This is a genomic window from Nesterenkonia cremea (assembly GCF_014642675.1).
GTDB classification, from domain to species: domain Bacteria; phylum Actinomycetota; class Actinomycetes; order Actinomycetales; family Micrococcaceae; genus Nesterenkonia; species Nesterenkonia cremea.
This window is the reverse complement of sequence record NZ_BMIS01000011.1, coordinates 1-55,203: the sequence shown is the minus strand read 5'-3', so window position 1 is coordinate 55,203 and position 55,203 is coordinate 1. Positions and strand designations below refer to the sequence as shown.

At 66.0% G+C, this 55,203-nt stretch carries 55 protein-coding genes and 2 pseudogenes (1 of these 57 only partly in view); 38 read left to right on the top strand and 19 right to left on the bottom strand.

The genetic code is table 11. The features are described from left to right. From IEW85_RS11390 to IEW85_RS11360, 7 genes are all read left to right on the top strand, one after another. A protein-coding gene (locus tag IEW85_RS11390) for a hypothetical protein (protein WP_188685788.1) crosses the window boundary here: on the top strand, window positions 1–402 show its 3' portion. The gene continues 153 nt to the left of window position 1, outside the view; only the last 402 of its 555 coding nucleotides appear in the window; its start codon lies off the left edge, out of view; the stop codon is at window positions 400–402. 70 nt (window positions 403–472) lie between these two features. Next, complete coding sequence (locus IEW85_RS11385; RefSeq protein ID WP_188685786.1) at window positions 473–856, top strand: hypothetical protein; 384 nt, start codon at window positions 473–475, stop codon at window positions 854–856. A gap of 108 nt (window positions 857–964) precedes the next feature. Continuing rightward, entirely contained in the window at window positions 965–2,095 is a 1,131-nt protein-coding gene (locus IEW85_RS11380) for a D-2-hydroxyacid dehydrogenase (RefSeq protein ID WP_188685783.1), read from the top strand. A 23-nt stretch (window positions 2,096–2,118) separates the two neighbouring features. Then, window positions 2,119–2,892, top strand: a complete 774-nt coding sequence (locus IEW85_RS11375) for an IclR family transcriptional regulator (protein ID WP_188685774.1) — start codon at window positions 2,119–2,121, stop codon at window positions 2,890–2,892. A 171-nt stretch (window positions 2,893–3,063) separates the two neighbouring features. After that, window positions 3,064–4,125: a TRAP transporter substrate-binding protein gene (locus IEW85_RS11370; protein WP_188685772.1), complete on the top strand. Its 1,062-nt coding sequence runs from the start codon at window positions 3,064–3,066 to the stop codon at window positions 4,123–4,125. 6 nt (window positions 4,126–4,131) lie between these two features. Continuing rightward, complete coding sequence (locus tag IEW85_RS11365) at window positions 4,132–4,641, top strand: TRAP transporter small permease (protein ID WP_188685770.1); 510 nt, start codon at window positions 4,132–4,134, stop codon at window positions 4,639–4,641. After that, on the top strand, window positions 4,638–5,927 hold the full coding sequence (locus tag IEW85_RS11360; RefSeq protein WP_188685768.1) for a TRAP transporter large permease: 1,290 nt from the start codon (window positions 4,638–4,640) through the stop codon (window positions 5,925–5,927). Before IEW85_RS11365 ends, IEW85_RS11360 begins: the two co-directional genes overlap by 4 nt. 38 nt (window positions 5,928–5,965) lie before the next feature. Here IEW85_RS11360 and IEW85_RS11355 read toward each other — a convergent pair whose 3' ends face one another. Beyond that, window positions 5,966–6,604, bottom strand: coding sequence for a TetR/AcrR family transcriptional regulator (locus IEW85_RS11355; protein WP_188685766.1), 639 nt, complete (start codon window positions 6,602–6,604; stop codon window positions 5,966–5,968). A gap of 149 nt (window positions 6,605–6,753) precedes the next feature. Between IEW85_RS11355 and IEW85_RS11350 the strand changes: the two genes are divergently transcribed. From IEW85_RS11350 to IEW85_RS11330, 5 genes are read left to right on the top strand one after another with little or no spacing between them, the layout of a single operon-like run. Next, window positions 6,754–8,382: a class I adenylate-forming enzyme family protein gene (locus IEW85_RS11350; protein ID WP_229658984.1), complete on the top strand. Its 1,629-nt coding sequence runs from the start codon at window positions 6,754–6,756 to the stop codon at window positions 8,380–8,382. 29 nt (window positions 8,383–8,411) lie between these two features. Beyond that, a complete protein-coding gene (locus IEW85_RS11345; RefSeq protein WP_308420885.1) occupies window positions 8,412–9,161 on the top strand; it encodes an SDR family oxidoreductase in 750 nt (249 codons plus the stop codon). Further along, complete coding sequence (locus IEW85_RS11340; protein WP_188685760.1) at window positions 9,161–10,381, top strand: acyl-CoA dehydrogenase family protein; 1,221 nt, start codon at window positions 9,161–9,163, stop codon at window positions 10,379–10,381. The genes IEW85_RS11345 and IEW85_RS11340 overlap by 1 nt, the downstream gene beginning before the upstream one ends. Then, a complete protein-coding gene (locus IEW85_RS11335; RefSeq protein WP_188685758.1) occupies window positions 10,378–11,499 on the top strand; it encodes a phosphotransferase family protein in 1,122 nt (373 codons plus the stop codon). The genes IEW85_RS11340 and IEW85_RS11335 overlap by 4 nt, the downstream gene beginning before the upstream one ends. Further along, on the top strand, window positions 11,496–12,836 hold the full coding sequence (locus IEW85_RS11330; RefSeq protein ID WP_188685756.1) for an MFS transporter: 1,341 nt from the start codon (window positions 11,496–11,498) through the stop codon (window positions 12,834–12,836). Before IEW85_RS11335 ends, IEW85_RS11330 begins: the two co-directional genes overlap by 4 nt. Here IEW85_RS11330 and IEW85_RS11325 read toward each other — a convergent pair. Genes IEW85_RS11325 through IEW85_RS11315 form a run of 3 tightly spaced genes read right to left on the bottom strand, consistent with a single transcriptional unit; the run spans window position 12,820 to window position 15,094 of the window. Next, window positions 12,820–13,440 carry a bifunctional 4-hydroxy-2-oxoglutarate aldolase/2-dehydro-3-deoxy-phosphogluconate aldolase gene (locus tag IEW85_RS11325; RefSeq protein WP_188685754.1) on the bottom strand — a complete coding sequence of 207 codons (621 nt, stop codon included), beginning with the start codon at window positions 13,438–13,440 and terminating at the stop codon, window positions 12,820–12,822. The two genes, IEW85_RS11330 and IEW85_RS11325, sit on opposite strands and share 17 nt — an antisense overlap. Continuing rightward, the gene (locus IEW85_RS11320) at window positions 13,437–14,444 is read right to left on the bottom strand and encodes a sugar kinase (RefSeq protein WP_188685752.1); all 1,008 of its coding nucleotides are present in this window, start codon (window positions 14,442–14,444) and stop codon (window positions 13,437–13,439) included. The genes IEW85_RS11325 and IEW85_RS11320 overlap by 4 nt, the downstream gene beginning before the upstream one ends. Next, complete coding sequence (locus IEW85_RS11315) at window positions 14,441–15,094, bottom strand: helix-turn-helix transcriptional regulator (RefSeq protein ID WP_188685751.1); 654 nt, start codon at window positions 15,092–15,094, stop codon at window positions 14,441–14,443. Before IEW85_RS11315 ends, IEW85_RS11320 begins: the two co-directional genes overlap by 4 nt. Before the next feature lie 194 nt (window positions 15,095–15,288). On the opposite strand from IEW85_RS11315, the gene IEW85_RS11310 reads away from it, so the two are divergent. From IEW85_RS11310 to IEW85_RS11295, 4 genes are all read left to right on the top strand, one after another. Next, complete coding sequence (locus IEW85_RS11310) at window positions 15,289–16,944, top strand: N-acyl-D-amino-acid deacylase family protein (protein ID WP_188685749.1); 1,656 nt, start codon at window positions 15,289–15,291, stop codon at window positions 16,942–16,944. Window positions 16,945–16,986: 42 nt separating this feature from the next. Continuing rightward, a complete protein-coding gene (locus IEW85_RS11305; protein WP_229658983.1) occupies window positions 16,987–18,228 on the top strand; it encodes an alanine racemase in 1,242 nt (413 codons plus the stop codon). A 76-nt stretch (window positions 18,229–18,304) separates the two neighbouring features. Next, window positions 18,305–18,694, top strand: coding sequence for a RidA family protein (locus IEW85_RS11300; protein ID WP_188685745.1), 390 nt, complete (start codon window positions 18,305–18,307; stop codon window positions 18,692–18,694). 6 nt (window positions 18,695–18,700) lie between these two features. Next, window positions 18,701–20,212, top strand: a complete 1,512-nt coding sequence (locus tag IEW85_RS11295) for a sodium:solute symporter family protein (protein WP_188685743.1) — start codon at window positions 18,701–18,703, stop codon at window positions 20,210–20,212. Here IEW85_RS11295 and IEW85_RS11290 read toward each other — a convergent pair. Both IEW85_RS11290 and IEW85_RS11285 read right to left on the bottom strand, forming a co-directional pair. After that, the gene (locus IEW85_RS11290) at window positions 20,202–21,029 is read right to left on the bottom strand and encodes a CGNR zinc finger domain-containing protein (RefSeq protein ID WP_188685741.1); all 828 of its coding nucleotides are present in this window, start codon (window positions 21,027–21,029) and stop codon (window positions 20,202–20,204) included. The genes IEW85_RS11295 and IEW85_RS11290 overlap by 11 nt on opposite strands. A gap of 289 nt (window positions 21,030–21,318) precedes the next feature. Continuing rightward, window positions 21,319–21,828 (bottom strand): SRPBCC family protein, encoded by a 510-nt coding sequence (locus IEW85_RS11285; protein WP_188685739.1) that lies wholly within the window; start codon window positions 21,826–21,828, stop codon window positions 21,319–21,321. Window positions 21,829–21,914: 86 nt separating this feature from the next. On the opposite strand from IEW85_RS11285, the gene IEW85_RS11280 reads away from it, so the two are divergent. Together IEW85_RS11280 and IEW85_RS11275 are read left to right on the top strand one after the other, a co-directional pair. Further along, the gene (locus IEW85_RS11280; RefSeq protein ID WP_229658982.1) at window positions 21,915–23,102 is read left to right on the top strand and encodes a hypothetical protein; all 1,188 of its coding nucleotides are present in this window, start codon (window positions 21,915–21,917) and stop codon (window positions 23,100–23,102) included. Further along, the gene (locus IEW85_RS11275) at window positions 23,099–24,682 is read left to right on the top strand and encodes a phytoene desaturase family protein (RefSeq protein ID WP_188685735.1); all 1,584 of its coding nucleotides are present in this window, start codon (window positions 23,099–23,101) and stop codon (window positions 24,680–24,682) included. The genes IEW85_RS11280 and IEW85_RS11275 overlap by 4 nt, the downstream gene beginning before the upstream one ends. On the opposite strand, the gene IEW85_RS11270 is transcribed toward IEW85_RS11275, so the two are convergent. After that, window positions 24,683–25,447, bottom strand: a complete 765-nt coding sequence (locus IEW85_RS11270) for a LysE/ArgO family amino acid transporter (RefSeq protein ID WP_188685733.1) — start codon at window positions 25,445–25,447, stop codon at window positions 24,683–24,685. 116 nt (window positions 25,448–25,563) lie between these two features. Between IEW85_RS11270 and IEW85_RS11265 the strand changes: the two genes are divergently transcribed. After that, window positions 25,564–26,457, top strand: a complete 894-nt coding sequence (locus IEW85_RS11265; protein ID WP_188685732.1) for an ArgP/LysG family DNA-binding transcriptional regulator — start codon at window positions 25,564–25,566, stop codon at window positions 26,455–26,457. A gap of 123 nt (window positions 26,458–26,580) precedes the next feature. On the opposite strand, the gene IEW85_RS11260 is transcribed toward IEW85_RS11265, so the two are convergent. After that, window positions 26,581–27,672 carry an LLM class flavin-dependent oxidoreductase gene (locus IEW85_RS11260; protein WP_188685731.1) on the bottom strand — a complete coding sequence of 364 codons (1,092 nt, stop codon included), beginning with the start codon at window positions 27,670–27,672 and terminating at the stop codon, window positions 26,581–26,583. Between the two features lie 133 nt (window positions 27,673–27,805). Between IEW85_RS11260 and IEW85_RS11255 the strand changes: the two genes are divergently transcribed. Beyond that, window positions 27,806–28,999, top strand: coding sequence for a GtrA domain-containing protein (locus tag IEW85_RS11255; RefSeq protein ID WP_188685730.1), 1,194 nt, complete (start codon window positions 27,806–27,808; stop codon window positions 28,997–28,999). Window positions 29,000–29,070: 71 nt separating this feature from the next. On the opposite strand, the gene IEW85_RS11250 is transcribed toward IEW85_RS11255, so the two are convergent. After that, window positions 29,071–29,643: a small multi-drug export protein gene (locus IEW85_RS11250; protein WP_229658981.1), complete on the bottom strand. Its 573-nt coding sequence runs from the start codon at window positions 29,641–29,643 to the stop codon at window positions 29,071–29,073. 211 nt (window positions 29,644–29,854) lie between these two features. Here IEW85_RS11250 and IEW85_RS11245 point away from each other — a divergent pair, with 211 nt between their 5' ends. Next, entirely contained in the window at window positions 29,855–30,514 is a 660-nt protein-coding gene (locus IEW85_RS11245; protein ID WP_188685729.1) for a TetR/AcrR family transcriptional regulator, read from the top strand. Next, window positions 30,511–32,067, top strand: a complete 1,557-nt coding sequence (locus IEW85_RS11240) for an MDR family MFS transporter (RefSeq protein WP_188685727.1) — start codon at window positions 30,511–30,513, stop codon at window positions 32,065–32,067. The genes IEW85_RS11245 and IEW85_RS11240 overlap by 4 nt, the downstream gene beginning before the upstream one ends. Before the next feature lie 38 nt (window positions 32,068–32,105). Here IEW85_RS11240 and IEW85_RS11235 read toward each other — a convergent pair whose 3' ends face one another. The 3 genes from IEW85_RS11235 to IEW85_RS11225 all read right to left on the bottom strand — a co-directional run bounded on the left by IEW85_RS11235 (window position 32,106) and on the right by IEW85_RS11225 (window position 35,738). Next, window positions 32,106–33,473: an aldehyde dehydrogenase family protein gene (locus tag IEW85_RS11235; RefSeq protein ID WP_188685724.1), complete on the bottom strand. Its 1,368-nt coding sequence runs from the start codon at window positions 33,471–33,473 to the stop codon at window positions 32,106–32,108. After that, window positions 33,470–34,861 carry an NAD-dependent succinate-semialdehyde dehydrogenase gene (locus IEW85_RS11230; RefSeq protein ID WP_188685722.1) on the bottom strand — a complete coding sequence of 464 codons (1,392 nt, stop codon included), beginning with the start codon at window positions 34,859–34,861 and terminating at the stop codon, window positions 33,470–33,472. Before IEW85_RS11230 ends, IEW85_RS11235 begins: the two co-directional genes overlap by 4 nt. A gap of 64 nt (window positions 34,862–34,925) precedes the next feature. Next, on the bottom strand, window positions 34,926–35,738 hold the full coding sequence (locus IEW85_RS11225; protein ID WP_188685720.1) for an SDR family oxidoreductase: 813 nt from the start codon (window positions 35,736–35,738) through the stop codon (window positions 34,926–34,928). Between the two features lie 187 nt (window positions 35,739–35,925). Here IEW85_RS11225 and IEW85_RS11220 point away from each other — a divergent pair, with 187 nt between their 5' ends. The 3 genes from IEW85_RS11220 to IEW85_RS11210 are packed head-to-tail and all read left to right on the top strand — an operon-like array spanning window position 35,926 to window position 38,846. Continuing rightward, entirely contained in the window at window positions 35,926–37,008 is a 1,083-nt protein-coding gene (locus IEW85_RS11220; RefSeq protein WP_188685718.1) for a type III polyketide synthase, read from the top strand. A 13-nt stretch (window positions 37,009–37,021) separates the two neighbouring features. After that, on the top strand, window positions 37,022–37,714 hold the full coding sequence (locus IEW85_RS11215) for a methyltransferase domain-containing protein (protein WP_188685711.1): 693 nt from the start codon (window positions 37,022–37,024) through the stop codon (window positions 37,712–37,714). After that, window positions 37,707–38,846, top strand: coding sequence for an FAD-dependent oxidoreductase (locus tag IEW85_RS11210; protein ID WP_188685709.1), 1,140 nt, complete (start codon window positions 37,707–37,709; stop codon window positions 38,844–38,846). The genes IEW85_RS11215 and IEW85_RS11210 overlap by 8 nt, the downstream gene beginning before the upstream one ends. On the opposite strand, the gene IEW85_RS11205 is transcribed toward IEW85_RS11210, so the two are convergent. Continuing rightward, a complete protein-coding gene (locus IEW85_RS11205; protein WP_188685708.1) occupies window positions 38,832–39,689 on the bottom strand; it encodes a UbiA family prenyltransferase in 858 nt (285 codons plus the stop codon). The two genes, IEW85_RS11210 and IEW85_RS11205, sit on opposite strands and share 15 nt — an antisense overlap. Before the next feature lie 327 nt (window positions 39,690–40,016). On the opposite strand from IEW85_RS11205, the gene IEW85_RS11200 reads away from it, so the two are divergent. The 3 genes from IEW85_RS11200 to IEW85_RS11190 all read left to right on the top strand — a co-directional run bounded on the left by IEW85_RS11200 (window position 40,017) and on the right by IEW85_RS11190 (window position 43,503). Next, on the top strand, window positions 40,017–41,093 hold the full coding sequence (locus IEW85_RS11200; RefSeq protein WP_268234675.1) for a helix-turn-helix domain-containing protein: 1,077 nt from the start codon (window positions 40,017–40,019) through the stop codon (window positions 41,091–41,093). 163 nt (window positions 41,094–41,256) lie between these two features. Next, window positions 41,257–41,856 carry a flavin reductase family protein gene (locus IEW85_RS11195; protein WP_229658979.1) on the top strand — a complete coding sequence of 200 codons (600 nt, stop codon included), beginning with the start codon at window positions 41,257–41,259 and terminating at the stop codon, window positions 41,854–41,856. 57 nt (window positions 41,857–41,913) lie between these two features. Then, window positions 41,914–43,503: a 4-hydroxyphenylacetate 3-hydroxylase family protein gene (locus tag IEW85_RS11190; RefSeq protein ID WP_188685706.1), complete on the top strand. Its 1,590-nt coding sequence runs from the start codon at window positions 41,914–41,916 to the stop codon at window positions 43,501–43,503. 252 nt (window positions 43,504–43,755) lie between these two features. Here the strand turns inward: IEW85_RS11190 and IEW85_RS11185 are convergent, their stop codons facing one another. The 3 genes from IEW85_RS11185 to catA all read right to left on the bottom strand — a co-directional run bounded on the left by IEW85_RS11185 (window position 43,756) and on the right by catA (window position 45,563). Then, on the bottom strand, window positions 43,756–44,094 hold the full coding sequence (locus IEW85_RS11185; protein ID WP_188685705.1) for an alpha/beta fold hydrolase: 339 nt from the start codon (window positions 44,092–44,094) through the stop codon (window positions 43,756–43,758). Then, a complete protein-coding gene (locus IEW85_RS11180; protein WP_188685704.1) occupies window positions 44,051–44,590 on the bottom strand; it encodes an alpha/beta hydrolase in 540 nt (179 codons plus the stop codon). The genes IEW85_RS11185 and IEW85_RS11180 overlap by 44 nt, the downstream gene beginning before the upstream one ends. A gap of 121 nt (window positions 44,591–44,711) precedes the next feature. Next, window positions 44,712–45,563 (bottom strand): catechol 1,2-dioxygenase, encoded by an 852-nt coding sequence (gene catA, locus IEW85_RS11175; RefSeq protein ID WP_188685703.1) that lies wholly within the window; start codon window positions 45,561–45,563, stop codon window positions 44,712–44,714. Between the two features lie 341 nt (window positions 45,564–45,904). Here catA and IEW85_RS11170 point away from each other — a divergent pair, with 341 nt between their 5' ends. From IEW85_RS11170 to IEW85_RS11140, 9 genes and pseudogenes are all read left to right on the top strand, one after another. Further along, window positions 45,905–46,804 carry a LysR substrate-binding domain-containing protein gene (locus IEW85_RS11170; protein WP_188685701.1) on the top strand — a complete coding sequence of 300 codons (900 nt, stop codon included), beginning with the start codon at window positions 45,905–45,907 and terminating at the stop codon, window positions 46,802–46,804. Further along, window positions 46,804–47,904, top strand: coding sequence for a mandelate racemase/muconate lactonizing enzyme family protein (locus IEW85_RS11165; RefSeq protein ID WP_188685699.1), 1,101 nt, complete (start codon window positions 46,804–46,806; stop codon window positions 47,902–47,904). Before IEW85_RS11170 ends, IEW85_RS11165 begins: the two co-directional genes overlap by 1 nt. A 52-nt stretch (window positions 47,905–47,956) precedes the next feature. Beyond that, the gene (gene catC, locus IEW85_RS11160; protein WP_188685697.1) at window positions 47,957–48,238 is read left to right on the top strand and encodes a muconolactone Delta-isomerase; all 282 of its coding nucleotides are present in this window, start codon (window positions 47,957–47,959) and stop codon (window positions 48,236–48,238) included. Window positions 48,239–48,439: 201 nt separating this feature from the next. Further along, window positions 48,440–48,751 carry a hypothetical protein gene (locus IEW85_RS11155; protein ID WP_188685695.1) on the top strand — a complete coding sequence of 104 codons (312 nt, stop codon included), beginning with the start codon at window positions 48,440–48,442 and terminating at the stop codon, window positions 48,749–48,751. 99 nt (window positions 48,752–48,850) lie between these two features. Continuing rightward, window positions 48,851–49,336 (top strand): helix-turn-helix transcriptional regulator, encoded by a 486-nt coding sequence (locus tag IEW85_RS11150; protein WP_188685693.1) that lies wholly within the window; start codon window positions 48,851–48,853, stop codon window positions 49,334–49,336. 110 nt (window positions 49,337–49,446) lie between these two features. Next, window positions 49,447–50,414 (top strand): annotated as a pseudogene (locus IEW85_RS14740) (NADH:flavin oxidoreductase); the annotation flags it as partial. 114 nt (window positions 50,415–50,528) lie between these two features. Then, window positions 50,529–50,948: an FAD-dependent oxidoreductase gene (locus IEW85_RS14735; protein ID WP_373286563.1), complete on the top strand. Its 420-nt coding sequence runs from the start codon at window positions 50,529–50,531 to the stop codon at window positions 50,946–50,948. Beyond that, complete coding sequence (locus tag IEW85_RS14425) at window positions 50,936–51,325, top strand: hypothetical protein (RefSeq protein WP_229658977.1); 390 nt, start codon at window positions 50,936–50,938, stop codon at window positions 51,323–51,325. Before IEW85_RS14735 ends, IEW85_RS14425 begins: the two co-directional genes overlap by 13 nt. Before the next feature lie 14 nt (window positions 51,326–51,339). Further along, a complete protein-coding gene (locus IEW85_RS11140; RefSeq protein ID WP_188685690.1) occupies window positions 51,340–51,876 on the top strand; it encodes a VOC family protein in 537 nt (178 codons plus the stop codon). A 59-nt stretch (window positions 51,877–51,935) separates the two neighbouring features. Here the strand turns inward: IEW85_RS11140 and IEW85_RS11135 are convergent, their stop codons facing one another. Together IEW85_RS11135 and IEW85_RS11130 are read right to left on the bottom strand one after the other, a co-directional pair. Further along, window positions 51,936–52,481, bottom strand: a complete 546-nt coding sequence (locus IEW85_RS11135; RefSeq protein ID WP_188685688.1) for a methylated-DNA--[protein]-cysteine S-methyltransferase — start codon at window positions 52,479–52,481, stop codon at window positions 51,936–51,938. Continuing rightward, the gene (locus IEW85_RS11130; protein WP_188685841.1) at window positions 52,478–54,004 is read right to left on the bottom strand and encodes an AlkA N-terminal domain-containing protein; all 1,527 of its coding nucleotides are present in this window, start codon (window positions 54,002–54,004) and stop codon (window positions 52,478–52,480) included. Before IEW85_RS11130 ends, IEW85_RS11135 begins: the two co-directional genes overlap by 4 nt. A gap of 9 nt (window positions 54,005–54,013) precedes the next feature. On the opposite strand from IEW85_RS11130, the gene IEW85_RS14820 reads away from it, so the two are divergent. After that, the gene (locus IEW85_RS14820) at window positions 54,014–54,478 is read left to right on the top strand and encodes a DoxX family protein (protein WP_505759588.1); all 465 of its coding nucleotides are present in this window, start codon (window positions 54,014–54,016) and stop codon (window positions 54,476–54,478) included. A 12-nt stretch (window positions 54,479–54,490) separates the two neighbouring features. On the opposite strand, the pseudogene IEW85_RS14815 reads toward IEW85_RS14820, so the two are convergent. Then, window positions 54,491–54,799, bottom strand: a pseudogene (locus tag IEW85_RS14815) (SDR family NAD(P)-dependent oxidoreductase); the annotation flags it as partial. Window positions 54,800–55,203 lie beyond the last annotated feature (404 nt).

Below are 55,203 nucleotides of genomic sequence, written 5' to 3'. Positions count from 1 at the left end.
GTCCTGGGTGCCACCGCGGTCTGGGACTATGCCAAGCTCGAGGTGGTCCCGGATTCGCTGCGCGGGATGCTCGCAGTGGGCGCCTCGGTGTGGGTGCTCTCCGGTGTGGCGGCAGTCTTCGTGGGCACCGACACCGCCGCAGCTGTGGTGGCCGCAGTCGGCTTCCTGGGCATGGGCCTGGCCGAGCTGGTGGGCGGTGTGCGTGCTCGCAAGGAGTTCGTCCCGGCGCGGGACCACATCCTGCTCGGCGGCGTGGGTGTGCTCACCGGCGTCTCCCTGATGGTGGGCAGCCAGCTGGACCCGCACGGCATCCTGGGGATCTCCGGGATGGGCGTGATCGTGATGGCCGTCCTGCTGCTGATCAGCGGCGGCGGTCTGATCCATGACTCCAAGAAGGCCTGACTTTTTCGACACGTTGTAGAAGAAGTAGAATCGGGTAGCAATTCATTCGCGCGTGAACAGAGGATTCTCAGTGGCTGACGGAAAGAAAGGCCGCCGCTCCTTCGTGGAGACGGTGAAGGCTCCGCTGATCTTCTCCGCTGTGCTCGGTCTGGTGGCGGGATTCGTCGCCACCATCGCGGCCTCCGGAGGGACGGAGAACTCGCCGCGCGTGGACCTGGGCCTGATCGCCTTCGGCATCGCGTTCATCGCGTCTCTGCTGATCGTCTCCATGCTGCAGCTGGCCTCCCGTGAGAACCCCGAGGAGCTCTCCCAGGGCTCTGGGGTGAACCGGAACTCCGAGGAGCTCTATCGCCAGCAGGTGGCCAAGCGCCGCGAGGAGGCTCGCCGCAAAGAGGCCGAGCGCGCTCGCGAGGCCGGCGAGGAGCCCAAATACGGCCGTCGCCAGGACGACTGAACGGCCTTCCGCCGATTCATGCCCTCCGCCTCCGCTGTCACTCACAGTTCAATATGTTGAACTGTGAGTACACTATTGGGTGACAGCGACCACAGTGCGGAGGTTCCCGTGACCGATCACCCAGCGACGACGCAGGCCCACACCACTCCCAGCGCCCCTCAGGCTCGTCCTGACCAGCAGTTCCACTCGGGGGAGAAGCAGCTGCGTGTGGCTGTGGCAGTGGATCTGCGCGAATCCCTGTGCCGCCGCATCGAGGAGCTCGAGCCGCGGATCGAGCTCATCCGTGACCATTCCCTCTATCGCCCGATGCGCGGTCCCGCCGACTGGTCCGGGGATCCTGAGCACACCCGCTCCGCCCAGGAGCAGGAGGCCTTCGACACCATGGTCGACTCGGCCGAGGCGCTCTTCGGGATCCCCGATGTCGACCCCGACGCCCTGGCGCGCACCGTGGCTCAGAACCCGCAGCTGTGCTGGGTGCACGCCACGGCCGCCGGTGGGGGGTCCCAGGTGAAGGCCGCAGGGCTTGCGCGGGAGGCGCTGGATCGCATCGACTTCACCACCAGTGCCGGTGTCCACGGGAGGACGCTCACCGAGTTCGCTCTGTTCGGGCTGCTGGCGGGCGCCAAGGGCCTGCCCCGCCTGCAGGAGCAGCAGGGCCGGCGTCACTGGTCGGATCGCTGGGAGATGAAGCAGCTGAGCCAGATGGTCGTCCTAGTGGTCGGCCTGGGCGGCATCGGCTCTGAAGTGGCCGCCACCGTCAGTGCGCTGGGCGCCACGGTGATCGGCACCAGCCGCTCCGGGACGCCGGTCCCAGGCGTGGACAGGCTCATCGCCGTGGAGGATCTGCCGCGCACGGCTCCCACAGTGGACGCCGTGGTGAACACCCTTCCCGGAACGGCGGCCACTGAGAAGCTCCTCGGGGAGGAGTTCTTCGCCGCGATGAGCGAGGAGGCGATCGTCGTCAACGTCGGGCGTGGCACGGTGATCGACGAAGAGGCGCTGGTGGAGGCGCTCGACGCTGGACGCGTCGGCTTCGCGGCCCTCGACGTCTTCGCTGTGGAGCCCCTTCCGGAGTCCAGCCCGCTGTGGGGTCATCCGCGCGTGCTCGTCAGTCCACACACTGCTGCGCTGAACAGCGGCGAGGAGGAGCGCATCGCTCAGCTCTTCGCCGAGAACGCCCGCCGACTCCTCGACGGCGAAGAGCTGGTCAACCTCGTCGATACGATCGAGTTCTACTGATCACCAGGTGAGGAGAGCCCCCGATGGCAGAGCGAGACCCGTCCCCAGCGGTCACCCGATCCCTGAGCATCCTCGAGCTGCTCGCAGCCTCTGAGGGTCGTCCGCTGCCGCCTGCTGAGATCGCCAGGAGGCTCGGCATCGCCAAGTCCTCCACCATCAACCTGATCTCTGCCCTGGAGGAGGGCGGCATGATCAGCCGCACTCTCAACGGCTGCACGCTGGGACGGGCCACAGCGGAGATCGGCGGCGCCTATGCCGAGCAGTTCAACCAGGCGAGGGAGTTCTATTCAGCCTGCGAAGCCTCTGAGCTGCTGCGCAGCCATGTGGTCCAGATGACTGTTCTGGCCGGCCTCGACGCCCTCTATCTGGCCCGTCATGAAGGACGACGGCGGTTCCGCCTGGGCACTCCGCTGGGCTCACGGCTGCCGGCTGCGCTCACCGCCACCGGCAATGCACACCTGATGCGGATGAGCGATGAGGAGGTCATCGCTCTGGTGGGTCCCACCGAGCCCTTCCCGCAGCTCACTCAGGACAGCGTGCGGGATCTGGGCGGTCTGCTGGAGAAGATCAGGGAGAGCAGGAGCCGCGGCTATGCCGTGGACGTCAATGAGTCCGTCCATGGTGTGACCGGTGTGGCGGTTCCCCTGGAGCCTTGGACTCCCAGTGATCCGCCCTTCGCCCTCGGTGTTCCTCTGCCTTCTGAGGAGGCGAGCCCCGAGACCATCGGTGCTGTGGCTGAGGCTCTGCAGCAGGCGGCGGACACCCTCTCGAATCCTTTCGCGCGCTCCGTCTCCTGATCGGCCGTGCCTCGGAGCCCTCCGCTGCGCCACGCAGAGTTCAGCATATTGATCTGCGTGCAATATATGCGTACTCTGAGTCCATCGTCAGATGTGCCCCACGCCACATTGAACTGATTCACGCCTGTGGTGGGGTCATGGGTCAACGGAGACGTCAGACGGAGGTCCATCATGCCCACAGCCGCCCAGGGGAGAACCGGGGAGCACCGCCATCCTGCTGGTGGCAGACCCCGGCGCGCCGTCACCGGACTGGCCGCCCTGACGCTGCTGGCACTCAGCGCCTGCGGCGCTGCCCCTGACGCCGGAGACGCTGAGCCTGAGCACGTGCTCATCGCGGGGCATCAGCTGGCCTCCGGGACCTCCTTCGACCAGGGGCTTGAGGAGTTCGCCGAGCTCGTCTCGGAGAAGACCGACGGCCGCGTGGAGGTGGAGGTCTATCCCAGTGCTCAGCTGGGAGGGGAGACCGAGCTCTTCGAGAACATGCGCAACGGGCTGGTGGACATCGCCGTCGTCGCCCCCGGCTTCATCGGAGAATTCGTCCCAGAGATGAGCATCCTCTCGATGCCCTTTCTGGTGACCTCCCGCGATCAGCGTGACGCGATCATCGAGGGTCCGGTCGGTCAGGAGCTGGAGCTGGAGCTCAGCGAGGAGACCGACAATCAGGTGCTGACCTACTTCGGCGGCGGTGCCCGGCAGATGTTCTTCAACGCCCCGGTGGAAGAGCCGGCGGATCTCTCCGGCCGACTCTTCCGTACCCAGCCCAGCCAGATGCTCAGCGATGCCTTCGGTGCGTTGGGCATGCAGGCTTCGAATGTGGCCTATGGAGAGCTCTACTCCGCCCTGCAGCAGGATGTGGTGTCGGGAGCCGACAACGAGGCCATGTTCATCGTGGCGGAGAACTTTCAGGAGGCCGCTCCGCACATCTACGCGACCAACCATGAGATCACCATCAGGCCCGCCGTCATCTCTGAGCAGACGCTCGAGTCGCTGCCGGAGGACCTCAGGGACAGTGTCCTGGAAGCCGGTGAGGAGGCGGGCGCCTTCGCCCGTGACCTGGAGGCTCAGGAGGACGACGCCGCCCTCGAGGAGCTCCGCGAAGATCCCTCGGTGACCGTGGTCGACGCCGACACCGAAGAGCTGGCCGCCCTGGTGGAGCCGGTCTGGGAGGAGTACGCCCAGGAATGGGAGATGGAAGAGATGCTTGCCACGATCCGCAGTCTGGGAGAGGGGTGAGCTGAGATGTTCGACCGACTCTCCCGCGTGCTGGCCGGCGCCGTCGGTGCCCTCTTGGTGACGCTGACCATCCTGGTCACCTTCCAAGTGCTCGGGCGGTATGTTCCCTTTCTGCCGCGTCCCATGTGGACCGAGGAGGTATCCCGCTGGCTGCTGGCCTGGATGGTCTTCCTGGGTGCCGCCGCCGCGCTGCGGCGCAGCGACCACTTCGTCATCGATGTCATCCCTCGGAAGCTCGAGGCGCGGATCGGCCGGCTGCTGCAGATGCTGGTGGTCGTGGCCGTGATCGCGATCTCCGCATTCCTGCTCATCGGTGGGGCCGGTATGACCTATGGCGGCATGACACGCATCTCCACCGCCTCCGGTCTGCACCTGGCCTGGGCCTTCGCCGCCGTGCCCGTGGGTGGGCTGCTGATGATGCTCTTCAGCGCAGAGCTCGGCTGGAAGGTGCTGCGCAGGGGCGCGGACGAGGCCCCCGATTCCCACTCGGCCGATGGACGGAGTGAGCTCTCATGATGGATCCCGGACTCGTCGCACTGGTCGTGCTGGCGCTCTTCCTGGTGCTGCTCCTGCTGCGGGTGCCGATCGCCTTCGCTCTTCTGCTGGCCTGCCTGCCGTTCTTCCTGATCGACCCTCGGATGGACGAAGGTCTGCTCGCCCAGCAGGTCTACGCCGGCATCGACTCCTTCGTCCTGCTGGCCGTGCCGTTCTTCATCCTCGCCGCGGCGATCATGAACGCCTCCCAGGTGACGGAACGGCTGATCGTCCTGGCCCAAGCCCTGATCGGCTGGATCAGGGGCGGCCTGGGCATCACGAACGTGGCCACCTCCATGGGGTTCGGCGGTGTCTCCGGATCTTCGAACGCCGACGTCGCCGGACTGGGCTCGGTCCTGATTCCGCAGATGGCCCGCCGCGGCTATCCGGTGACCTATGCAGTGGGTGTCACCGCTGCGTCTTCGGTGATCGGCTCCACGATCCCGCCGAGCATCCAGATGGTCGTGTGGGGCTCGCTGACCGGGACCTCCATCGGTGCGCTGTTCCTGGCGGGTGCGGTCCCGGGGCTGCTCATCGGTGCAGGCATGATGGTCGTGGCCTATGTGATCGCCCGTCGCAACGACTTCCCTCGCGAGCAGCGCCCACCGCTGCGCGATGTCATGGTCGCCCTGCGCGACTCTCTGCTGGCCCTGGCCATCATCGTCATCGTGTTGGGCGGGATCCTGGGTGGTTTCGTCACCGCCACTGAGGCCGCCGTCATCGCCGTGCTCTATGCGCTCTTCCTGGGGCTTGTGGTCTACCGGACCCTGTCGCTGCGGGATCTGCCGAAGATCTTCCGGGACAGTGCGCTCTTCTCGGTGCTGCCGCTCTTCGCCCTCGCTGCGGCTGGTGCGCTGGCCTATCTGATCGCCTATTACCGCATCCCGGAAGTGATCCAGGGAGCCGTCGAGGGTGTTCCGGCCTGGGCCATGCTGTGGGTGGTCGCGGCGGTCTTCCTGATCCTGGGAATCTTCCTGGACGCCCTGCCCGCCATGGCGATCATGGTGCCTGTCCTCGCTCCTGCCGCCGACGCCGCCGGGCTGGACCCCGTGCACTACGGCGTGGTGGCCGTGATGTCACTGGCCATGGGCCTCATCACCCCGCCCTATGGCCTCTGCCTGCTGCTGGCCGCCAAGATCGGCGAGGTGCCCGTGCTGCGCGCCGTCCCTGCGACCGTGCCCTTCGGCCTGGTGATCCTCGGGGTGATCGCGCTGGTCATCCTGGTCCCATCCATCGCGCTCTGGCTTCCCGGGCTCGTGGAGCCGTAGTCGGCGAGAGGATAGCCCGGGTCATCTCCGGAGACGGCTCAGCGGGACCTGTCGGCTCCGGCGGTGCTGCGGCAGATGTCCACGTAGATCTCGGCCAGCTCCTCCGGGGTGTTCGGGCCGTCCGGGCGGAACCAGCGTGAGACGCCCAGGCATGCCGCTGTGATCGCCCGGGCTGCATGGTGAGAGTGCGGTGCGGCGAAGGCCCCCTCCGCCTTTCCCTCGTCGACGAGCTGGTTCAGCAGCGCCTGCTGCTCGTTGCGCGCGGCGATGTGGCGCTCCTTCGCGTCCCCTCGAAGGCTGCGGATCTCCGTGAGCGTGACGAAGGCGATGGAAGAGAATCGGGCATGGAAGAGGACCATCACCCGGATCAGATCGTCGAATCGGTTCAGGGCGGTCGCGTCGGGACGCTCCACCACCGCATGTGAGGCCCGGAGAAGTGTGTCCATGGCGATCACGCACAGCGAGTCGAGGATCTCGTGCTTGGAGCTGTAGTGGTGATAGAGCCCAGGGACTGAGAGGCCGGCGGTCTGGGCGATCTGGCGTATGGATGTTCCATGGAACCCGTTTGCCGCAAAGCATTCCAAGGCCGCGGTGTGCACTTTGCCCAATGGCATCGATGTGGGGAGCAGCCCCTGCTCTGCCGCCTCCATCTGGTCCTCCTCGGCCTCCGTCTGCATGATCTTCGATCCTCCTTGCGGTGCTCTAAGCCTGACACACCTTTCGGTGGGAAACCCTTGCCACAGAAATGTGATGTGCCTTACATTCTACGTAACCGAGCGAGTGATCGGTCGGCATTGATGTCGAGCGGACCCGAGCAGGAGGGCCCATGATGACCACCACCCAGCATCGGTGGCAGGTGCTCTACCCCGAGCACGTGTCCTCCGAGCTCAGCGCCGCGGCTCGGACCCTCGACGCGGCATGGGACAGCCGTGTGGCGATGGATCCGCAACAGGCGGCGATCAGCCATGTCGGTCTTCGTCTCACCGCTGAAGAGTCGGACGTTCTGTCTGACGCGTTGGCTTCGGAGTTTCAGTCACGTGGAGTCGGTGAGGGCGATCGAGTCGGTATACGGCTGCAGAACATCCCACAGTTCCCGCTGACGATGCTCGCGCTCTGGAAGATCGGTGCGACCGCCCTCGTGCTCAACCCGATGTATCAGCAGAGGGAGCTCGAGCACATCCTCGCAGATGCCTCGCCTGCCGGAGTCCTCGCTCTGGAGGAGGACCTCCCTGCTGTCCGGGAGGCCTCTGATGCTGAGATCTGGACCATCGGCACCCATGAAGGGGATCTCTGCGACCCGGAGCATCCCCATCCCGCGGGCTCCGGATCCGAATTTGCGCAGATTCTCAGAGCTCGTCGTGGGGATCGACCGCGCCGCGCGGTGACTCGACCTGAGACCGCGGCGCTGCTCACCTATACCTCGGGAACCACGGGCCCGCCGAAAGGGGCGGTCGGCACGCATAGAAACCTGCTGGCTGTGGCTGAGGGAAACCAGCAGTGGTACGGGTTCCTGCCCGGCGACCTGGTGTTGGCAGTGGCCCCGCTGTTCCACATCACCGGTGCTGTGGCTGCGGCGACGGCTTCCCTGCTGGCTCCCGTGGAACTCGTCTTCATCGGCAGAGTCCGGGCAGATGCCATGCATCGGACCATCCGTGATCGGGGGATCCATCACATCCTGGGTTCGATCACGGTCTACAACGCGTTGCTGGACCTTCCGGAGGGGGACCACGACGTCGCAGACTTCAGCACACTTCGGACGGTCTACTCGGGTGGGGCCCCGGTCCCGCCGGCAACAGTGGATCGATTCGAAAAGCGGTTCGGCCACTACATCCACAACATCTATGGGATGACTGAGACGGCCTCCGCTGTGGTTGCGGTCCCTCTGGGAACCCGCGCGCCGATCCACGAAGCTTCGGGCACGCTGTCCATCGGGGTCCCGCTCCCTGGGCTTGAGGTGCGGGTGACGGATTTCGACGGTGCGCCGCTCCCCTTCGGGGAGCAGGGTGAGCTGGAGCTGCGCGGGCCTCAGGTGACCTCCGGCTACCTCAACAACCCGGAAGCCACGCAGCAGACGCTCGCCGATGGCTGGCTCCGCACGGGAGACATCGCCCTGATCGATGACGCCGGATGGATCTATCTGGTGGATCGGAAGAAGGACCAGATCAACGTCTCGGGCTACAAGGTCTGGCCTCGAGAGGTGGAAGACGTCCTCTATGAGCACCCTGCGGTGAAGGAGGCTGCGGTGGTGGGACAGCCCGACGATTACAGCGGGGAGCGCGTGGCGGCGTTCGTCTCCCTGCAGCAGGGCCGAGGTGCGGATCCCGAGGAGCTGAAGGCCCACGTCCGCAGCCGGGTCGCCTCCTATAAGTGCCCCAAGGAGGTCACCATCATCGATGACCTGCCGAAGACCGCCACGGGCAAGATTCAGCGACGCAAGCTCAGAAAGGGGCAGTGATGTCGGAAACAGGAAACAGTCAGCAGCCGTTGAGCGGCCAGGTCGCTCTGATCACCGGTGCCAGCCGCGGGATCGGTCTGGCCATCGCCCGGTCCCTCGCTGATCAGGGGGCAGATGTGGTGATCACTGCCCGTCAGCAGGAGGGCCTCGATGAGGCGCTGAGCTCTCTGCCTGATTCTGCAGTCGGGGTGGCGGGCAAGGCTGACTCAGCAGAACATCAGAACGAAGTGCTCGGCATCATTGCCGAGCGTTTCGGACGGCTGGACATGCTCATCAACAATGCCGGGATCAATCCGGTCTACGGGCCGTTGGAGGAACTCAGCATCGATGCCGGTCGCAAGATGTTCGACGTCAACGTACTGGCTGGACTCAGCTGGGTTCAGCAGGCTCTGGCCGCTGAGGCGCTGGATCTGCGCGGGCATCGCGGCCGCGTGGTCTTCCTCTCCTCAGTGACTTCGGAGATCCCTTCCGCGAACATCGGGTTCTATGGGATCACCAAGGCGGCGGTGTCGCATCTGACGCGCACGCTGGCGGTGGAGCTGGGGCCGGAGATCCGCGTCAATGCCGTGTCTCCGGCTGTGGTCAAGACGGACTTTGCGCGTGCTCTCTATGAGGGGCGTGAGGAGCAGGTGGCTGCGGATTACCCGCTCAGACGCCTGGGAACTCCAGAAGACGTGGGTCGAGCGGTGGCCTTCCTGGTGGGAGACGGAGCTGATTGGATCACCGGTCACGTGCTCACCACAGATGGCGGCTTGGTCACGGCAGGAGGGACAGCCTGATGGGAGCAGTCGAGACGCAGGTGCCCGAGACTCTGAGCCCATCGGCTCTCGACGAGCTGGTGGAGCGGGTCGAGCAGTTCATCCACGACGTGGTGGTCCCTCGTGAGCCGACTCCGGGGGAGTCACTGCCGGAGGCTGTGCGTGCAGAGCTTCAGGCGGCAGCGCGCTCGGCTGGGGTCTTCGCCCCCCATGTGCCGCAGAGATGGGGAGGACTGGGGCTGCCCATCTCCCAGTGGCCCCGAGTCTTCGAGGCGGCAGGTCGTTCACCGATCGGTCCCACCGCGCTGAACTGCATGGCTCCCGATGAGGGAAACATGCACATGCTCAGTGAGATCGCGACTGAGGAGCAGAAGCGGCGCTTTCTGGCTCCTCTGGCCTCAGGGGAGGTGAATTCCTGCTTCGGCATGTCTGAGCCGCATCCGGGTGCCGGCTCCGACCCCTCGCAGCTGAGGACCACGGCTGAACGCACCCAGGACGGGTGGGTGATCCGTGGGGAGAAGCGCTTCAGCTCCGGGGCCAATGTCGCGTCCTACATGATCGTGATGGCACGTACGCAGGAGGAGGGCGGCGGCGAGGCCGCGGCCACGATGTTCCTGGTCCCCATGGAGGCCGGGGGAATGAGCATCCCGAGGCAGATCCACACCGTGGATCGAGCCATCGGCGGAGGCCATCCTCATGTGCGCCTTGAGGAGGTGCAGGTCGGTGATGATGCCGTTCTGGGGGAGCCGCACGAAGGGTTCCGCTATGCCCAGGTCCGTCTGGGCCCAGCCCGCCTGACCCATTGCATGCGTTGGCTGGGGCTGGCCTCCCGAGCACAGGAGATCGCCCTGGACCGGGCCAACCGTAGGGAGATCTTCGGTGCGGCACTGGCAGATCAGGGAATCGCGCAGACGATGATCGCTGACAGTGAGATCGACCTCGAGACCTCCCGAGCGCTCATCCAGCGCACAGCAGATCTGTTGGTCACTGATCCCAAGGCGGGGTCAAAGCTCTCCTCGGTGGCCAAGGTGCACTGTTCGGAGGCGGTCTTCCGGGTGATCGATCGCGCCATCCAGCTCTGCGGAGGCGACGGTGTCTCTGATGACCTGCCCTTGGCGCAGTATCTGAACGAGGTCCGTCCCTTCCGGATCTATGACGGGTCCTCGGAGACGCACCGTTGGGCGATCGCCCGCCGGGCGGCGGCCAGGCAGCGCCGTCGGGCTGAGGAGGTGTCACGATGACTCGCAGTTCAGAGATCGTGGACACGGCAGCGCAGGCGGCAGAGATGAGCATGCCTCCGCTGTTCGTCGTCGAGGAGGTCCGCCGGTTCCTGGATGGGCACGCTCTGGGCCGGGGTGCACTTGAAGTCCGTCGCATCGGTGAAGGCCAGTCCAACGTCACGTTCCGTGTCCTGCGTGAAGGCGCTGACCTGGTGCTGCGTCGAGGGCCGCGGCCGCCGCTGCCCAAGTCGACCCATGACATGCTCCGAGAGGCCAGGGTGCAGCAGGCTCTGGCCACACAGGGGTTCCCCGTCCCCAGGATCCGGGCCGTCTGTGAGGACGAGGGCCTGCTCGGAGTCCCCTTCTACGTGATGGAGCATATCGAAGGCGACGTCATCACTGACGAACTGCCTTTGCGCTTCGTCGAGGCTGATGCGGACCGGCGTCGGCTCTCGTCCTCATTGGTGGAGACCCTGGTGCAGCTCCATGACATCGATGTCGGTGATCCGTCGGTGAGCGCGCTGGGCCGGCCCGAGGGCTACCTGGAGCGCCAGGTCAGGCGCTTCGCAGGCCTGTGGCCGGTCAACACACGCCGGGAGATCCCGCTCGTCGAGGAGCTGTCGCGGTGGCTCTGGGAGAACCTTCCCCCGACTCAGCGGCACGCCGTCATCCATGGGGACTACCGCATGGGCAATGTCATGTATGCGCCGTCGGAGACGCCCTCCGAGGCAGGGGAGGTCCTCGCAGTCCTCGATTGGGAGATGGCCACGTTGGGGGACCCGTTGGCCGATCTCGGGTATCTGACCGCCACCTACGCACAGCCGGGGGAGTCCAGCACCGTGCTGGAGCTGACCTCGGTCACACGCATGGAGGGCTTCCACAGCCGGGCGGAGTTGGTGGAGGCCTATGCGCAGAACTCGGATCTGCAGCTGGACGCGCTGCCCTGGTACCAGACCATGGCGCTGTGGAAGGCCGCGATCTTCTGCGAGGCGATGTACACCCGCTGGCTCAACGGCGAGCGTCCGGGAGACACCTTCGCAGAACAGCTTGAGGAGGGGGTGCCCCAGCTTCTGGAGCGCGCCCGTGAGCACTCCGCGCAGATGCCGCGGGGGCTGAAGATCAAGGAGACCCAGATATGACACAGGCCAGCTATGTCGCGCCCATGCCGCGCAAGCAGCAGCGGGCTCAGAGGAGATCTCTGGGAGCCAGCACTGCCGGGCAGGTGCTGGAGTGGTACGAGTGGAGCGCCTATGCGGTGTTCGCGCCGTTCATCGCCCAGGTGATGTTCAACCCGGACAATCCGGTGTCGGCGCTGCTGTCCACCTTGGCGGTCTTCGCGGTCGGTTTCATCGTGCGCCCACTTGGCGGCATCGTCTTCGGCCAGATCGCTGATCGTAAGGGGCGGAAGTTCGTCCTGATCACGACCATGATGAGCATGGCCATCGCTTCTGTGCTCATCGGACTGCTGCCCACCTACGAGACAGTGGGTGTGTGGGCCTCAGTGATGCTCCTCCTGCTGAGGGTGGTGCAGGGCTTCGCTCATGGAGGCGAGTCGGCTGCGGCCAACAGCTATGTCGCTGAGATCGCTCCGCCCCATCGGCGCGGCCAATGGGGAAGCGTCGTCTTCATCGCCATCTTCGGCGGTTCTGTGTTGGCCTACTCGGTCGGAGGCGTGATCACCTTCAATGCTGAGGATTCCTTCGTCCTGGAGTGGGGTTGGCGCATCCCGTTCTGGCTGGGTGCTGTGCTCGCCGTCGTCGCGCTCTATATGAGGCTGGGGATGGCTGAGTCTGCCACCTTCGAGGAGGTGACGCGGGACGAGATCACCGCCGATGAGGTCGCCGCGCAGACTGAGCCGGAGCCTGAAGTGGCTGCCGCGGTCGCGCGGAAGAGCCCGGTGAAGTCGATTCTGCTGATCATCGCGATGGTCTCGGGAGTGACCTGTGCGCACTACACCTGGACGTCCTATGTCTCGACCTACGCGATCGTGGAGCAGGGGATGGACGCCAACAGCGCCTATTGGGTCACGGTGGTGGCCCAGATCGTCGCTTTGGCGGCCTTGCCGCTGTGGGGGCGCTTCTCGGACCGGATCGGCCGAAAGCCGGTGCTGTACACCTTCGCCATCGCTATGGCGCTGGGCCAGTTCCCGCTCATGGGGCTGATCTCGGATCAGCCTTGGACGCTGTTGGTCGCCTCCATGGCGGCTCTGCTGATCGTCGGCGCTGCCGGTGCTCTGCTCTCCTGTGTGATGTCGGAGGTCTTCCCCACGGCTCAGCGGACACGAAACATCGGACTGGCCTACTCGCTGTCGGTGGCGGTGTTCGGCGGATTCGCCCCGTACCTCAACCAGCTGTTCAACAGCGTGGGCATGCAGTGGATGTCCAACGCCTACGTGGTGGTGCTCTGTGTGGTCACCCTGATCGCGGTGAAGCTGTTGCCGGAGACTCGTGGGGTCGATCTCAACGCGGTGCGTTGAGCAGCTCCTCGGCCATCAGACGCAGCTGCTCCGGGTCCTCGAGAGCGGACCCGACGGCGACGACGCGCACCCCGGCCTCGAGGAAGGTGCCGGCGTTGCGGGCGTTGAGGCCGCCGGTGGCGACGAACTTCACCTCGGGGAAGGGGCCCTTCATCAGGGGGAACCAGGCAGGGCCCAGCCAGTTGGCCGGGAAGGCCTTCAGCCAGGTGAGCCCCAGGGCGGCTGCCGCCTGGATCTCGGTGGGGGAGGAGACTCCCGGCAGGAAGGGGAGGGACTGCTCGTCGGCGGCGCGGATGACCGCTTCGTCGTAGCCGGGGGAGACCAGGTACTCAGCACCTGCTTCATGGGCGGCCGCGATCTGGTCGGCCCGCACGATGGTCCCTGCGCCGACGGAGCGTCCCCGCTCGCGTGCCAGGGCGGAGACCTCGCGCAGCGCCTCCTCGTCCTGCGGTGTCTGCAGGGGAAGCTCCACCGAGTCGATGCCGAGGTCCCATGCTGTGGTGGCCAGTTCCACCGACTTCTCCACGCCCATGCCGCGCAGTATGGCCATCACCGGGGCACCGCTGAATGCCTCGTCGAACCAGGTGTTGCTCACAGTGCTCATGGTGCTGCTCCTTCGGCAGTGGGATGGGTCTGAGCGGGCTCAGAGGGGGTGGGACGGGTCTGGGCGGGCTCGGAAGGAAGGTCGGCGGTGGTCTGCAGCGTCAGGGATGCACGACGATGTCCCGCGCGCAGGCGCTCGCCGGGCCCTGAACCGCGCAGCAGTTCATGCAGGTATCCGGCGGCGAAGGCGTCCCCGGCTCCCACGACTTCGACCACCTCAGTGGGAATCGCCGGTTCGAAGTGCTCCTGCTGCTCGGAGAGCTCGAAGGCGCCCACATCTCCGTCTTTGATCACAAGGTGCCTCACCTGTGGGAACAGGTCACGGACCTGTTCGGCCGTGCTGGTGCCCCAGAGCCCCTCGGCCTCGTCCATTCCGACCAGGACGATGTCAGCGCGGGCGGCGAAGCTCTTCAGCACGTCGGCGGCTGCTCCCGGGTGCCAGTTCGCTCCGGCGGCGTGTCTGTCCCAGAGCGCTGTCCGGTGGTTCACATCGAAGCTCACGGGAATGCCCGCTGCGGCCGCCCGCTCCATCAGCGTCTGCGTGAACCTGGCTGCGGATTCCGACAGGGCCACCGTGATCCCGGAGAGGTGCACCAGGCCGACGTCCTGGAGATCGAGCTCCTGAGCGTCAGCGGCTCCCATCGCCGAGGCCGCCGAACCAGCTCGGTAGTAGAGAACCCCGTGTCCGGGGTCCTTGAAGTAGACCCCGGTGGGGAGGTCGGCGTCGTAGCTGACTCCGGTGAGGTCGACGCCGCGGCTCCGGATGTGCTCTGCCACGCGGTGACCGAGCTGGTCGTCGCCGAGTCGGCTGAACCAGCGGCTCATGCGTCCCAGCTGTGCCAGATGGGCGGCGACGTTGGACTCGGCCCCGCCGGCCTCCACGTGGAACGTCTGCGCGTCCCGCAGCCGCTCCGAGGTGCTGGGGGTGACCAGGGCCATCGTCTCGCCGGCGCAGAGCACCGTGGTCCGCCGCGGGGTCTCTGCGTTCAGATGCTCTGCGCTCATGGATTCCTGATGGTGTCGAGATAGCTGTAGGCGGTGACCTTGGAGATGCCGAGGCGCTGCGCCACGCGGTCCACGGCACGCTTGATGTGGAAGGCGCCGCGCTCCTCCAGGATCCGCAGGACCTCGATCCGATCCTCCTTCACCATGACCGGCGGCGGCTTGCCGATCTCGCCGATCGCGGACTCCATCATGCCGTCGAGCACGGAGTCGATGTTCGGGCCCACGACCTCCTCCGGCCCTTCCTCATCGGCGGGCAGGAGCGAGCTGATGATGGAGCGGGCGTTCTCCAAGGCGGTGAGATCCACGTTGATGCACAGCGCTCCGATGACCGATCCGGCCTGATTGCGGTAATAGACCGACGAGCAGTGCAGCTCGCGGCCGTCCGGGGTGCGGCCCCGATAGCCGAAGGCATTGTGGTCGGCGGCTTCGTCCTTGATCAGTGCCAGGCCACGGTCCGTGGACGGTCCGCCCACTGTGCGACCGCTGATGTGCCCGTTCTCGATGGCGTAGATCGTCTGGTCCATCTCACGGCTGCTCAGGTCGTGGAGCACCACCTCGCAGTGCTCTCCGACGGCGACGGCCACGGCCTTCATCACCGGCGCCATCACGGCATGGAGACCTTCGATGCTTTCGAATCTGGGCGAGCTCACAGTCACATCGCTCAAGGGCGTCCCTCCCTCTGGGTCCTGGGATCTCTACGGTACCCCGATGCGAGCTGCGGTCCGCCGGAGTGTATGTAAAAGTTATATTAACCGTATAGACATTCAGTAAACCTCTCGCTAGTGTCGTTCATCAATGGTGCTCTGACGTGTTCGGCATCACATCCTAGGCGAGAGGAGACGGGATGATCACCGCAGACGCGGGACGGCAGAGCTTCGGCCGGGGGAGTGCATCCGGCCGGATGCTCCTGCGCGGCGCTGAGATCCTCGATGGCACGGGAGCCGCCGGATATTCCGCCGATATGCGCATCCGGGACGGTGGGATCGTCGAGATCGGGACCCGGCTCGCCCGGTCCGAGGGGGAGGCCTCGATCGACCTCGAGGGTCACCAGCTGCTGCCCACATTCATCGACGTCCACTCCCACGACGACGCCGCCCTCTTCCGCCCCCACGCAGTGGATCCCAAGCTCTCCCAAGGCGTCACCACCACAGTCGTCGGCAACTGCGGCCACGGCGTCGCTCCCTCCGTCGGCGGGGCCGGACTGCAGGAGTATTCGGTCCCTGTGCTCGGGCCTCTCCCGCCTCAGAGCTTTTCCCGCTTCACCGATTACCTGGACGCGTTGGATGTCATGCCGCTGGATATCGATGCCCTTGCTCTGGTGCCCCATGCGCCGCTGCGTGCACATGTCATCGGTCCCGAGGCCCGAGCCGCTGACTCCCGAGAGATCCAGCAGATGGCCGGTGCGCTGGATGAGGCGCTCAGAGCCGGTGCGGCAGGCCTGTCACTGGGTCTGATGTATGTCCCGGGCAGTGCGGCGGACGACGCTGAGCTCACCGCTCTGGCGCAGATCCTCGCCCGGCACGGAAAACTCCTCGTCGCTCATATCCGCAATGAGGGCGGTGGCCTTCAGGCGTCCGTGGACGAGCTCCTCGCTCTCGGTCGTCGGACAGGCTGCCCCGTCCACATCAGCCATCTGAAGGTGACCGGGCGTGCCAACTTCGGCACGATGCCTGTGATCATCGAGCGCCTCGACCTCGCTCGGGCCCAAGGAACAGACGTCACCGCGGATGTGTACCCCTACACCGCCGGCAGCACCACAGCTTCGACGCTGCTGCCCAGCTGGGTCACAGAGCGCGGCACCGATTCCCTGCTCGAGGTCCTCTCCACTTCTGACCTGCGGAGGCGTGCCCTCGAGGAGATGCGGCACCCCTGGAGCGGCCCGCTGGAGAACCAGTACTGCTCCGCAGGACCGGGATCCATCCTGCTGGCAGGCTTCGGACGCCCGGAGCACGCGCAGCTGGAGGGTCTCGTCCTGGCTGACATCGCGGCCGCACAGTCCCAGGAGCCCGCGGAATGCCTGGCGGATCTGCTGCTTGCAGAAGGCGGGGTCCTGACCATCGTCATCCACCAGTCCTGTCCGGAGGGGCTGCGCGAGGCGCTCTCCTGGCCCTTCACCTTCATCGGTTCCGACGGCCTGCCGCGAGAGGAGGGCTATGTCCACCCACGGCTCTTCGGGGCCTTCCCCAAGACGCTGAGCGAGTTTGCCCGAGCGGAGAAGCTGATGGCGCCTGAGGAGGCGGTCCGCCGCATGAGCACCGCACCGGTCGCACGGTTCGGAGCAGGTTCCTCCGGGCTCGTCGTCGGGGCCCCTGCCGACCTTCAGATCATCGACCCGACCGCCTATCGAGACTCAGCCGACTATCGCAGCCCTCGGCAGGAGACCGCCGGGCTGGATGCGGTCGTCATGCGCGGCGGCCGTGTCTGGCCAGCGCCTGAGATGGGCCGATCGGCCGGGGCCGGACGGCTGATCCGCGCTGCCCAGAGCGGCCGGACCCTGTGACCAGCTCCCGCTGAGCTGGAGAGACCTATGGAGGAGAACCTCATGTACGACATCAGAGACAAGGTGACCGCCGACCGAGCTGGCATCGATCCGCTCTCAAAATCCCATCTGGGCGAACACCTGCCCGGAGACACGGTGGAGATCCGAGAGCAGCTCCCGACGCCGATGCTCACCTGGGACACAGACAGTCTGGTCTCGAACATCACAGAGATGGCCCGCTGGGCGGCGGAGAAGCGGGTGCTGCTGGCGCCCCATGGAAAGACCACGATGACCCCGGATCTCTGGAAGGCGCAGCTGGCGACGGGTGCCGTGGGGATCACCGTGGCCAATGCGGCTCAGGCTCGCGTCGCCGCAGCCCACCAGGTGCCGCTGATCATCGTCGGCAACGAATTCCTCACGCCTCCGGGGCTGCGTTGGCTCCGTGACATCACCGCTGCCCCGGGTCCCGAGGTGATGTGCTGGGTCGACTCGCTCGAGGCGGTGGAGCTGATGGGTCAGGCGCTCGCAGGAACAGGGCGCCCGGTCCAGGTGTGTGTGGAGCTGGGCATCCCGGGGCGCCGAGCCGGCGTCCGGGACGATGCCCAGATCTCCCCGATCGTCCACGCCATCCGTGAGGCGGATGGTCTGTCCTTCGCCGGGTTCTCCGGCTTCGAGGGCGTCCTCCCCAAAGAGCGCGTCGACGAGGTCCGCAGCTTCCTCGAGCGGATGGGGGCCCTGCTGGAGCGCTTCGTGCAGGAGATCGAGACGGAGACTCCGGTGGTCACCGCCGGCGGTGGACTCTACTTCGACCTGGTCGCAGAGGTGCTCACGCCGGTGGCCCAGCGCTGTGGGGATGCCCGGGTGATCGTCCGCTCGGGGGCCTATCTGCTCCACGACCATCTCCACTATGAGCGGCTGACCCCGCGGGTCACCCGCGGCGACGGCCCGAGCCTGACGCCCGCAGCCATCTTGTGGACACGGGTGCTCTCCCGGCCGGAGGAGGATCTGGCCATCCTCGACGCCGGCAAGCGCGACTTCGCCTATGACATCACCCTGCCTCGCCCACTGCGCGTCCACCGGGCCGACGGCACTGTCGAGGAGCTGGCGAAGGCGGAGATCTTCGATTCCAACGACCAGCACGGATACCTGCGCTGCCACGGTGAGGGGCTGCAGGTCGGCGACCTCGTCGAGCTCGGACAGGCCCACCCCTGCACCATCGCCGACAAATGGCGCGACATCCTGCTGGTGACCCGCACCTCGCCGCATCAGCTGCGCTGGGACGCCGTGCTCCGCACCTGCTTCTGACCCGAGAAGACCTCGAACCCTGCATCTGCGCGCCTGTCGACCGGCAGGGGCGGGACCGACCACGAAAGGAAAGTCTATGACCAAGCAGCCCATCTTCACCCCCGAGGCCGGACGTCCCGGAGGCCCCTACGCCCACGCCGTGCGTGCCGGAGACTTCGTCTTCCTCTCCGGCGCAACACCGCACCGGCCCGACGGGACCCTGGTTGAGGGAGACTTCGAGGCTCAGGCCCGGGCCACCTTCGACAACCTCGCCCTGGTCGCCGCCTCAGCGGGCGCGAGCCTGGACGAGACGGTGCGTGTGGGGGTCTACCTGCGCGATCTCGGCGACTTCGCCGGCATGAACGAGCTCTTCTCCGAATATTTCGGCGAAGGCCAGGTCGCCCGCACCACGCTGCAGGCGGACCTGCCCGGATTCGCCATCGAAGTGGATGTGGTCCTCTGCTCCCCGTCCACCTCAGAGGGGTGATCAGCCATGGACATCTCCCCGCATCCGATCTATCTCGGAGTCTTCATCGGCTTCGTCATCCTGATGCTCGGCGTCGGGATCCTGATCGCCCGCAGGAATAAGACCGGTGAGGACTTTCTGCTGGCCGGGCGCAATCTGAGCACTCCGCTGCTGCTGGCCACCACCCTGGCCACTCTGGTGGGGACAGGGTCGAGCCTGGGCGCCGTGGGCTTCGGATATGAGAACGGATGGGCCGGCGCTCTCTACGGAATCGGCGGTGCCACAGGCGTGCTCCTGCTGATGCTGCTCTTCTCCGGAGTGCGCCGCTACGGCTTCATGACCTACTCCGAAGAGGTCAGCTTCTACTACGGGGCCTGCCGAAAGGTGAAGGGGCTGGTCGCGATCATCCTGCTGCTGGCCAGCATCGGCTGGCTCGGCGCCCACATCATGGGCGGGGCGATCTATCTGACCTACCTGACCGGCATCGATGTGGACCTGGCCAAGATCATCGTGGCCTTCGGCTTCGGAATCTACACGATCGTCGGGGGATATCTGGCCGTGGTCATCACAGACGCCATCCAGGGCACGCTGCTGTTCGTAGGCTTCACGGTCCTGGCCGTGCTGGCCGTGGTGACCCTGGGCGGATTCGAAGGTCTCAGCGCCGAGTCCGGGGAGGAAGCCATGAGCTTCCTCGGTTTCGAAGCGATGGGACCGCTGCAGGGCATCTCCTTTGCGGTGGTGATCGCCGTGGGCGTGCTGGCCACGCCCTCATTCCGGCAGCGGATCTACTCGGCCTCGAGCACCGCGGTGGTGCGGCACAGCTTCCTCTGGGTTGCGGGTCTGTTCGGCTTCTTCGCCGTGCTGCCCGCGATGGTGGGGATGGCCGCCTACAGCCTGAACCCGAACCTCGAGTCGCCGGATATGGCCTTCCCATATCTGGCCACTGAGGTCTTCCCGCTGGCACTGGGCGCCTTCCTCCTGGTGGCAGGTCTCTCGGCCACGATGTCCTCAGGGGATTCCGACGCCGTGACCGCGGTGACGATCCTGCTGCGCGACGTGGTCCATATGGTCACCGGCAGGATGCCGAAGAAGGAGAAGATGGTCCTCTACTCGAGGATCGGCCTCTTCGGCGTCCTCGGCCTCGCCCTGGCAGGGGCGCTGGTGGCTGACACCGTCATCGGCTACATCACCACGATGATCTCCACGATCCTCACCGGACTGTTTGTCGCCTCGGTGCTCGGACGATTCTGGAAGCGCTCCACCGCGTTGGGCGGCGTCGCCGCCATCGTGGCCGGATCCGCCACCTCGCTCACCGTGGAGGCAGTCTCCTCCTGGAGCGAGTTCTGGGGCAGCCCGGCCATCCCGTCGCTGTTGGCAGCCGCATCGGCCGGCGTCGTGGTCAGCCTGCTGACCCCGCCGACCACCGTCTCTGAGGAGGAGGCGCTCGCCCAGCTGGCTCAGGAGCGCGCGCAGATCGATGTGGGGACCACGGTCCAGGCGGGTCAGTCCTCGCCTGCAGCTCCTGATCCTACTTCTTAGACTTCTTCTTCCCCTTCTTCTTGGACTTCTTGTCCTTCTTATCGCGCTTCTCCATGAGATCATCGCGCATGCGGTCGCGGAACTCCTTGGCCGCCACCGAGGACACCGAGGTCGGCTCCTCCAGCTCGGCCGCCTTCTCGGCGGAGGAAGGCTTGCTGCGCGCCGGCTTCTCCTCAGCCGCAGCCTCGGACGTGGCAGCCTTCTTCGTGGAAGCACCGCCACCCTGCTTGCTGGCCTGGCGCAGTGCCGCCTGACGTGCCCGGTAGGCCCGGACGTGGGCGCGGTTGGCGCAGTTGCCGAAGTCGCAGAACAGCTTGGAGCGGTTGCGGGTCAGGTCCACGATCGCGGCGTCGCAGTCGGCGCCCTTGCAGGTGCGCATGCGGCCGGTCTCTCCCTGGACCACCAGGAACTGCAGGGCATGGGCGATGCTCGCCGTCATCACATCCGCGGGCCTGCCGCTCACCGGGATGGGCGCTGCACGGTAGCTGGACTCGGTTCCGCTGCCCTCAGCGGCCGGGACCACCCTGGTCCCCACGCCCTCGAGCAGGGAGTTCAGCTTCTCGGTGGGGGCCTGGCCCTCTTCTGCGGTCCAGATGCTCGCCACAGTGCGGCGCAGGTCCCGGACACGGTCGACCTCATCGCGGTCGGCGCCCGAGGAGGTCCATCCGAGGCCCTTGTCCCGTGCTGCCACGAACTTCCTCAGCGCCTCGATGCTGGTGAGATCATCGGGGCTCGGTTTGGCGCTGTGCTGTCCCTCAGCCGTATTCAACAGGTCTACGGCCGCGGCCAGGGCGCGATTGATCTCTGCGTCGAACATGCAGTCATCTCCTGACAGGAATAAAGGTGCGCCCCCGTCGGAACGGCAACGGTGGCGCTCTGGTGCAACGTGAGCAGAGCCGTCAGGTGTTCGGTGCGCGAAGCCTGCGGATCCTCCTCGTCACCTACAGTCTAGCGGGAGTTTCGGCACATTACCCGAAACTTTCTTCGGATATCTGCGCCGTTCACACTTGGGAGGTCATCATCTGAGGCACCGTAACATCTGGCACTCCACGACCACTGGGTCGGCCGGCGGTCCACCACCAGCGCTCCAGCAGGCAGTCACCCGCTCAGGAGAAACGGTCGTGGAGCTTCTGCAGAGACACCCGAATGCCCTTCGCGTTCGCCTCAGCGACCTTCACCGTGTTCAGGAAGCGGCGCACCAGCGGCTGCTGCCCGGAGGCGTCATAGCTCTCGGTGACCTCGGTCTGCTCCGTGCCCTCAGGTCCGGCCACGGGTGCGAACTCCCAGCGCCAGCGGTGCCCGGTGGGCTGACGCCACTCCACCACGCCGGGGGCCGCGGAGCCGGCATCGGGGCTCTGCGGGGGGTGTGACTCAGTCACCCGGACGGTGAGCGCATAGGGGAGGCCGAACTTCTTCATGTCTACACGGAAGCGGTCTCCGGTCTGAAGCTCGCGCGGGCCGATGGCCGAGGAGCGGACGGTGCCGGATCCGTCCAGCTCATGGTGGCGGTGGGGGTTCGCCCCGATCTCCCAGAGCTGCCGAGCCGGGGCGTCCACGGTGATCGTGTAGGCCACGATGTCGGCGCCCTTCTGAAGCCTCTGTGGTGTGTCTCCCATAGTGGGCAGTCTACGGAACGGCTCAGGGTTCGGTAACTTGGGTATCCACTGCATCGAGGCGAAGAGGGTGGTGAGCTTTCATGGTGATGATGCGCAGGCGCGGCCAGGCACGCCGTCTGGCAGCTCGTGTTGCCCTCGAAGAGGCGGGGCACCCCACTACGACGACGCCGGACCAGGTCCGGTCTCAGGCCCGGCTGCAGATCCTGATCGAGTCCCGGGCGATCTGGAGTGCGATCCTGGGCGGAATGATCGGCCTGGCGGTCGGCTTCGTGTTCTTCCCGGGCTCCCGTCCGGCGCTGGCCGGAGATGAGTCCATCCAGTTCTACTCCTCGGTCGTGGGCGGGGTGACGGCGGGGATCGCCTTTATGCTGGGCTATTCGCTCAACACCCGGATGGCGAACCTGTGGCTGGGTCAGCGCCCCAGGATTCGGCAGCTGTTGGACACAGTGGCCCTGCTGGTGGTCCACTCCTCCATCGCGGTCATGGTCTGCCTGGGTCTCTTCCGTGTGTTCCAGGAGGCGTTCGTGGGCCTGACGGTGGACTACATCGCCGGCTCCATCCTGCTGGGGATCGTGGGCGGGGGAGCGGCCTACTTCAGCTTCAACTCCGGTGCACGGATCAACGCCTTCTCACTGTCCACCCTGCTGGCGATCTTCATGGCCTCCGGCGTGCTGGTCTCCATGCTCTTCGCGGAGAATCCGTTCTGGTGGCATGTGATGTTCTCCGAACTGGGAACCGGCCAGGCCGGACTGACCAGCTTCTGGACCTTCAACACCACGCTGGTGGTCTCCGGAGTCATCATCACCACGCTGACCGCCTTCATCGCCCGGGATCTGGAGATCTGGGTGCAGCACCTCACCGAGCGCCACGGACGGCTCAAGCATTTCCGCCGGCCCCGCGTGCTGGCGGTGCGGGTGACGATGATCGGCATGGGAGCCTCTCTGGCCGGCGTCGGGATGGTGCCGGTGAATGTGCACAATGAGCTGCACACACTGGTCACCGCCGCCTTCGGGGTGTTCTTCCTGGTCCTGCTGATCGGGATGCCGTATTGGCTGCCCGGTTTCCCCCGCACCTTCTACCTGATGTGTCTGCTCTCGGCGGCGGCGCTGATCTTCGCCGGCTCGTTGTGGCGGCCCATCGGCTACTACAACCTGACCTCTCTGGAGCTGATCGCTGCGGGGATCCTGTTCTCATGGCTCATCGTGTTCATCCGTCACATCGCAGCGATGCTTGCTCAGTTCTCTGCGTCTTCTCAGGAGGTTGAGACCTCATGACAGTCCGCGCCGCCGTCGTCGGCTCCGGTCCCAACGGTCTGGTGGCCGCCTGTCTGCTCGCCCGAGCAGGCTGGGAGGTCACCGTCTACGAGCAGGCTGATGCGCCCGGAGGAGCGGTGCGCTCCGGTGAGCTGCTGACTGAGGGCGTGCTCAGCGACTACGGGGCCTCCGTGTTCACCTTCCACGAGAGCTCCCTGGCCTTCCGGGACCTGCCGCTGGAGGACTATGGGCTGGAGTGGGCGATGCCGGAGGTGGCCGCCGCCCAGGGGATCGACGGCGCCGGCTCCGGTCCGCCCCAGGAGCCGGTGCTGCTGCACCAGGACCTGGATCTCACCGCTGAGGCGCTGGGGGTCGACGGCGACCGCTGGCGTCAGATCTTCGAACCGCTGTTGGAGAACTGGACCGAGGTGGGCCGCGCTGCGCTGGCTCCTCCCACTCGACCCTTCTCCAACGGCGGCAGCTCCTCGCCGATGCGGAGGATCCGCGCATACCTGCAGCTGGGCGGACGGGGTGCGTGGCCGGCCACCGCGGTGAACCAGAGTTTCCGGGAGGACCGGACCAAGGCGTTCTTCGCCGGCCTGGCCGGTCATGCCATGATGCCGCTGAGCAATCCGCTCAGCGGCGCGTTCGGCGTGATCTTCGGTGCCACAGGGCATATGTCCGGATGGCCCTTCGCCCGGGGCGGCTCAGGGGAGGTCACGCGGGTGCTGGTGGAGGACTTGGAAGCTCATGGTGGAGAGCTGCGGACCGGGGTCGAGGTCACCGGCATCAGAGAGGCGGCGCTGACTGCCGGGCGCCGTGGTGTGCGGAAGGATATGAAGCCGCGCGGCTACCGCATCGAAGGCCGTGAGAGCGCCTCCCGGCCGGACCGGCGTCCTCGCAGCTCCGTCGAGGCGGCCGATGTGGTGCTGCTGGACCTCACGCCCCAGCAGGTGTTGGCCATGGAGGGGATGCAGCTGCCCGATCGCTACCGGCGGGCGATGCGCCGCTGGTACTACGGGCCCGCCATCGTGAAGGTCGACTATCTGGTGGATGGGCCGATCCCGTGGGCCCATGAGGGGATGCGGCGTGCCGGCACCGTGCATCTGGGCGGTTCGGCCGCACAGCTGGCCGGTGCGGAGTCCGCCGTGGCTCAGGGCGTGCTGCCGGGCAGGCCCTATGTGCTGCTCGCCCAGCCCTCAGTGGCCGATCCCAGCCGCACCGGGGACCATCGGCACGTGGCGTGGGCCTATGCCCATGTCCCGCACGGACTCTCCGCATCCGCCGCGCAGCGGGCGGCCAGCCTCATCGACGCGGAGATCGAGCACCAGGCCCCCGGCTTCCGCCGCGAGGTGCTCTCCCGGCGCGTGTGGACTCCGGAGGACCTGGAGTCCTGGAACCCGAACATCGTGGGCGGTGCGATCTCCGGGGGTGCGCCCACGCTGCGCCAGTTCGTCTCCCGGCCGGCCGCTCCGCTGGACCCGTACAGCACGGGGATGGAAGCGATCTATCTGTGCTCCTCATCCACGCCTCCCGGCGGCGGCGCCCACGGGATGGGCGGTTACAACGCGGCTCAGCGGGTGCTCAGGGAGTACGCCTGATCAGAAGCCGCCGACGGCGAGGAGGCCTGCCACAACCACCATGGTCACGCCCACGGAGATGTCGATGATGGTCCAGGTCCGTGGGCTGTTCAGGAAGCGGGAGAGCCCGGCCGCGCCCAGGCCCAGGGCGGCGAACCACATGGTGGAGGCCAGTATGGCGCCGATGCCGAAGAGCCAGCGTTCGTCGCCGAAGGTGTTGGCCATCGTTCCCAGGACTACCATCGTGTCCACCCAGGCGTGCGGGTTCAGCACGGAGACGGTCAGGCCGGTGGCCGCGATGGAGGTCACCGAGGAGACCTTGGTGACGCGCACGGCCGGCAGGGTGCCGGTGGCGGGGCCTCCGCCGGTGGAGGTGTCTGCCGGTGCGGCGGAGCCGGCGTCGGGGGCCTCCTGTGAGCTCATCTCCACATGGATGGTGCGCTGCGGGGCAGTGCTGGGCGAGTCCTGCTCCGCCTCAGACTTCTCGGTGAGGTTGAGGCTCTGCCGGCTGCCGAAGGCGCTGCGGAAGGAGCCCACGGCGAACCACAGCAGATATGCCACGCCCAGCCAGCGGATGACTTCCAGCAGCCAGGGTGCGCGGTCCAGCACGACGCCGACGCCGGCCACGCCCAGCGCGATCAGCAGGATGTCGCCCACCAGGCAGCAGGAGATGGCCAGCACCACGCGGTCGCGGCGCAGGCCTTGGCGGAGGAGCCACGCACTCTGCGGCCCGATGGCGATGATCAGGGCCAGGCAGGTCAGGAGTCCGGTGAGCAGAACGGTCATGCCGTCTATTCTTCGGGGCCCCTGGGATGAAGTCCATCGCATAATCCTTCAACATCTGAAGGATTGCTTCAGAGTGGTTATGATGGCGGAGGCAGCAGCTTTCGAAGGGGCGCGATATGAACACGGACAATCTGCGTGCCTTCGTGATGGCCGTGGACGAGGGCACCTTCGAATCCGCCGCGGCGCTGCTGCGCGTCTCCGGCTCAGCCTTCTCTCAGCGCATCAAAGCCCTGGAGAAGGAGGTCGGCCAGGTCCTGGTCACCCGCACGGTCCCGGTGCGCACCACTGCGGCCGGTGAGGATCTGCTGCGCACGGCCCGGCAGATGGTGCTGCTGGAGGATGAGGCCCGCCGCAGCTTGGGCTTCCGCGGCTCTTCGAAGAACTACACACCGACCATCACGCTCTCGGTGGCCGTCAACGCCGATTCCCTCTATTCCTGGTTCATCCGCGTCCTCCAGGAGGCCGCCACCTGGGACGACGTCGAGCTTCACCTCTACCCGGAGGACCAGGAGCACACCCACGAGCTGCTGCGGAGTGGAACTGTGGTGGCCGCCGTCGCGGAGCACCCGACGCCGGTCTCCGGCTGCCGCTCCCGGCTCCTGGGGACCATGCGTTATTGGCCGGTGGCCAGCGCGGAGCTGCTGGACCGGCATCGGGCTGATGACGGCTCGCCGAACTGGCAGGAGATCCCCGTGGTGGACTACTCCATCCGCGACTCGCTGCAGCGCACTGCCCTGCAGCGGGTGGGCGTGGACAGTCCGCGGGTCACCCATCTGATCCCGTCGGTGGAGGCCTATAACGCCGCCGTCGGATACGGGCTCGGCTGGGGCATGATCCCGGAGGGGATGATGCCCGCCGGCGTCATGGAAGGCACCCACCCGGACCTGCGGATCATCCGGGAGATCGGGGCGGAGGAATCCGCGCTGCACTGGCAGCACTGGACCACCACGACGCCGGCCCTGGACCGCCTCTCCGCGGCCGTGGAGCGCGCCGCCGCCCGTATGCGCTGAACCGCGGCGTCACGCGCCACCCTTCCAGTTGTTTGGGCGAAGACGTGCCGTCTCAGCGCCGAAAAGCCACTCAGAGTCACGTTCTTCGCCCAAACAACTGCCCGGGACCTCAGGCCCCGACCCTCAGGAATCGGAGAGCATGTCCAGCACCAGGGGTTTGACCTGGGTGCCGTAGAGCTCGATGGCCTCCATCATGTGCTCATGCGCCAAGGAGCCGTTGCCGTACTTCAGGCCGAACCGGGTGATCCCCAGGGACCTCTTGGTCTGGACGATCTTCCTGGCCACGGTCTCCGGCGAGCCCACGAACAGCGCACCTTGGGTGATCTCCTGCTGGAACTGCTCCCGGCTCGGGTAGCCGTTGCCCCAGCCCCGCTCCTGACCCAACTGGTGCATCGACGCCGCCCAGGACGGGTAGAACAGCTCTTCAGCCCGCTCATCGGTCTCAGCCACGAACCCATGGGAGTGGGAGGCCACACGGCGCTCACCCTCCACGCCGAACTCGGCCAGCGCGCGGTGGTACAGGTCCACCAGCGGGGAGAAGCGCTGCGGGGCGCCGCCGATGATCGCCAGCTCCAGACCCAGCCCGTGCCGGGCCGCGCGGACCACTGAGTTGGGGGTGCCGCCCACGGCCACCCAGGTGGGCAGGCCGGCGTCGTGGCCTGTGGTGGGGAAGATCTGTTGGTTCTTCAGCCCGGCGCGGGTGCTGCCGGACCAGGTCACCGGGCCCTCGGAGCGGAGCTTGGTGAACAGGTCCACCTTCTCCTCGAAGAGGGTCTCGTAGTCGGAGAGGTCGTAGCCGAACAACGGGTAGGACTCGATGAACGAACCGCGGCCCAGCGAGACCTCGGCGCGACCGCCGGTGAGCCCGTCGATGGTGGCGAAGCGCTGGTAGACCCGCACCGGGTCATCCGAGGAGAGGACGGTCACCGCGGAGATCAGCTTGATCCGCTCGGTGGCCGCACCCACAGCGGAGAGCACGACGTCGGGCGCGGAGATCGCATAGTCGGGCCGGTGATGTTCGCCGATGCCGATGACATCGACGCCGGAGGCATCGGCCAGCGTGGCCTCGGCCAGTACGTTGCGCAGCACCTCCGGCTGGGAGAGCTGGCGCTCACCGTCGGGGGTTGAGGTGACGTCGCCGAAGGTGTGCAGGCCGAACTCGAACTGCTCGGTGTGGCGCTCAGTGCTGATGGATGCGGGGTGCGAGGTGGTCATGGCGATCACAACCTCACAGACCCTCCAGCAATTCCTTCAAAACTGAAATAGTTTCCGACGCGGAGAACCCTTCAGTCAGCCTCAGGCATCATGCTTATGCTGGTGGGCAGCATCGAAGACGTGAGGGAGTGCCATGCAGGAACAGCACCAGAGTCAGGGCCAGCGGCGTGAGCAGGATGAACTGCTGGAGACTCGGCAGCGCGCCTCGCGGAGCCAGGGCACGGCGAATCAGGGGCAGCAGACGAGTGTCAGGGAGAGCGAGGATGTATCGAAGCGTAACGATGACGCCGAGAATCTGACCATCGTGATCTATTCGGATCCAGGCCGCACCTCGATGTGGGTGCGCCGCCTGCTCGAGGAGCGGGGCAAGGGGTGGAGCCGCGGCGCCGAGCTGACCCATAAGCAGGTGCTGGTTCCGCTGCGCGGAGACTCCACTGTGGATCTGGACGCTGTGCTGGGCTGGGCCCGCCAGGATGAGGCCGACATCTCCGTGATCCTCACGGAGGTTCCCCGCATGGCAGGCAGGAGGCCCAAGCGCACGGAGATGCACTTTCAGGAGGGTCTTGCCGTCATCTCCCTGCCCACGCTCGGACCTGTTCGGATCCGCGGATGTATGCGGCGTGAGCTGCGGCGTGCGGTGGATGCGCTGGTCTATGACTCGCTGGAGGAGGCCCGTCAGACAGGTCGCATCGCCAACCGCGTGGAGGAGCAGAACGGCGGAAGCGCCGCCTATTCCACCTCCGCGAAGCTCTTTCCCGGGCGCCTGTGGGTCACCCTGGGCATGGTGGCTTCGAATGAGCCTTTCTGGTCCATGCCTAAGCTCTCCGGAGTCTTCTCCGCCGCAGGGGCCACTGGTGCGTTCGGTGTCTTCTTCAGCACCATCTGGGAGATGGCCACCTTTCTGCCTTCCTGGCGGTTGGCGGTCGTCTCGATGATCGCGGTGTGCATGGTAGTGACCTGGCTGATCCTTGCGAATCGCCTGTGGGACCGTTCGAATACGAGTGGGGCCGGAGGGAAGAAGGAGGCGTTGATGTATAACGCCTCCACTGTGGCCAGCCTGCTGGTGAGCGTCTCTGTGCTCTACCTGCTGCTGTTCATGGGAATCCTGGTGATGGCTCTCCTGCTGATCGATCCCGGATTCATGACTCAGGAGATCGGCGAGGAGGCGGCCTTCGGCAACTATCTGGACATCGCCTGGCTCTCGGCGTCGATGGGAGTGGTCGCCGGCGCCATCGGGTCGAACTTCGATGACGACACTGACCTGAAGAACCTCACCCAGGGCTCCCGTGAGGCTCAGCGCTACCCGCGCGATGAGGAGCAGCGCTGAGCTCAGCTGTGCAGGGGGGGGCAGTGATGTCGTGCCGCCAGCGCCTGCCGCGCTGGCGGCGTCGGTGTCGACTACTGGGCGGCCAGGTTGATGATCGCGATGCCGAGGAAGGCACCGATGACGGCCCACACCACGATGGAGACGAACATCCAGATCAGCACCGCATTGCGGTTGGCGCCGAAGGAGACCATCAGTGGTGCGGTGAACTGGCTGGGCAGCGCCAGCGGTCCCAGCAGAGACACACCCGGAACGCCGAATCGGTCGAAGTTGCGCTTGGCCTTCTCGCGCCGTTTCAGCTGACGCTCACTCATCTGCTTGGGCTCCTTGCGCGCGGTGACCGCAGTGCGAGTCCCGTGGGCGGCGAAGACCAGGGCGGCCACGCAGAGGAAGTTGCCGATCACGCCAAGCAGCACTGCCAGGGCGAAGGGCATATCGATCAGCACGCCCACCAGCGCGCCGGCGTAGGCCTCCAGGAAGGGGATGGCGCCGATGGCGATCACACCCAGCCACTGGACGGCCGGGCCCAGTCCGTCGGCCCAGTCGCGCATGGAGCCGACCCAGGTGTCGTCCACCAAGGTCTCCTCCGGTGTGACGGCGGTGAGAGTGGTCAGGGAGTCGCTCAGGGCGGGCAGTGTTTCGATCATGCCCTCATTCTTGCGGAGGAGCGCGGCTGAGACCTCCCCCTCACGGGGGATTCTGCGGGGGATCTTGGGCTGCAGCCTGTCCCGTCGATCGGCACGGATGGTCGTCGGAGCGCCCCGGACGCCACCCTGACGTGCCGATCGACGCGGGGTGAACCACGATACCAAAAACGTGCACTTGTGCAGATTCCGCGCAAGTGCATAAAATGCACGGGTGCAAGAAAATGCTTCGGAAGTCCTGACCCAGCGCGAACGCAACCAGCGAGACACCTGGAACGCCATCTATGAGGCGGCCTATGCCTTCGCCCGGGATGAGGGCCTCGGGGCGGCCACTGTGGAGGCCGTGGTGGCGCGGGCCGGCGTCTCCCGGCGCACCTTCTTCAACTACTTCCCCACTAAGGAGGACGCCATCCTGGGCACCCGCCTGCCCTGGCTGGACCAGGCCGTGGTGGACCGGCTGGCCACTGCGCAGGAGGACGAGCTCACCCGCACCGTCCACGCCTTCGTGGCCGTGCTGCGCACTGCCCTGACCGAAGAGACGGCAGTACGACGCCGAGAGATCGCCACCCAGCACCCCAGCCTGCGCGGCCGACTGGGCCAGCTGATCACCACGGTGGAGGAGCTGGTGCGCGAGGCCATGCGAGCTGCCGCGCAGCGCAGGGAGGATGCGGGTGACCCCGCCTCCCAGCAGGTGCTGCTCATGCTCTCCGGAGTCATCATCAAGCACGCCTTCACCCAGTACTTCGAGGGGGAGCGGCAGGCCGCTGCCGAGCACGGCGCGGCTATGGACGACTTCCTGGAGGGGTCCATCGACCAGTTCCGCCGCGTGGTCCTGGCCACCGGCGGCTCGGGCAGAACGGAAGCAGGCAGATGAGCACCGAGACCCAGCCCGTCACCGGGACCTCACCGGTGGTCTCCCAGGAGGGGGAGACCGACCGGCGGCGCCTGACGCTGATCTTCGCCGCCCTGATCGTCGCCATGCTCATGGCCTCCCTGGGCCAGACGGTGCTGGCCACCGCGCTGCCCACCATCGTGGGTGAGCTCAGCGGTGTGGAGCATATGGCCTGGGTGATCACCGCCTTCATCATGGCTTCGACCATCACCATGCCGATCTACGGCAAGCTCGGCGATATGTACGGCCGCAAGCCGCTGTTCATCGTGGCCATCACCCTGTTCATCCTCGGTTCGGCCGGTGGCGGCGCGGCCCAGGAGATGAACCAGCTCATCGCCGCCCGTGTGGTCCAGGGCCTGGGCGGCGGCGGACTGATCCTGCTCTCCCAGGCGACCATCGCCGACGTCGTGCCCGCCCGCGAACGCGGCCGCTATATGGGCGTCATGGGCGGAGTCTTCGCCTTCTCCTCAGTGGCCGGACCGCTGCTGGGCGGTTGGCTGACCGTGGGACCCGGCTGGCGCTGGGCTCTCTGGATGAACGTCCCACTGGGCCTGCTGGCCCTGGTCATGGTGGTCCTGCTGCTGCGCCTGCCCGCCCGCAGCCGCAGCGGCCACGGTCGGATCGACGTGACGGGCATGATGCTGCTGGGCCTGGCCACCTCCGCGGCCGTGCTGCTCTCCACCTGGGGCGGGGTGGAATATGACTGGACCTCCCCGCTGATCCTGGGACTGGCCGGCGTCGCCGTCGTCGCCGGCGGACTGTTCATCCTGGTGGAGTGGCGCGCCCAGGAGCCGGTGATGCCGCTGCTGCTCTTCCGGAACCGGAACTTTGTGCTGACCATGTTCGCCGGGCTGATCACCGGTGTGGCCATGTTCGGGGCGCTCAGCTATATGCCCACCTATCTGCAGATGGTCACCGGCTACAGCCCGGCGGTGGCGGGGCTGCTGATGATCCCGATGATGGGAATGATGCTCACCGCTTCCATCGTGATGGGCCGGCGCACCGCCAAGACCGGCCGGTATAAGCGGATCATGGTGGTCGGCAGTCTGCTGACCGCGCTGAGCCTGGCGCTGCTCTCCACGCTGCACGCCGACACCCCGGTGATCCTCGAATGCCTCTACATGGGCATCATGGGACTGGGCCTGGGCTGCACTATGCAGCTGCTGACCCTGGTAGCGCAGAACTCCTTCTCCCAGAAGCTGGTGGGCACTGCGACGGCGGGCCAGAACTACTTCCGACAGGTGGGCGCCACACTGGGCTCAGCCGTGGTGGGCGCGCTCTTCGCCTCCCGGCTGGGAAGCCTGCTGGCCGAACGGCTGCCCGAAGGCGCTGCCGCGGAGGCGGACCTGGATCCCAGCTCGCTGACCCCGGAAGCGGTGGGGGAGCTGCCAGCCTCGCTGCACAGCGTGGTGGTCGAGGGGTATAACGACGCCCTGGTCCCGCTGTTCCTCTGGATGGTGCCGCTGGTCCTGATCAGCACTGTGCTGCTGCTCTTCTTGGAGGAGAAGCCCCTGGCCACCACTCTTGAGCGCTGAGCCCTTCGGCCGGTGAACTGCAGTCTCCGCGAGGAATCTCAGCGCTTCACCAGCAGCCGCCGCACCCGGCGGCCCACGGGAGCGCGCACCAGGCGCGTGGGGTCCGGTCCGGGCAGTTTGCGCAGCACTGCGCGTTCGTGGCTGAACGTCTGCAGGCTGTACTCCCCGTGATATCGGCCCATGCCGCTTGGGCCCACACCGCCGAAGGGCAGGGCCGGCACGGCGAGCTGGGTCATCACGGTGTTGAAGGCCAGGCCGCCGGATGAGGTCCGCTCCACGAAGTCGGCGCGCACCTGGGCATCCCGGGTGAACGCATAGAGCGCCAAAGGCTTGGGCCGGCTGTTGATCACCTCGATCGCGGCGCGATGGTCGGCCACGGTGACGATGGGCAGGATCGGCCCGAAGATCTCCTCCTCCATGACGGCCGCATCCTCCGGGACATCCAGCAGCACCGTCGGGGAGACGTAGCGGCCGGCGACGTCGACGTCGCCGCCGATGAGTGCTCTGCCGGAGTCCTGCTCGAGCAGGGCAGCAAGTCGCCGGGCATGGCGCTCGTTGACGATCCTGCCGTAGTCCCCGGACTGCTGAGGGTCGGTGCCGTAGGCCCTGATGATGGCCCGCGAGATCTCCTTGCCGAGCGGTTCGGCCAGCTCAGGGGTCGACAGGACATGGTCGGGAGCCACACAGGTCTGCCCGCTGTTGGTGAACTTCCCCCATACGATGGACTCCGCGGCCTCCTTGAGATCGGCTGAGCCGTCCACCCAGGCCGGGGACTTGCCGCCCAGCTCCAGGGTCACCGGAGTGAGGTGCTTGGCGGCCGCGGACATGACGATGGAGGCGACGCCGCTGCCTCCAGTGAAGAAGATGTGGTCGAAGGGCTGCTCCAGCAGGCGGGTCGTCTCATCGGCTCCTCCCTCGACCACCACGACAGCTTCCGGCTCCAGGTATTCGGGGATTCTGCGGGCCATGAGGGCAGAGACCGCCGGTGCCATCTCGCTGGGCTTGAGCACCACCGTGTTGCCCGCTGCCAGGGCTCCGACCAGCGGCATCAGCAGCAGGTGGACCGGGTAGTTCCACGGCGAGATGATGAGCACCGTCCCCAGCGGCTCCCGCTGGACCGCGGCGCTGGCCATACCCAGGGTCAAGGGGGTGCGGACCCGCCGCGGTCTGGTCCACTTCCGAAGGCTCCTCGCGGTGTGTCGGATCTCGGAGCGGACGGAGAGGACCTCAGTCAGCTGGCTCTCCGCGCTGCTCTTGCCCAGATCCTGGGAGAGGGCCTCCCGGATCTCCTCGCCACACTCGCTCAGCATCCGCTCCAGTCCCTCGAGCTGCTGACGGCGCCAGGTCAGCGGGAGCGTGCGCCCGGTGCTGAAGGCCTCCCGGGCGCCGTCGACGGTGTGCTTCACCCGGTGAGGTTGTGCTGGTTGATGCGCACCAGGCGCTCATTGGTGAATTCCCGCAGCGCCCAACCGGCGTTCTCCCGGCCGTAGCCGGAGTTGTTGATGCCGCCGAAGGGGAACTCCGGGCTGGAGTCCATGTGCGTGTTGACCAGGGTCATGCCCGCCTCGATCTGCTCGGCGAAGCGCTGGCCTCGCTCGGTGTCCTGGGTCCATACCGAGGCCATCAGCCCGTACTGGGTCCGATTGGCGATCCTCAGCGCGTCGGCCTCGTCCTCGGCTTTGAACACCATGACGGCCGGGCCGAAGAGCTCGTTGCAGCCAAGATCGCTGTCCAGGTCGATGTCCGTCAGCAGGGCCGGGGACATGAACCAGCCGTCCCGGGGGAGCTTCTCCCCGCCGGTGTGCAGGGTGGCGCCGTCCTGGACGGCCTGCTGGATCCGCTCGACCACCTCGTCGCGGGCACCCTCGGAGGAGAGCGGCCCCATATCAGTCTCCGGGTCGTCGTAGGCGCCCACGGTGACGTTCTCCACGGCCTCCTGGGCTGCTGAGACGAAGTCGTCGTAGAGCTCCTGCACGACGATGAGCCGTTTCGGGGAGGTGCAGACCTGACCGGCGTTGGCTGTGCGCAGGGTGACCAGTTTCTGGGCCAGGGCGCCGACGTCGTCGGTGTCCAGCACGACGGCGGGATCGTTGCCGCCGAGCTCCAGCACGGACTTCTTCAGGTGCTTCGCGGCGATGGACGCGACGGAGGCGCCGGCGGTCTCCGACCCGGTCAGGGAGACACCCTTGACCCGGAAGTCCTCCAGGACCTTCTCTGCGTCGCTGCTGTTCAGGTAAAGGTTGGTGTAGACGCCGCGGGGCAGTCCCGCCTCCTCGAGGATCTCCTGGAAGGCCTGGGAGGATCGCGGGCAGATGGCCGCCTGCTTCATCAGCACGGCGTTGCCCACCATCAGGTTGGGGATGGCGAAGCGGGCGATCTGGTTATAGGGGAAGTTCCACGGCATGATGCCCAGCAGCACGCCCAGTGGATCGTGCTTGACGTAGGTCCGGTCAGCGCCCTGAGCGTCGGGAAGCTCCGTGGGCTCCAGAAGCTCAGGTGCGTTGTCGGCGTACCACCGTGCGGTGTAGGCGACCTTCTTCACTTCCGACAGGCCCTGCTTGTGCGGCTTGCCCATCTCCGTGCCGATGATGTCGGCGAGCTCATCGGCCCGGGACTCGAAGATGTCTGCAGCGGAGCGCAGGATGGAGGCTCGCTGCTCCACCGGGGTGCTGCGCCATTTGCCGAAGGCCTCGTCGGCCTCGTCGATGATGGAGGGGAGCTCCTGGGTGGGCACCGAGTCGAAGGTCTCCTCGACCCGGCCGGTGTTCGGGTTGGTGACTGCGAAAGTGCTCATGTGCCCATTGAAGTCCCGGTTGCGCCGTTACGTCCAGGGTTTTCGGCAGGAGCGGAATCTTCTGTCATGGGGCGGGCGGCACGCTTCCCCGGAAGGTGTCCATGGCGCGGGAGGCGCCGAAGGCATCCATGAGGCGGTCGAAGTGCCGCACGTGCATGGCGCGGGCGACGGGCAGGGTCCGCACCAGCGACGGCATGATCAGCTGGGCGTGCCGCTTCTCGATGGCGCGTGCGATCCTCCGGGCGACCTTCTCCGTCCGCAGCGGAGGAAGGAGGAGGGGGAAACGTGTGCTGACGCCGTGGGACATGCTGGTTTCCAGGTAAGAGGGACACACGGTCAGCGAGGTCACGCCGGTTCTGCCCCGGCGCATCTCGGCGCGCAGGGCCTCTGCGAATCCGAAGGCTGCGAACTTGCTCGCGGCGTAGTCGGACTGTCCTGCCACGCCCAACAGGCCGGAGGCGCTGGAGATGGTCACGACCGTGCCGTGCCCGCGGCTGATCATGCCGCCGAGGAACGCCCGGGTGACCCAGTAGAGGGCCAGGGTGTTGACGTCGAAGGTGCCGGCGATCTCGTCCTCCGAGGTTTCGAGCAGCGGCTTGCCGACGATCACCCCGGCGTTGTTGATCAGCACATCCACGGACTCGCAGCGGCTCGCCGCCAGCCTGACCGCAGACCGGTCGGAGACGTCCACCTCCATGGCGCGCGCCTCGCCGCCTGTCTGTCGGATCTCTGTGCACACGGCCTCTCCGGCCTCTGCCGAGATGTCCCAGATCATGACTTGGGCGCCCCGTGATGCGGCCTCGAGCGCGATGGAGCGCCCCAGCCCGCTGCCCCCACCGGTGATCAGCACGTTCTTCCCGCGGAGGTGATAGAGCACGGAGCAATACTAATGGATCTCCGGACCAGCACTGCTGATGGGGGGCAGGATCGGCTGGTCGCGATGCCGGGCTGCGGAGAGCTGCGATGGCTGCCGCCCCTTCTGAGCCTGTTCCGGGAGCGGCCTGTGTCGGGGCGGTGGAGACAGCTCTGTCGTGAGGGATCGCAGGCATGATTAGGTTGAGGGTATGCCTGCGCGCATCGCATCTATCGGGACTGCAGTGCCGGTCACCGCTGTGCCTCAGGATGACCTGCGTTCCTTCTTCGCCGAGCAGCCGGGCCTGGACAGGCTCACCCAGCGGCATGTCTCGGCAGCGTTCAGCGCGGCGGGGATCAGGCAGAGGCACACGGTGCTCACCGGCTTGGGCGGATCCCCGGACGGGACGTTCGTGGCCGATGACGGGGCTCTGCTGAGACCGACCACTGGCGTGCGCAACGAGCGTTACCGTCAGGCGGCGCCTGAACTGGCAGCCGAGGCGGCGCGCTCCGCGCTGGCCGACGGCCAGGTCGCCCCCGGCCAGATCACTCATCTCATCACCGTCTCCTGCACAGGATTCTTTGCGCCCGGCATCGACTACCGCCTGATCAGGGACCTCGGTCTGCCCAGCACCGTGGAGCGCAGCCACTTGGGGTTCATCGGATGTGCCGCGGCGCTGCCGGCTCTCCGCCTGGCGTCCCAGATCGCCGAAGCCCGCCCCGGGGCAGTCGTGCTGGTGGTGTGCGTGGAGCTGTGCTCGCTGCATATCCGGGACATGGCGGACTCCGAGCAGATCGTCGCCGCCTCGGTCTTCGCCGACGGGGCCGCCGCGGCGGTCGTCACCGCAGATGAGGCCGCAGGCGCCCACGGCGGCATCGTGTTGGACGGCTTCGCCACAGCACTGACCGACGAGGGAGAGTCCGACATGGTCTGGACGATCGGGGACCACGGATTCCAGATGACGCTCTCAGCAGAGGTTCCCCGCATCATCGGGCGCGAGATCCGCGAGGCGGTCAGCGGCTTCCTGGGGGAGGAGGAACCCCCCGGCATCTGGGCGGTGCACCCGGGCGGCCGCAGCGTGCTCGACCGAGTGGAGACCGGACTGGGCCTGGACGCCCCGGCGCTCGCAGCCTCTCGCTCGGTGCTGCGCGACTACGGCAACATGTCCAGCTCAACCGTGTTGTTCATTCTGCGCCGGCTCCTGGCGGACCCGGAGGTCAGCGGCCGTATCGCGGCTCTCGCCTTCGGCCCTGGTCTGACCGTCGAATTCGCTCGGATGCGAAAGACCGAGTGAGCCCGGGGTGCCGATGAATCTCTCCGAGCGCGACCATCAGCTGCGCGAGATCATGGACGACCCCGATTGTGATCCCGAGCGCCTGCAGGCGACGCTGCGTCGGTTCGGGATCGTCAACCGGCTGATCTCCGGCTGGGACAGGATCTATCGCACTCGGCTGCGGCATATTCTGGCCGAGCTCGACCGGCCGGCGCGTGTGCTGGACCTCGGCTCCGGCGGCGGTGACGTCATCACGCGGCTGGCGCGGCTGGCCGCGCAGGACGGACTGGAGGTGCGCTGGACCGGTGCCGACCCTGATCCGCGAGCCCACCAGGCTGCTCTGGACCGGCAGGGACCCGGAGTCACGTTTCTCCAAACTGACACCGATGCCCTGATCGAGAACGGCGATGCCTTCGACGTGGTGATCTCCAACCATGTCCTCCATCACCTGGACGACGCCGAGCTGCTGGACTTCACCAGCGCGTCCCGCGCGCTCGCCTCCACCGCCGTGTTCCACAGCGACATCGCCCGAGGACGCCTCGCCTACGGGCTCTACGCGGTCGGAATCCTGCCGCTGTCGCCCGGCACTTTCCTGCGGACCGATGGGTTGCGTTCGATCCGGCGCAGCTACCGGAAGGAGGAGCTCTCTGCCGCGTTGGGCACGGAGTGGAAGGTCTCGTCCCCGGCTGCGTTTCGGCTGATCGCTGAGGGGGTCGGCAGTGCATAGGAGCTCTGAGCCTGAGGTGATCGTCATCGGAGCCGGGCCGGTGGGCCTGTTGTTGGCCGCGGAGCTTCGCCGCCGGGGCGTCGGCGTCGAACTCCTCGAGCAGCGTGAGCGGTCGAGCCCCGACAGTCGTGCCATCGGTGTGCATGCGCCCGTGCTCGCCGCACTGGAGGAGTCCGGTCTGACGGCTGAGCTTCTGAGTTGGGCCCGGCGTGTGCCCCGCGGTGAGGCACGCTCTCAGGGACGGGTGCTGGGCACAGTGCGATTCGACCGCCTCTCGTGCCGTTTCCCGTTCGTCGCCACGCTGCCGCAGTCGATGACTGAGGCGGTGCTCGCCCAGTCGGCACCGGAGCCTGAACGCGGAGTCGGTGTCACTGTGATCCGTCCCGCCGGAGAACACGTGCAGCTGCACACAGATGCCGGATCACGGCGCGCTCCCGTGGTCGTCCTCGCCGGCGGATCCCGGTCGCGCGGTCTGGTGTACCGCAGTCCGGGAGCCCGCTCCTATCCGGACCGGTACCTGATGGCCGATGTGGAGGTCTCAGAGCGCAGCGATTCCGATGCCGCCGTCGTCCACCTCGATGAGAACGGGGTGATGGAGTCATTCCCGCTGCCGGATCGGCACAGGCGGTTCGTCGTGTGGGATCCGCCCGGAGCCTCCACGGCCTCTGCGCAGCGGCAGCTCCGCTTCGAGCGTGCCGTGGCCGCCCGGGGAGAGCCGGTCGGAGGAGCGGTCACTGAGTTCGGAGTGCGCCGCTTTGTGGCCCCGCGGATGCGCAGCGGAGCCCTGTTCGTGATCGGTGATGCGGCCCATGAGGTCAGCCCGATCGGCGGGCAGGGCATGAACCTCGGGCTGCTGGACGCCGTGACGCTGGCGCCGCTGCTGGCGCAGTGGGCCGGCACGGGGACAGCACCGGAGGCCGATCTGAAGCGGTGGGAGCGGCGGCGTGTCGCCTCGGCGCGCCAGGCGGCCAGGCTGGCGGGGCTCAACACCCGGCTGGGGCGCCCGGCGTCTGCGCGGGTGAACGCGGCTCGCCGGAACGGGTTGCGGCTGATGCTGGCTCCGGGCCCCGGGAAGCTCTTCGCCCACGCCTATGCGATGGGCTTCGACGCCGACGCCTCATCCCGCAAGTGAGCCGCCGGTCGCCACCAGCTGGGCGGCCAGCAGCAGAGCGGCGAGCATGAGCAGCCGGAACAGCACTCGCCCGGAGCGCCCGGCGAAGGTGAGGCCGAGGGTGGTCAGGACGACGGCGACGACGAGCCCGAAGAACCACCAGGAGACGGGGGAGGCTGCCTGGATCCCGTCCGCCGCGGAGCCATAGAGGACGGCGGCCGCGCCGACCAACACGGATGCCGCGGCCAGCACAGCCGCCGGTGTGCCGCCGATCCGGTGGGGGAGGCCTCTGATTCCGGTGCGGGCGTCGTCGTCGAGATCTGGCAACACATTGGTCAGGTGCATGGCCGCTCCCAGCGTCCCACCGGCCAGCCACGTCCATGGCGCGGCGATCTGCGGCTCGGGGGCCGAGAGCGTGGCGAAGGAGGGGAAGAGCCCGAAGCTGATGATGAATGGTGCGACGGACCAGAGGGTCGCCTTAAGGCCTGCGTTGTAGGACCAGGCCGATGCCAGGGCGAGGGCGTGAGCCGCGAGCAGCCCGATGCCCAGGGGAGCGGACAGTAGCAGGGCCAGGAGCAGGCAGCCGGTCGCTGCGATCCATGCCGTACGGGTGCTGACCTCTCCCCGCGCGATCGGTTTGTCGTCCCGACCTGTCACACGGTCCCGGTCGGCGTCGATGGCGTCATTGGAGATGCCCACCGAGAGCTGGCCGATGAAGACGGCCGCGGTCAGCAGCAGGATCCGCCAGAGGCCCAGCCCGGCGGCCGCAGAAAGGGCGACGGCGAGCGTGGTGACGACCATCGTGGGGCCGGGGTGGGCGGAGGCCCACAGCCCACGCAGCACCCTTCCGCAGCATCTGATCATGGAGCCAGTCTCGCACTGAGCACAGTGAGCGTGTGATTGACGACTGGCCTCTTCATGAGGCAGAGCCGCTCTGAGGGCGCGGCGGGCGGAGGTGATACTGTGCCATCGCACGCTTCACCTGCGGGGAATGTGCTCTGTTCCCCCGATCGAGTTGGCAGCAGCGCCCTTCGCCTAGGGCGCTCCGCAACCTGAGGCCGGTGGTCTTCCATGCCTAGTTCCGCTGACCCGTATACAGCTCCTCTGCATCGGGACGCTCCCATCACCGAGGCCTTTCAGTGGTTCTTGGACCGGGAGGACGGGGGTATCTTCGCCGTCACTCCTGACGTGATGATGGCCGACGCGCTGGCGGCTCCCCTGCTGCGGGTCTTCTCCCATCAGGAACTGTGGCGATGGGCGCACGACCAGAGCCAGGCGGTAGTCGGTTGGCAGCCCCTTCCCTTTCCCGATGGGCGGACATCTCGGCTGCACTGGATCACGACGACTGCCACAGGCACGATCTCGGGTGCCGTCGTCGGGGTGGGGAGGAGCCCGGCAAGTCGAGAGGAACCTACGATCAGCAGTGGGGTCAGCGACGACCTCAAAGAGATGCTTCCGGGTGAGAGCGACTTGGCCTGGAGCATTCGTGGTCAGCTGAGGTCGTTGTTGCGGGGTGTACCGTCGTTGCGCATCAGGGGAGCAGCGGGCGTGGGAAAGGACTTCCTCGCACGGCGCTTCATCGAGCTGTCTCTTTCGCTGGGTTCGCTGCGGTATATGGACCCGCTCGTCCTCCGTGGTGACCAAGCGTTCCGAGATCCGGTGTGGCTGTCCCGCCTCAGTGATGCTGTCGATCAGATGCGGCCTGTCCTCTTCCATGACCTGGACAGGATTCCGGAGCATCGGGTCCACAGATTTCTCCCGTCTCTCCTCAAAGCCCGGCAGGCGAAGGTGCCGGTGGTCGCCACCGAATCCCTGCAGGTCCAGGGGTTCGCGGAACGCATGTGGAGCAGGGCCTTCCGGGACGCTGTCGAACTGCCTGTGCTGAACGCCCGTCGGGAAGATATCTACGATGTCGCCCGGGCGATCTGGAAGGCCCGGTTGGGTCAGGTGGAGGGCCCCTGGATGTCGCCCGACGTGGTGAGGCTGCTGGCCTCTGCGGATTGGTCGGGCAACGTGGCGCAGCTGGAGGAGGTTCTGCTGGACGCTCACCGGCGTTCTGGGGGAAATCGTATTGAGCCCTGGGCGCTGCGTCTTCCTACAGGTGCCGCTGCGAAGCTTCAAGGTTTGGGGCATGCGGAGTATCACGCCATCGTGGATGAGCTCGGCCGCTGTGAGGGAAACAAGAGCTTGGCGGCCCGCCTGCTGGGAATCTCCCGATCAACCTTGTACCGCAAGATGCGCCTCCATGGCATCGACACAGCTGGCTGAGATCAGTCCGGCGGCGCCGGTGCTGCTCGCATAGTCGGAGCACTGTGTCAATGACTCCTTCTGTCCCAATATGAGACACCACTGTGTGATGCACGGCACATAATCTTGGTTCGGAAGTCGATGAAGATGCCATCCGGATCGAGGTTCGAAGGAGGACGGCGAGATGGGACAGAAGACAGCGTCTGACGGGCACGACATGTCCGTTGCCATTGATCCCAGGGAGGTTCGCAATGCGTTCGGCAAGTTCGCCACTGGTGTGACTGTGGTGACGTGCCGCACTCCTGACGGTCAGCCCCATGGGGCCACCGTCAACGCGTTCACTGCGGTGTCGTTGGACCCTCCCCTGGCGCAGGTGACTCTGATTCGGGGAAACAAGGCGTCCGAATACCTTGAGGAGGCCCCCTTCGCCATCAACATCATGTCGGCGTCTCAGCTGGAGGTCTGCCTGCATTTCGCCGGCAAGCCGATGCTGAAGACCCCGAAGTGGCGTGATGACGGAGAGATTCCAGTGCTGTCGGACAACGCCGCGACGATCGAGTGTCGACCCTGGCGAACATACGACGGCGGGGACCACGTCATCGTCATCGGAGAGGTCCAGTCCCTGGAAGTCAACGACGTCGACCCGCGGCTCTTCGTCTCGGGAAAATTCCGAGAGGTGGGACCGTTCAGCGGCGGTGCCCCGTGGCATGGGTCAGGAGACAGTTTGGCGATGGGGTGGTTCGAAGGGTCCACCGCCTTCGACACCTTCGGCGCGTCGCCGTGAGAGAAGAGGCCTGACAGCCCAGATCTGAACACAAATCAGCAGGAGGAAGCGATACTGATGACTGCAGAACCGACCCATGAGCAAGACAGCATGTCCGAGAGGACTTCGCAGGCGAACCCCAAGCTGCCGATGACCGGTGAAGAGTATGTCGAGTCATTGCGCGACGGACGTGAGGTCTACCTTCACGGTGAGCGGATCGAGGATGTGACCACGCACCCGGCGTTCCGAAACTCGATACGCATGGTGGCCCGCATGTACGACGGATTTCATGACCCCGAGACCTCGGGGCAGCTGTTGTCGGAGACTGATACGGGAAGCGGAGGAAAGACCCATCCGTTCTTCAAGGTTCCGCGCTCTGTCCAAGACCTGAAGGAGAGTCGAGAGGCGATCGAGACCTGGGCCAGGATGAGCTATGGATGGTTCGGCCGGTCACCGGACTACAAAGCGGCGTTCTTGGGCACTCTGGGCGCCATGCCTGAGTTCTACTCTCCGTATGAGGAGAACGCCAAGCGCTGGTACCAGGAGTCGCAGGAGAAGGCGCTGTATTGGAACCACGCCATCATCAACCCACCGGTAGACCGTCATCTCTCCCCGGATCAGGTCGAAGATGTCTTCATGAAGGTGGAGAAGGAGACGGATAACGGCTTGGTCGTATCTGGTGCCAAGGTCGTAGCGACCGGCTCTGCGATCACGAACTACAACTTCATCTCTCACTATGGTCTTCCCATCAAGAAGCCAGAGTTCGCGATCATCTGCACCGTTCCGATGGACGCGCCTGGGGTGAAGCTGGTCTCCAGGGCTTCCTACGCGCAGAATGCGGCCGTGACAGGGACCCCCTTCGACTACCCCTTGTCGTCTCGGATGGATGAGAATGATGCCGTCTTCATCTTCGACAAGGTTCTGGTGCCTTGGGAGAACGTCTTCGCGTACGGGGATCCCGACCAGATCAACGGATTCATGCCGAAGACTGGATTCATCCAGCGATTCACCTACCAGGGATGCATCCGTCTGGCCGTCAAGCTGGATTTCATCGCCGGGCTGCTTCTGAAGGCCTTGGAGATCGCTGGCACCAAGGATTTCCGTGGGGTTCAGGCGCGAGCCGGCGAGGTCATCGGCTGGCGCAACATGTTCTGGGCGATCGCAGATACCATGATGCACAATCCTGATGAGGGCCCTCACGGCTCTGTGCTGCCGAATATGGATTACGGACTGGCCTACAGGATGTTCATGGCCCAGGGCTACCCTCGGGTCAAGGAGATCATCGAACAGGATGTGGCCGCCGGTCTGATCTACCTTCCGTCCGGCGCGTTCGACTTCAAGAATGCGGAGATTCGGCCTTATCTGGACAGGTATCTCCGCGGTTCTGACGGTATTGAGGCGGTGGACCGCGTGAAGCTGATGAAGCTGCTGTGGGATGCCATCGGCTCAGAGTTCGGAGGCCGCCATGAGCTCTATGAGCGCAATTACTCGGGAAACCATGAGAATGTGCGCGTTGAGATGCTCATGAACGCGATGAACAACGGTGTCACTCAACAGATGGACGGCATGGTCGAGCAGTGCATGTCCGAATATGACCTGGACGGTTGGACGGTGCCTGACCTCTTCAGCGGCGACGACGTGAACATGAATCTCAGCGGGCGGCGCTGACAGGCCGGTGGGATGATGCCGACCGGGTGATCATCGAATAATGTCCGGCGGGGCCGGGGGTGAAGGGCACAGCAGCCACCGCTGCCTGTGTTCTCTCCTCCAGTCCCGCCGGAATCGTCTGGGGCCGGAGGCCAACGAGTCCATAGCCGTGCAGGTCCACCAGCGGTATCTGCCGATTGCTCACTTCGTGCTGAAGCCGAGCTGAGTGTTCCTTGCGGCCCGTGGGTGGAGCAGCGTGATCCGAGGTCTTATTCAGTCGAGGAAGTCATTGAGGAGCTTCGCTGTCTCGGCGGGTCTCTCGGTCGGGGCCTGGTGGGCGGCGTCGCTGAGGACGTGGACTGTTGAAAGGTGCACTCCGGCGCCGATGGCTGCGGCCTGTTCGGCTGGGGTGACCGCATCGTGCTCCCCGGCCACCGCGAGCACCGGGATGCTGATCTCGTCCAGCCTGCCGGTCAGGTCGAAGCTGCCCAGGGCCTCACAGAGCAGGGCATAGCTCTCGTCGTCAGCCTCGCGCAAGGTCTGGGTGAGCTGGTGGACGGCCCCGGGCTCAGCGGCGGGGAAGGCGGGGGGCGAACCACCTGCTGGCAGCACCTTCCGCTAGTGACGCGGTTCCGTCCGAGCGCACAGCTTCGGCACGTTGGGTCCAGGCCGATGGTTGGCCGATCGCCGCTGCTGAACAGATGACAGCTGTGGATGAGAACCGTCCGGCATGGTCCAGCGCCAGCTGAAGCGCCAGACCTCCAGCCAATGAAATGCCGGCGAAGTGCAGCGGCAGTCCGTTCAGGCCGGCCTCTTCCAACTCTGCTTCGATGGTGGCGTCCGTGGCCCTGGCCAGCCATTCCATGGAGGGGGCCTCTCCGGCAGCATCCCAGGCGGGCGAACGACCGTGCCCGGGCAGATCCAGTGCGATCACATGGGAGTCGGCGGCCAGGTGTTCAGCCGTTGTGTCCCACGTGCCGGAGACCGCAGTGCCCAACCCGGGCATCAGGGCCACCACTCGCGCAGGTTCGGCGGGTGCGCGCAGGACGGTCACGGCCAGCTTGGGAGCAATCACGGGGTGTTCTTCCAGTCCAGGTGATCGGGTCATCGTCTGTTGGGTCCTTCAGCGAAGTGCAGGCGACAGCCGGAGGGCGGCCCGGTCTCACGGCAGTTCGGATGCCGTGAGACCGGGCCGCCCTCCATGGCGACATGCCGTCTTGATTTCCTCGTCAGGCTTGCGCGTCGAGGACGTAGTCGTACACTGCGGTCTCGCCGCCTTCGCCGTTGGGCTGGGGGTCCAGAAGCAGTTCAGGTTTGACCGCTGCGGCGATGTCATCGTCGTTGTGCTGGTCTCCGGGGAAGTAGAGCTGCTGGGTCAGCAGTTCGTGGCCGGGTGCGGAGACCTTGATGTGCAGGTGGGCCGGGCGCCAGGCGTGCCAGTCCGCTGCGGCGATCAGCTTTCCCGTGGCCCCGTCGGTGGGGATCTGGTAAGGGGCGGGCTTGATGCCGTGGATCTCGTAGTTTCCCTCAGAGTCGACAGGGACCGTCGCCCGCAGGTTCCACTCGGGGAGCCCAGGTGCGAACCGGGAGTAGAAGCCCTCGTCGTCGGCCAGCCAGATCTCGACCTTCGCGTCGGTCAGAGCTTCACCGCCGGTGCTCGTCACCGACCCTTTCAGGGTCAGGGGGGTGCCCTTCTCGTCCGGACGCATCGGCAATGTGGCCGGAGAAGAGATCGTCGGGGCGTCCGGCACGTAGTAGGGGCCCTCGATCGAACCCTTCGTGCCTTCGCGGTGCCGGGTGTTGACATCCTCAACAGTGTGTTCGAGGAAGACGTCCAGGAAGAGCGGCCACTCACCGTCCTCACCCACCTGGATCAGCCAGGCTTTGAGGATGTTGAACTCCTCGTAGGTGACTTCGTGCTTCTCAGCGACGTCATTGGCAGCCTTGATCAGCTCGCCGGCCAACAGGTTGACCCGCTCCGGCGGGATATCGGCCTCGCCCTGGAGTTTGCCGGATTGGCGGAACGTATCGGTGGCTCCCGCGCCGGAGTCCGCTGCGCGGGCTTCAACCTCACTGGTCATGATGATCCTCTCCTTGTGTGCGAGGAGCTGAGCCCATGTGTGCACCCAGCGCCACTGTGACGTATGACAAGTTTAAAGCCCCGATTGTGACACGACAAATACGTTGTCATCGGCTACTGATATGCAGTGAATATCAATACCTGGTCCACGGGTGAATGCATCGGGCAGCGGCAGGTCGGCCCAGCTCTCGTCCCTTCTGGCACAGTTAGTCTTCGAGTGAGCTCAATGTGTACTGATTGAGACTTCCAATGTCATAGTGCATGATGAAGTGCGGACAGGGGCAGATGCCTGCCGTTTCGAATCTGTGCGGTTCCGATGTGAAGAAGGGAAGGTGGTGCTTGGTGGAGCTTCGTCACCTGACCTACTTCGTTGCTGTGGCACAGGAGCGGCACTTCGGCAACGCTGCCAGGCGACTGCAGATGGCCCAGCCGCCCCTCTCGCAGCAGATCAGGGCCTTCGAGTCCCAGCTTGGGGTCAAGCTGTTCGAGCGCACGACGCGCAGCGTCGCCCTCACCGCTGCGGGAGAATTTCTTCTGCAGCGGGCTGAGGTGCTGCTGACGGAGCTTGAGGCGCTGGAAGGGGATGTGCGCAGGGTCCATGCGGGTGCCCAAGGAATTCTGCGGATGGGCAGCACCGGATCTGCGGCCTACCAGGTCCTGCCGCGTGTGCTGCGCGAGGCCCGGCGCAGAATGCCGCGGCTGGAGCTGGAGATCCGTGGAGAGATCCTGAACCCCGAAATCGTCGACGGGCTGCTGTGCCATCAGCTCGATGTCGCGCTTCTGCGTCTTCCCGTGTCCTCGGCAGAGCTGAGCGTAGAGGTCATTCAGCCCGATGAGCTGCATCTGGCAATGCCAGAGGACCATCCGCTGGCCGCCGAGGATGAGGTCTCGGTGGAGGATCTGCGCGGGGAACCTCTGGTCTCCTACCCCCGGGACTCAGCGGTCGCGATGCTCACCGCCGAGCTGTGCCGCCGGGCAGGTTTTCAGCCGCAGATCCTGCAGGTCGTCAGCGAGACCTCCACCTTGGTCTCGCTGGTGGCCGGGGGCGGCTGCTCAGCGGTGGTCCCCGCCCCGGTCTCCGCGCTGGGGACCCCGGGAGTGGTCTTCCGCCAGCTTGCCGAGCGGCCAGCCGTGGACCTGGCCATGGCGTGGCGCAGTGCCGATGACCGTCCCCTGCTCCACTCGCTGCTCGATGTCATCCGGACATCGCTTCCCCTTCGGAAGGACGATGAGGCACGCTGATGAAGATCACCGCCATAGAGGCGATTCCATATACGATTCCCTACCGGCGTCCGTTGAAATTCGCGTCCGGAGAGGTGACGGAGGCTGACCACGTGCTGATCCGTGTGCATACAGATGCGGGGATCACCGGGGTCTCGGACACTCCTCCGCGGCCCTACACCTACGGCGAGACGCAGGGTTCGATCATCTCCGTGGTGAAGGACGTCTTCGCCCCGCAGATGATCGGCATGGACCCCTTCGCTCGCGAGGCGGCACGATCGATCATGGGGCGGACGCTGAACAACGCGACCGCGAAGGGTTCGGTGGACATCGCTCTCTGGGACATCGTCGGTCAAGCCTTGGAGACTCCGGTCTTCCGCCTGTTGGGCGGTTTTACGGACAGACTTCGCGTCTCTCATATGCTCGGCTTCAAAGAAGCCGCGGCCCTGGTGGATGAGGCCCAGCAGATGCGGGACCGCTACGGCATCACGGCATTCAAGCTGAAGGTCGGCAGAACGCCCACCTCGCTGGATATGGGGGCAGCCCGGGCTCTTCGCGAGGCGTTGGGCGAGGGTGCTGAGCTCTACCTGGACGCCAACCGCGGTTGGAGCGCTTCTGAAGCAGGCGCGGTTCTCGCCGAGGCCGCTGAACTGGGCATGCAGTTCCTCGAAGAGCCCAATGATGCCGCTGAGCATCTCGGTCGGCGGTGGCTGACTTCGCGATCTCCCATCCCTATCGCGGCGGACGAGTCTGCGCCGGATCTGGCGTCGGCGGCGCGAGAGTTGGTCACCTCCGGGGCCGATCTCGTGGCGGTGAAGACCGCCCGAACCGGTTTCACCGAGTCCAGCAGGATCGTGGGGCTGGCGGAGGGGCTCGGCGTCGAACTCTACCTCGGCAATCAGATCGACACCCAAGTCGGAACTGCAGCATCGGTGGCCTTCGGGGCTGCTTTTGAGGCGACCTCTCGGCGGGCTGCGGAGCTGTCGAACTTCTTGGACATGGCTGATGACCTGATGGCAGATCCTCTGCAGATCGTCGAGGGGCACGTGCGTGCCCGTGAGGCTCCCGGAGTGGGAAACTCCGTCGACGCCGACAAGCTGGCTCATTACCGGACGGACTGAGCCGATCCCCCCCCCCGAATCTCGGAGAGAACTGTATGAGAGGAGAGCACTGATGAAGTATCTGGTCCATATGGAGGTCGACATTCCCCGCGACCTGCCCGCCGAAGAGCGCAGCGCGGTGATCGCTCGGGAGAAGGAGTATTCCCAGCAGCTTCAGCGGGATGGCCGTTGGCCCGAGATCTGGCGCGTAGTCGGCGAGTATGCGAACTATTCCGTCTTCGACGTCGGCAGTCACGATGAGCTGCACGAGCTGCTCCAGGGCCTCCCGCTCTTCCCTTATATGACGATCGATGTGACCCCGTTGGCTGCCCACCCCTCCGACATCAAGGCATAGGGGCGATTCCGCCCGCCATGCCCCGTTCGAGCGGCGTCCCTCCGGTCTCAAGCGGTTGAGAGTCGAGGCTGCAGCGTGGGGCGGCCCGCACCTGAGGGCGCCGTCGATGGTGTTTTGAGCATCGCCGGCCCGCCTCTGCGGCTAGAATGGTGATGCACATCACAGTTTTGTCCGCCCAATCCACCCGAGAGCCCCAGGTCTATGAGCAGCACCCTCATCGACAACATGGCGGTCGACGAGTTCGCCGCCACCCACCTCCCGTGGAGTCTTGACGTGAGCAGGACCTCCGAGCTGTCTCACTCCACCACGGTGTTGGGGGACTGTTGGGCAGTGTCGTCGAGGCTCGGAGGAATGGTCGGCGAGCGCAGCACGCGCGAGATTCGGCGGACCGAAGGTGAGTTCCTGGCGGTTCTGCTGGTCCGGCGCGGTCGCGAAGTGTTCACCCAGAAGGGGCACAAGGCAGTGGTGACGCCAGGGTCAGCACTGCTCTGGGACGGGGTCCTGCCTGCCTAATGCTTCAGCGGCGGGACCCTGGAGAAGCTGACGCTCTTCCTTCCTCGCGACATCGGGCGGCAGGTTCTGCCTCATCTCGATTCCCTGGTGGGACAGGCGTTGGCCCCCACGCCCTCCCTGAGCCTGCTGCACTCGTGGGTCGAAACCTCTGTGGCCGCTCCGCACCTTGATGTCGGCGCGGCAGCCACAGCGGGGCGGACGGCCGTCGATCTGCTGGCCTCCGCCGTCAGCGCCTCGTCGGAGACCGTCTTGGACGCCAAGGCCATCCGGTTGATGGAGGTCCGGTCGTTCATCGATGGGCACCTTGGTCAGGCTGGGCTGAGCATCGAGGACATCGCTGCAGCTTCTGCCATTTCGGTGCGTTACCTGCACCAGCTCTTCCGGGGCACCGGTGAATCCTGCCGACAGTACATCTTGCGGCGGCGACTGGAGGAGGCGCACTCCCAGCTCGCGGCCAGGCCTGAGCGTGCCATCACGGCGATTGCGGCCGGATGTGGATTCAGCACTCCATCAGCATTCAGTCGAGCCTACCGAGAGGCCTATGGAGTCACGCCCAGGGACGCCCGTGCTCGTGCCGGCTCCTGAGGCTGCGCACACACGGGATACTTCTGTGCACCCCCGGGAAAGTTTTCGGAGGAGAGCCCTTCCATACTGAGGTGATACACATCACGTCAAACCATGGAAGGTGATCCGAGATGACAGCCCAGCCAGTTCAGCTGGACCCGGCCTACCCAAACCTCTTTCCGCCTGGACGGATCGGGAGTATGGCGCTGCCGAACCGAATGGTGCAGTCTCCTATCTTCACCCAGTACGCCGGGGCCTTCGGTGAGGTGAGCGATCGTCTCATCGAATATCACCGAGCCCGTGCCCGCGGTGGTGTTGGGCTGATCATCACGGAGAACACGTCGGTTGACTGGATGGTGGGGCGTACCGCTGGTCACCCGATGCGGATCGATCACGATAGGTTTCGTTCGGGCCTGGCGGCACTGACTGAGGCCGTCCACAACGAAGGCGCCAAGATCGCAGTGCAGCTGCACCACACAGGGCGCCAGAACTCCCAAGGCAACACCGAGCGCAACGAACCTCCGATCGCTCCCACTGCAGGTATCACCAGTGCCTTCGGAACCGCCCCCAGGGAGATCGAACGTCATGAGATCAAGGGGCTGGTCGACTACTACGTGCAGGGGCACGCCGTGCGGTCGAGACCGGTTTCGACGCTGTGGAACTGCATGGCGCCCATGGCTACCTCCTGGGCCAATTCCTGTCACCCAAGACGAATAAGCGGACAGATGAGTACGGCGGTTCGTTGGAGAACCGGGCGAGATTCGCGCTTGAGGTTATCCACGGCATCCGCGAAGTCGTTGGTCCCGACTATCCGGTGATGTACCGGATGAGTGTCGAAGAGCCCTATGAGGGAGGCCTCTCGTTCGAGGATGGGATCGCATTCGCCCAGATGTTGGATCCACTGGTCGATGCCATCGACGTCTCCGCCGGAAACTACGACACTGCTGATGTTCTGCTCCCCATGTACCCGCCGGGGAATCTGGTGCACTACGCCCGTGCGGTGAAGGAAGCGGTCAGTGTGCCAGTGATCGCGGTCGGTCGCCTGACGTGGCTGCTCCAGGAGATGAATGACGCGGTCGGCGCCGGAGAGTTTGATTTCGTGGCGTTGGGGCGAGCCCAGCTGGCTGATGCCGAAGGCGTTGCCAAGACTCGACGCGGCGAGCATGAACACGTTCGCCGGTGTTTGGCGGTCAACGAATGCATCTCTCGGTGGATGTTCAACGGTCAGCGCACCCAATGCGTGATCAACCCGAAGCTCTCTCAGGAGACCCGTGCCGAGGCCTCCCTTCGCACAGGAGCGGAGCAGAAGCGGGTTCTGATCGTCGGAGCAGGGCCGGCCGGATGCGAAGCCGCGATGGTCGCGGCCGAACGTGGTCACGCGGTCACCGTCATGGAGCGCGACGGTGAGCTCGGTGGTCAGCTGCGGGCCTGGTCCGCGGCGAGCTTCTTGAACACTGAGATCGAGCACATGATCAACTTCTACAAAGTCGAGTTGGAGCGGCTGAAGGTTGAGGTTCAGCTGAATACGGAAGCCTCGGAGGCTGACCTCGAAAACTACGATGAGGTCCTGCTCGCCACGGGAACTGTCACTGATGACAAGCCGGGGGCGCCCTCGATGCAGTGGATCTGCTGACCACCCGATCAGTTCCTGAAGCTGCGGAGATCACGGTCTACGGGGACACGGAGGTCGCAATGTTCGCCGCCCTATGGCTCGCAGAGCAGGGACGGGACGTCACGCTCAGCTCTCCGGGAGACAGTCCAGGTGCAGACACCAACGACATGGAGCGCGACAGACTCTGCCAGCTGCTCGAATCCTCGGGCGTCACCATCCGTACAGGCCAGGTGCCACCGGAGAAGGGTGCCGTGGTGTGGGCCCAAGATCGCCGGGCTGATGACGCCCTCGCCGCATCTGCGAACCGCGATACTGTCCGCGTCATCGGAACCCGGGCCCGTGGGGGACGCATGTATGAAGCCACGCAGTCCGGATTCTGGACGGCATCCACTCTCTGAAGAGGAGCACAACGATGAGTATCAGAGCGATCGAACATATCGGCATCACTGTTCCAGATATCGAGCAGGCGACCGAGTTCTTCTCTGAAGCGCTTGGTGCTGAGAAGATCTACGACATGCTCGACGAGCCGCTTGCCGGTCCTGCCGTGGAGGCCGGGCTTGGAATTCCGGAAGGAGCCACGATCGAAGCGATCCGGATGATGCGCCTCGGCGAGGGGCCCAACCTCGAGCTCTTCTCCTACTCCGGGACTGCGCAACGCCAAGCTGTCCGGCCCAGTGACTATGGCATCCAGCATTTCTGCGTCTACGTCGACGATATCTATGCTGCGGCGGCCCGGTTGGAAAGCGCCGGTGGGACTCTTCTGAGCCAGCCCAATGATCTGCCCGGCGGTGACGCGGGAAGCGGAAATCGCTACCTCTACGCTCGCACACCCTGGGGGAGCACCATGGAGCTGGTCACCTATCCGTCCTCCCAGGCTTACGAGCCCAGCACCGAGGTTCGTCGGTGGCGCCCGGCCAGGGCCAGTGATCACCGGCACCAGATGCCGTGAAGAGGATGTGGCGGTTGGGCTGCCTGAAACAGTGCATCGCCCCATGCCACCAGTGGCCTTCACGGGGTAGGGGCGGCCCGCCTGCGTTCCCGACGTTCGTGATCGAGGAGTGACCGTTTGACCGCCGTGCCCCAGGCGAAGCCGCCGAGAGTGCCGTCGCTTCGCAGGACGCGGTGGCAGGGAACGAACAGCGCGGGCGCGTTGCGGGCGCAGATCGACGCCGCCGGCCGCACTGCGCCAGGCCGGCCGACCAGTTGTGCGAAATCGGTGTAGGTGAGTGGTTCACCAGGCGTGATCTCGCGCAGCGCTGCCCAGCCGCGCTGCTGCAGCTCGGTGCCCCGTTGCCTGACGGGGATGGTTGTGACGGCGTCGAGGTCGCCTGAGTAGTAGGCGGAGACCGCATCTCCTGCCTCCGTGGTCTCCTCGACGAGTGTGTGTGGGCGGAACGCCGGGTGGATGCGGCCCCAGACTGCCTGGCGATCGTCGCTCCACCCCGAGGCCAGAACCTGCCCGTCGTCGTCGGCGATCAGGGTGAATGCGCCGTCCGGGGTGTCGACGGTCTGCACGGCTGCTCTACTCGTCCCTATATGTCTTGTCTGTGTCATAGGTCCTCCTGAGTCGCTGGTGTCGATGGCGCTGGCTGTTCGGGCTGAGGTGAGGCGGCTGCCGCTCGCCAGAGGTGAGCCGTGAGGTAGCTGCGCCAGGGTGCTGCGCGGGTCGCCCACTCTTCGAGAGAGCGCGCGTGAGCCGGGATGTCGGTCCTGAGCGCGCCTGTGCGAACGGCGCTGTCGCCGGGCAGCAGCACGTCGGGGTCACCGAGCACTCGCATGCGCACATAGTCAGCCGTCCATGGCCCGATCCCTCGCCTGGAGAGCAGCGCGGCCCGCTGTTCTGTGCCGTCATCCGCGGTTCCGAGTGACAGTGAGCCCTCCGCCAGGGCCGCCGCGGTCTGCGTGATGGCGCGGATGCGGGCGGCCGGTCCGCGGAGCACCTCGTGACCGCGCTCTGCGATCGCCGCCATCGTCGGGAAGAGCAGATGCGGTTCACCCTCCGGGGCATCGACCCTCTGCCCGAGGGCGTGGACGAGCCGGGCGAGTGCGGTTCGTGCGGAGGCGACCGATACCTGCTGTCCGACCATCGCGCGGATCAGCATCTCGTGAGGATCTGCCACTCCCGGAACCCTGATGCCGGGGACGCGGGCGACCAGCGGGGCGAGGGTGGGATGATGCGAAAGCGCGGAGTCGATGGCAAGAGGATCCGCATCAAGGTCGAACAGACGGCGGGCCCGGGTTACCAGGGCCCCGAGGTCTGAGAGCTCTGTGACGTGTGCGCGCAGCCGGAGGCGCCCTGCGCTGCCTGCGTCCTTGCCCGAGTCTGCGCGCAGCTCGAACCATGCGGTGCCGCCCGGCAGTTGAAGGGTGCGCGAGAAGCTGGCCTCTGTTGCGTCCTCCATGCCGGGCAGCGCCCGTGCGGTCATCCATTCGAAGATCCCGTCGGCGTCGAACGGTTCACGCACAGGCAGCGCCAGATCTGTCGCGCCGGGTGCAGGTCCGGTGATTCGGCAGCGCGCTCGGAGTTCGGTCGGCGTCATGTCGAACACCTCGCGGATGGTGTCGTTGCACTGCCGGATGCTTCCGAACCCGGAGGCGAACGCGACCTCGGCGACAGAGAGGTCGGTGCCCGTCAGAAGCATGCGGGCGGTGTGGGCACGCTGTGAGCGGGCGAGGGCGAGGGGGCCTGACCCGAGTTCGGCGGTGAGCAGCCGGGTGAGGTGCCGTGTGGAGAAGCCGAGCTGGGACGCCAGAGCGTGCACCCCATCGCGTTCTACGACGCCGTCGGCGATGAGCCGCATCGCGCGGCCGACGGTGTCTCCGCGCAGGTTCCACTGCGGTGATCCCGGCGTCGCCTCAGGCAGGCATCGTCTGCAGGCTCGGTATCCGGCATCGTGTGCTGCCGCACTGGTGGGGTAGAAGGTCACGTTCGACTGCTTCGGCGTACGCGCCGGACACGATGGTCGGCAGTAGATGCCTGTGGTGCGCACGGCCGTGATGAACTGACCGTCGAATCGCGTATCGCGCGCCTCGACGGCACGATAGCGTTCTTCGAAGCTCATGGTGGCTGGCGTCATGCAGTCAGCATGGCACGCTCCGCTCTGCTGCACTGGCGGAAATCAGACATGGCACTCACCTGGCGAAGTCGCCCTGATGCGATAATTCCTGCCATGAGGTCTCTTGCCGCAGGTCCCAAGGTGCTCGTCGGTTCCTTCCTCGTCTCTGGGGTGATCCACTGTGTGCGTCCGCAGGTCTTCGAGCCGATCGTGCCGCCTGCGCTGCCGGGCAAGCGCCAGCTGGTCTACGCTTCCGGGGTGGCAGAGCTTTTCTGTGCTGCGGGCCTGCTCATCCCGCAGACCCGCAAGTCTGCCGCAGTGGCCTCTGCGGCCCTGCTCGTCGCCGTCTTTCCCGCGAATGTGCAGATGGCGATAGACGCTCATCGCGTGATCGGCCGGAAGGGATCGACTCCTGGGCGTCAGGCAGTGCGTGCTGCCGCGATCGCGCGATTGCCTCTCCAGGTGCCATTGATCCGGTGGGCTCTCCGGAGCTGAGACGGCCAGGAACGAGATGACATAGGCGACGTCGTCGGCTTCGGCGAGTCGCTCCAGGGGGATATCCGTGGTGAATTGCTCCCACCCCCACTCTTCGGGCTGACCCGCGGCCGCGGCGGTCTCCTCGGCGAGGGTCTCCATGAGCGGGGTGCGCACGATGCCGGGGGCGTAGGTGTTCACTGTGATGCCGAACTGGGCGAGCTCACGCGCCACGGTCCGGCTCATGCCGCGCACGGCGAACTTGGTGGCAGAACAGAGCGGGATCCCCTTGTTGCCCTTGTGGCCGGCCTGCGAGGCTGCGCTGATGATCTTGCCGCCCAGTGACTCCGCGACCTGGTGTGCGGCCCATCCGTCTGTCCCGGATCATTGTAGGTTCTCACCGAACTTGTCAGGATGGCAGCGCGCTGACCTGGAGTTTGACAGACGCGGAGCAGCTGGTTTTCTCAGTAAGTTGTCATAATCCTCAGCCCCTCACAGATCGAGATGACGTATCCCGAACTTCAGTGTGGGTGTCCCTATTTGTTGGATCGGCGTCGAAACAGGGCCATCCACCATCTCCGGGGCTTTTGTTGCTTTGAACGAATCGTGGTTGGCTCGGCTAGAGCGTGTCTGAGAATTATGTGAGGGGTGGCCTGGAAGCCTGGAGACATGTCTCGTCTCCAGGTTCTTTCTGATGCTCAGTGGGAGCTGATCGCTGATCAGCTGCCCAAGCCCACCGGGCGCAA

Bases quoted from the DNA above. Each gene is read 5' to 3' on its own strand.
- IEW85_RS11295 (WP_188685743.1), top strand. From the start codon at position 18,701: ATGGACATCTCCCCGCATCCGATCTATCTCGGAGTCTTCATCGGCTTC.
- IEW85_RS11370 (WP_188685772.1), top strand. From the start codon at position 3,064: ATGCCCACAGCCGCCCAGGGGAGAACCGGGGAGCACCGCCATCCTGCT.
- IEW85_RS11300 (WP_188685745.1), top strand. From the start codon at position 18,305: ATGACCAAGCAGCCCATCTTCACCCCCGAGGCCGGACGTCCCGGAGGC.
- IEW85_RS11335 (WP_188685758.1), top strand. From the start codon at position 10,378: ATGACTCGCAGTTCAGAGATCGTGGACACGGCAGCGCAGGCGGCAGAG.
- IEW85_RS11330 (WP_188685756.1), top strand. From the start codon at position 11,496: ATGACACAGGCCAGCTATGTCGCGCCCATGCCGCGCAAGCAGCAGCGG.
- IEW85_RS11195 (WP_229658979.1), top strand. From the start codon at position 41,257: ATGGGACAGAAGACAGCGTCTGACGGGCACGACATGTCCGTTGCCATT.
- IEW85_RS11320 (WP_188685752.1), bottom strand. From the start codon at position 14,444: ATGAGCGCAGAGCATCTGAACGCAGAGACCCCGCGGCGGACCACGGTG.
- IEW85_RS11375 (WP_188685774.1), top strand. From the start codon at position 2,119: ATGGCAGAGCGAGACCCGTCCCCAGCGGTCACCCGATCCCTGAGCATC.
- IEW85_RS11290 (WP_188685741.1), bottom strand. From the start codon at position 21,029: ATGTTCGACGCAGAGATCAATCGCGCCCTGGCCGCGGCCGTAGACCTG.
- IEW85_RS11350 (WP_229658984.1), top strand. From the start codon at position 6,754: ATGATGACCACCACCCAGCATCGGTGGCAGGTGCTCTACCCCGAGCAC.
- IEW85_RS11265 (WP_188685732.1), top strand. From the start codon at position 25,564: ATGAACACGGACAATCTGCGTGCCTTCGTGATGGCCGTGGACGAGGGC.
- IEW85_RS11180 (WP_188685704.1), bottom strand. From the start codon at position 44,590: ATGACCCGATCACCTGGACTGGAAGAACACCCCGTGATTGCTCCCAAG.
- IEW85_RS11190 (WP_188685706.1), top strand. From the start codon at position 41,914: ATGACTGCAGAACCGACCCATGAGCAAGACAGCATGTCCGAGAGGACT.
- catC (WP_188685697.1), top strand. From the start codon at position 47,957: ATGAAGTATCTGGTCCATATGGAGGTCGACATTCCCCGCGACCTGCCC.
- IEW85_RS11280 (WP_229658982.1), top strand. From the start codon at position 21,915: ATGATGCGCAGGCGCGGCCAGGCACGCCGTCTGGCAGCTCGTGTTGCC.
- IEW85_RS11220 (WP_188685718.1), top strand. From the start codon at position 35,926: ATGCCTGCGCGCATCGCATCTATCGGGACTGCAGTGCCGGTCACCGCT.
- IEW85_RS11275 (WP_188685735.1), top strand. From the start codon at position 23,099: ATGACAGTCCGCGCCGCCGTCGTCGGCTCCGGTCCCAACGGTCTGGTG.
- IEW85_RS11310 (WP_188685749.1), top strand. From the start codon at position 15,289: ATGATCACCGCAGACGCGGGACGGCAGAGCTTCGGCCGGGGGAGTGCA.
- IEW85_RS11230 (WP_188685722.1), bottom strand. From the start codon at position 34,861: ATGAGCACTTTCGCAGTCACCAACCCGAACACCGGCCGGGTCGAGGAG.
- IEW85_RS11200 (WP_268234675.1), top strand. From the start codon at position 40,017: ATGATGGCCGACGCGCTGGCGGCTCCCCTGCTGCGGGTCTTCTCCCAT.
- IEW85_RS11155 (WP_188685695.1), top strand. From the start codon at position 48,440: ATGAGCAGCACCCTCATCGACAACATGGCGGTCGACGAGTTCGCCGCC.
- IEW85_RS11255 (WP_188685730.1), top strand. From the start codon at position 27,806: ATGCAGGAACAGCACCAGAGTCAGGGCCAGCGGCGTGAGCAGGATGAA.
- IEW85_RS11365 (WP_188685770.1), top strand. From the start codon at position 4,132: ATGTTCGACCGACTCTCCCGCGTGCTGGCCGGCGCCGTCGGTGCCCTC.
- catA (WP_188685703.1), bottom strand. From the start codon at position 45,563: ATGACCAGTGAGGTTGAAGCCCGCGCAGCGGACTCCGGCGCGGGAGCC.
- IEW85_RS14735 (WP_373286563.1), top strand. From the start codon at position 50,529: ATGTTCAACGGTCAGCGCACCCAATGCGTGATCAACCCGAAGCTCTCT.
- IEW85_RS11135 (WP_188685688.1), bottom strand. From the start codon at position 52,481: ATGACACAGACAAGACATATAGGGACGAGTAGAGCAGCCGTGCAGACC.
- IEW85_RS11130 (WP_188685841.1), bottom strand. From the start codon at position 54,004: ATGACGCCAGCCACCATGAGCTTCGAAGAACGCTATCGTGCCGTCGAG.
- IEW85_RS14820 (WP_505759588.1), top strand. From the start codon at position 54,014: ATGGCACGCTCCGCTCTGCTGCACTGGCGGAAATCAGACATGGCACTC.
- IEW85_RS11325 (WP_188685754.1), bottom strand. From the start codon at position 13,440: ATGAGCACTGTGAGCAACACCTGGTTCGACGAGGCATTCAGCGGTGCC.
- IEW85_RS11270 (WP_188685733.1), bottom strand. From the start codon at position 25,447: ATGACCGTTCTGCTCACCGGACTCCTGACCTGCCTGGCCCTGATCATC.
- IEW85_RS11355 (WP_188685766.1), bottom strand. From the start codon at position 6,604: ATGCAGACGGAGGCCGAGGAGGACCAGATGGAGGCGGCAGAGCAGGGG.
- IEW85_RS11140 (WP_188685690.1), top strand. From the start codon at position 51,340: ATGAGTATCAGAGCGATCGAACATATCGGCATCACTGTTCCAGATATC.
- IEW85_RS11205 (WP_188685708.1), bottom strand. From the start codon at position 39,689: ATGATCAGATGCTGCGGAAGGGTGCTGCGTGGGCTGTGGGCCTCCGCC.
- IEW85_RS11340 (WP_188685760.1), top strand. From the start codon at position 9,161: ATGGGAGCAGTCGAGACGCAGGTGCCCGAGACTCTGAGCCCATCGGCT.
- IEW85_RS11260 (WP_188685731.1), bottom strand. From the start codon at position 27,672: ATGACCACCTCGCACCCCGCATCCATCAGCACTGAGCGCCACACCGAG.
- IEW85_RS11240 (WP_188685727.1), top strand. From the start codon at position 30,511: ATGAGCACCGAGACCCAGCCCGTCACCGGGACCTCACCGGTGGTCTCC.
- IEW85_RS11215 (WP_188685711.1), top strand. From the start codon at position 37,022: ATGAATCTCTCCGAGCGCGACCATCAGCTGCGCGAGATCATGGACGAC.
- IEW85_RS11305 (WP_229658983.1), top strand. From the start codon at position 16,987: ATGTACGACATCAGAGACAAGGTGACCGCCGACCGAGCTGGCATCGAT.
- IEW85_RS11285 (WP_188685739.1), bottom strand. From the start codon at position 21,828: ATGGGAGACACACCACAGAGGCTTCAGAAGGGCGCCGACATCGTGGCC.
- IEW85_RS11250 (WP_229658981.1), bottom strand. From the start codon at position 29,643: ATGATCGAAACACTGCCCGCCCTGAGCGACTCCCTGACCACTCTCACC.
- IEW85_RS11360 (WP_188685768.1), top strand. From the start codon at position 4,638: ATGATGGATCCCGGACTCGTCGCACTGGTCGTGCTGGCGCTCTTCCTG.
- IEW85_RS11165 (WP_188685699.1), top strand. From the start codon at position 46,804: ATGAAGATCACCGCCATAGAGGCGATTCCATATACGATTCCCTACCGG.